We start from the raw sequence: 57671 nt of genomic DNA, 5'->3' as shown, positions 1-57671 counted from the left end.
TCAACACCCAGCTGGTCGGCCCGAGTTGGGGCGAGGAGATCGCCAACAAGGCCTGGCTGGGCCTGGGCATCTTCATGGTCCTGGTGGTCCTCTACCTGGCCATCGCCTTCGAGTGGCGGATGGCGCTGGCCGCCCTGATCGCGCTGATCCACGACCTCACGATCACCGTCGGCGTCTACGCCCTGGTCGGCTTCGAGGTCACCCCGGGCACGGTCATCGGTCTGCTGACCATCCTCGGCTACTCGCTGTACGACACGGTCGTCGTCTTCGACAGCCTCAAGGAAGCCTCCAAGGACCTCACCAAGCAGACCCGCTTCACCTACAGCGAGATCGCCAACCGCTCGATCAACGGCACGCTGGTGCGGTCCATCAACACCACCGTCGTGGCGCTGCTCCCGGTCGCCGGTCTGCTGTTCGTCGGCGGCGGTCTGCTGGGCGCGGGCATGCTCAACGACATCTCGCTGGCCCTGTTCGTCGGTCTCGCGGCCGGTGCGTACTCCTCGATCTTCATCGCGACCCCGCTGGTCACCGACCTCAAGAACCGCGAGCCGGAGATCAAGGCGCTGGCCAAGCGGGTCAAGGCCAAGCGCGCCGCGGCCGCCGCCAAGGCCGCGAGCCAGGAGGAGGGCCCGCAGGCGTCCGACGACGCGGCGGACGGTACGGACGGCCCCGCGGTCGTCGGCCCCCGCCACCAGCCCGCCGCCCGCAACCGCGGACGCGGCCGCCCGTCGGGCAAGCGCCGATGAGCGCGCCCGCAGCCCTGCGGGAGCTGCTGCTCAGCAAGATCGCGGACGTGCCGGACCATCCCAAGCCGGGCGTGATGTTCAAGGACATCACCCCGCTGCTGGCCGATCCGGCGGCGTTCGGCGCGCTCACCGACGCCCTCGCCGGGCTGTGCGCGCAGCACGGCGCGGACAAGGTCGTGGGCCTGGAGGCGCGCGGGTTCATACTCGCCGCCCCCGTCGCGGTCCGGGCCGGCCTCGGCTTCGTACCCGTCCGCAAGGCCGGCAAGCTGCCCGGCGCGACGCTCGGGCAGTCCTACGAGCTGGAGTACGGCTCCGCCGAGATCGAGATGCACGCCGATGCGCTGACGCCGGGGGAGCGGGTGCTGGTGATCGACGACGTGCTGGCCACCGGCGGCACCGCCGACGCCTCGCTGCAGCTGATCCGCCGGGCCGGCGCCGAGGTCGCCGGCGTCGCGGTGCTGATGGAGCTCGGCTTCCTCGCCGGCCGCCGGCGCCTGGAGCCGGGCCTGCAGGGCGCCCCGCTGGAGGCGCTGATCACGGTCTGACCAGGCCACCTCACACGCTGGACAAGCAGGGGCATCCGGAACAATCCGGGTGCCCCTGCTGCTGTGTCATGTACGTACTCATGGCCGCGCGGCGGTTGCGGCCCCGGGCTCGATACCATGGCACCCCGGCCTGTTCGAGGGCCTGGGGTCCGGAACCGCTTGAGGAGTGCTCTTGCCAGACGAGGCCCAGCCGCTCTCCCCCGGACTGCGTCCGGCGGGATCCCATGCCGCGCGCCCGGACGAGCCGAAGCCCGCGACCGGGGCTTCCCCGGACGCGCCCCGGCCCGAGCGGCACGGCGCGACCCCCGAGGGCACCGGCGGGTCCGGGACGACGGCCCCCGCCGACCGGCCCCACCCCGCGCCCAAGCCGGGGCCCGCCGCCGCCTCGCCCCGCCCCGCCGCCGCACCGGCCCGCGCCCCCAAGCCCCCGGCCAAGGCCGACCAGCCCGCCGCCGCCAAGCCGCTGCCGGCCACCCCGGCGGGCCGCTCCGGCTCCCCGAACCGCGTACGGGCCCGCCTGGCCCGCCTCGGCGTGCAGCGCTCCAGCCCGTACAACCCGGTGCTCGAACCGCTGCTGCGGGCCGTCCGCGGCAACGACCCCAAGATCGAGACCGCGACGCTGCGCCAGGTCGAGCGGGCCTACCAGGTCGCCGAGCGCTGGCACCGCGGCCAGAAGCGCAAGAGCGGCGATCCGTACATCACCCACCCGCTCGCCGTCACCACGATCCTCGCCGAGCTCGGCATGGACCCGGCGACGCTGATGGCCGGTCTGCTGCACGACACCGTCGAGGACACCGAGTACGGCCTGGAGCAGCTGCGGAGCGACTTCGGCGACCAGGTCGCGCTGCTGGTCGACGGCGTCACCAAGCTCGACCGGGTCAAGTTCGGCGAGGCCGCCCAGGCCGAGACGGTCCGCAAGATGGTCGTCGCCATGGCCAAGGACCCGCGCGTCCTGGTCATCAAGCTCGCCGACCGGCTGCACAACATGCGCACCATGCGCTACCTCAAGCGGGAGAAGCAGGAGAAGAAGGCCCGCGAGACGCTGGAGATCTACGCTCCGCTCGCCCACCGCCTGGGCATGAACACCATCAAGTGGGAGCTGGAGGACCTCGCCTTCGCGATCCTCTATCCCAAGATGTACGACGAGATCGTGCGGCTGGTCGCCGAGCGGGCGCCCAAGCGGGACGAGTACCTCGCGATAGTGACCGACGAGGTCCAGGCCGATCTGCGCGCCGCCCGCATCAAGGCCACCGTCACCGGCCGCCCCAAGCACTACTACAGCGTCTACCAGAAGATGATCGTGCGCGGCCGCGACTTCGCCGAGATCTACGACCTGGTGGGCATCCGCGTCCTCGTCGACACCGTCCGCGACTGCTACGCCGCCCTCGGCACCATCCACGCGCGGTGGAACCCGGTCCCCGGCCGGTTCAAGGACTACATCGCGATGCCGAAGTTCAACATGTACCAGTCGCTGCACACGACCGTGATCGGCCCCAGCGGCAAGCCCGTCGAGCTGCAGATCCGCACGTTCGACATGCACCGCCGCGCCGAGTACGGCATCGCCGCCCACTGGAAGTACAAGCAGGAGGCGGTGGCCGGCGCGTCCAAGGTCCGCACGGACGTGCCGAAGAACGCCGGCAAGGGCCAGGAAACCGTCAACGACATGGCCTGGCTGCGGCAGCTGCTCGACTGGCAGAAGGAGACCGAGGACCCCGGCGAGTTCCTGGAGTCGCTGCGCTTCGACCTGTCCCGCAACGAGGTCTTCGTCTTCACCCCCAAGGGCGACGTGATAGCGCTGCCGGCCGGTGCCACGCCCGTCGACTTCGCGTACGCGGTGCACACCGAGGTCGGCCACCGCACGATAGGCGCCCGGGTCAACGGCCGGCTGGTCCCGCTCGAATCGACCCTGGACAACGGTGACCTGGTGGAGGTCTTCACCTCCAAGGCGGCCGGTGCCGGCCCGTCCCGCGACTGGCTGGGCTTCGTCAAGTCCCCGCGCGCCCGCAACAAGATCCGCGGCTGGTTCTCCAAGGAGCGCCGCGACGAGGCCATCGAGCAGGGCAAGGACGCCATCGCGCGCGCGATGCGCAAGCAGAACCTGCCGATCCAGCGGATCCTGACCGGCGATTCCCTGGTGACCCTCGCGCACGAGATGCGCTACCCCGACATCTCCTCGCTCTACGCCGCGATCGGCGAGGGCCACGTCGCCGCGCAGGGCGTCGTCCAGAAGCTGGTGCAGGCGCTCGGCGGGCAGGACGAGGCCACCGAGGACATCGCCGAGTCCACCCCGATCCGGCCGCGGTCCAAGCGCCGCTCCAGCGCCGACCCGGGCGTGGTCGTGAAGGGCGTCGACGACGTGTGGGTCAAGCTGGCCCGCTGCTGCACACCGGTGCCGGGCGACCCCATCATCGGCTTCGTCACCCGCGGCAGCGGCGTCTCGGTGCACCGCGCCGACTGCCTCAACGTCGACTCGCTCTCCCGGCAGCCGGAACGGATCCTGGACGTCGAGTGGGCGCCCACCCAGTCCTCGGTCTTCCTGGTCGCCATCCAGGTCGAGGCGTTGGACCGCTCCCGGCTGCTGTCGGACGTCACCCGGGTCCTGTCCGACCAGCACGTCAACATCCTCTCGGCGGCCGTCCAGACCTCCCGCGACCGGGTCGCCACCTCCCGTTTCACCTTCGAGATGGGCGACCCCAAGCACCTCGGGCACGTCCTGAAGGCCGTACGGGGCGTGGAGGGCGTGTACGACGTCTACCGCGTGACCTCGGCGCGGCGGCCGTAACGCCGCGAACACCGGAAAGGGCAACAGAAGGGCCCCGGTACCTCGGTACCGGGGCCCTTCTCCTACGCACAACTACTGCTGGCCGCCGAACTCCTCCAGGCCCTTGAGCGCCTGGTCCAGCAGCGCCTTGCGGCCCTCCAGCTCGCGGCCGAGCTTGTCGGCCTTGGCGTCGTTGCCGGCCGCCCGGGCCGCGTCGATCTGCTTCTGCAGCTTGTCGACGGCGTCCTGGAGCTGGCCGGTCAGCCCCGCGGCGCGGGCCCGCGCCTCAGGGTTCGTCCGCCGCCACTCGGCCTCCTCGGCCTCCTGGATGGCGCGCTCGACGGCGTGCATCCGGCCCTCGATCTTGGGGCGGGCGTCCCGCGGGACGTGGCCGATGGCCTCCCACCGCTCGTTGATCGACCGGAACGCGGACCGCGCGGCCTTCAGGTCCGAGACCGGGAGCAGCTTCTCGGCCTCGACGGCCAGCTCCTCCTTGCGGGTCAGGTTCTCCCGCTGCTCGGCGTCGCGCTCCGCGAAGACCTCACCGCGGGCCTGGAAGAAGACGTCCTGGGCGCCGCGGAAGCGGTTCCACAGGTCGTCCTCGTGCTCGCGCTGGGCGCGGCCGGCGGCCTTCCACTCCTGCATCAGCTCGCGGTAGCGGGCGGCCGTCGTCCCCCAGTCCGTCGAGTTGGACAGCGACTCCGCCTCGGCGACCAGCTTCTCCTTGGCCTTGCGGGACTCCTCGCGCTGCGCGTCCAGCGACGCGAAGTGCGCCTTGCGCCGCTTGGAGAAGGCCGAGCGGGCGTGCGAGAAGCGGTGCCACAGCTCGTCGTCCGCCTTGCGGTCCAGCCGCGGCAGGCCCTTCCAGATGTCGACCAGCGCCCGCAGCCGCTCGCCGGCCGCCCGCCACTGCTCACTGGCCGCCAGCTCCTCGGCCTCGGCGACCAGCTTCTCCTTGGCCTGCCGGGCCTCATCGCTCTGCCGCGCCTTCTGCGCCTTGCGCTCCTCGCGACGGGACTCGACGACCTCCACCAGCTTGTCCAGCCGCTTCCGGAGCGCGTCCAGATCGCCCACCGCGTGGTGCTCGTCGACCTGCTGGCGCAGATGGTCGATCGCGGTCATCGCGTCCTTGGCCGACAGGTCGGTGGTCCGGACCCGGCGTTCGAGGAGGTCGATCTCGACGACCAGGCCGTCATACTTGCGCTCGAAGTAGGCAAGGGCCTCCTCGGGGCTGCCCGCCTGCCACGATCCGACGACCTGCTCGCCGTCGGCGGTACGCACGTACACGGTCCCCGTCTCATCGACGCGGCCCCACGGGTCGCTGCTCACAGCGCCTCCTCCACATGATGCCGGCGAAGGGCGTACGGCCCCCCGGCATCGTCCACAGTTTCTGTCCGGCAGGGCCGCGCCCTGACCGTCCGACGGGTGGTTTTGCGGGTGAGGGTGGAAGCCGTCGGACCAGGCACCCTACCCACACGCCAATCTAGGCGACGGGCGGTCGGCTGTCCGCATCCAGCACGACCGAAATTCCGCCCGGCGGCCGGTCAGGACTTCGTGACGGTCGCCCGGTCGATCACGACGGTGGCGTGCGGGGCGGTGTTGCCGGTCTGCGGATCGGGTTCCGTCGCCCCGGCGGCGGCGATCTTGCGCAGGACGTCCATACCACCGGTGATGGTGCCGAACGGGGTGTAGTTGGCGGGCAGCTTGCTGTCCTGGTAGACGAGGAAGAACTGGCTGCCGCCGGAGTTGCGGGTCTTGGGGTTCCTGCCGTCGTAGCTGTTGGCCATCGCGACCGTGCCCGCCGGATAGACGCCGCCCTTGAGCCGCGGGTCCTTGAGGTTCTCGTCCGGGATCGTGTAGCCGGGGGAGCCGCTGCCGGTGGCCGTCGGGTCGCCGCACTGCAGGACGTGGATGCCCTGGTCCACCAGGCGGTGGCAGCGGCTGTGGTCGAAGAAGCCCTGACGGGCCAGGAACGCGAAGGAGTTGACGGTGTGCGGCGCCTTGCCGGCGTCCAGCTTCAGGCCGATCGTGCCGCAGGTCGTCGCCAGCTTCACGGCGTAGGAGGCCGAGGTGTCGACCGACATCGTCGGCTCCTTCTTCCAGGTCTGCCGGGACGGCGAGCCCTTCGCGGGGGTGCGGCAGGGGTCGTCCGGCCGGTGGCTGCCCGCGGCCGCGTCGGACGTGCGGTCGTCGCCGCCGATCAGCGCGGTGGAGGCGTAGACGGCCCCGCCGGCGGCCAGTGCGACGGCCACCGCGCCGGCGATGACGGCGTTGCGGCGCCTGGCCCTGTGCTGGGCGGCGGTCCGCCGCTGCTGCTGGCGCGCGTACTTCTCCCGGGCGAGCTGCCGCCGCCGCTGATCCTTGCTGACCACCGACTCGTCTCCTTGTCCGATCACCGATCGCTGAGGTGCGCCGTCGCCGTACCGTATACGGGTTCGCCCTGTCGGGAGTCCCGCCGGTAGGCTCTGGAGCTGCCGAGATGTCCGGGAGCGGCCCCGCGGCCGCCCGCCACACCGATCCTTAAGGACGAACGTGCTGATTGCCGGGTTCCCCGCCGGGGCCTGGGGCACCAACTGCTACTTGGTCGCCCCCGCCGCAGGCGAGGAGTGCGTCATCATCGACCCGGGCCACCAGGCCGCCCAGGGAGTCGAGGACGCGGTCAGGAAGCATCGGCTCAAGCCCGTCGCGGTCGTCCTCACCCACGGCCACATCGACCATGTCGCGTCGGTCGTCCCGGTGTGCGGCGCGCACGACGTCCCGGCCTGGATCCACCCCGAGGACCGCTACATGATGACCGAGCCGGAGAAGGCCCTGGGCCTCTCCGTCGGCCAGCAGCTCATGGGCGACCTCACGGTGGGGGAGCCCGACGACGTCAAGGAGCTGAGCGACGGTGCCGTCCTGGGACTCGCCGGCATGGAGTTCTCGGTCGCGCACGCACCGGGCCATACCAAGGGGTCGGTGACGTTCGGGATGCCCGAGCAGGCGGACGTTCCGCCGGTCTTCTTCTCGGGCGACCTGCTGTTCGCCGGCTCCATCGGACGCACCGACCTGCCGGGCGGCGACCACGCCGAGATCCTGAAGTCGCTGGCACGCGTGTGCCTGCCGCTGGACGACTCGACCGTCGTACTGTCCGGTCACGGCCCCCAGACCACCATCGGCCGCGAGCGCGCCACCAACCCCTTCCTTCGCGAGGTGGCCGCCGGCCTCGGAGACGGCGTCCGCGCCGCTCCACGACGAGGAATGTGACGAGAGCTTTCCGTGAGCACCTTCAAGGCCCCCAAGGGCACCTACGACCTGATCCCGCCGCAGTCCGCCACCTATCTCGCGGTGCGCGAGGCGATCGCCGCGCCGCTGAAGAACTCCGGCTACGGCTACATCGAGACGCCCGGTTTCGAGAACGTCGAGCTGTTCGCGCGCGGCGTCGGTGAGTCCACCGACATCGTGACCAAGGAGATGTACGCCTTCGAGACCAAGGGCGGCGACCGGATCGCGCTGCGCCCCGAGGGCACCGCCTCCGTGCTGCGCGCCGCACTGGAGGCCAACCTCCACAAGGCCGGCAACCTCCCGGTCAAGCTCTGGTACTCCGGCTCGTACTACCGCTACGAGCGTCCGCAGAAGGGCCGTTACCGCCACTTCTCCCAGGTCGGTGCCGAGGCGATCGGTGCCGAGGACCCGGCGCTGGACGCCGAGCTGATCATCCTGGCCGACCAGGCGTACCGCTCGCTGGGCCTGCGCAACTTCCGCATCCTGCTCAACTCGCTGGGCGACCAGGAGTGCCGCCCCGTCTACCGCGCCGCGCTGCAGGACTTCCTGCGCGGCCTGGAGCTGGACGAGGACACCCGGCGCCGGGTCGACATCAACCCGCTGCGGGTCCTGGACGACAAGCGGGACGCGGTCCAGAAGCAGCTGACCGGTGCGCCGATGCTGCGCGACTACCTCTGCGAGGCGTGCAAGGCCTACCACGAGCAGGTGCGCGAGCTGCTGACCGCGGCGGGCGTGGCCTTCGAGGACGACGAGAAGCTGGTGCGCGGCCTGGACTACTACACCCGCACCACCTTCGAGTTCGTCCACGACGGCCTCGGTTCGCAGTCCGCGGTCGGCGGCGGCGGCCGCTACGACGGCCTGTCGGAGATGATCGGCGGCCCGGCGCTGCCGTCCGTCGGCTGGGCGCTGGGCGTGGACCGCACGGTGCTGGCCCTGGAGGCGGAGGGCGTCACGCTCGACATCCCGGCGGCCACCGCGGTCTACGCCGTCCCGCTCGGCGACGAGGCCCGCCGGGTGCTGTTCGGCGCGGTCACCGAGCTGCGCCGGGCCGGCGTCGCCACCGACTTCGCCTACGGCGGCAAGGGCCTGAAGAACGCCATGAAGTCCGCCAACCGCTCCGGTGCGCGGCTGGCGCTGGTCGCCGGCGACCGCGATCTGGCCGAGGGCGTCGTGCAGCTGAAGGACCTGGAGAGCGGCGAGCAGACGCCGGTCGCGGTGGCCACCGTGACCGAGGAGGTCCGGCGCCGGCTGGGCTGAGGTACGGCCGGACGACGACATGGCCAGGGGCCCGGGCGGCGCGACCGTCCGGGCCCCTCGCGTCAACACCCCGCACCGGGGGTTCATCCGCTTTATGCGCAGCGAACGGCCCGTTGTGGTGGGGTTGGGGCACAATGAGGGACGCGGCCGCGGGCCCGCCTGCCGCAGCCCCAGCCCCACTCCCAAGGCATCGACGGAACGGCGATATGACGACGACAGCGGTTGACGACGTGTCCATCGACGACGACCACGCCAGTGGCGCGCGCACCCTGGGCGCGGGCCGCGGCCTCGGGCTGCTGCTGGTGATCACCGGCGCGCTGGGCCTGCTGGCCGCCTGGGTCATCACCCTGGACAAGTTCGAGCTGCTGAAGGACCCGAACTTCAAGCCGGCCTGCAGCCTCAACCCGATCATCTCCTGCGGCAGCGTCATGCAGAGCAAGCAGGCGGCGGTCTTCGGGTTCCCCAACCCGATGGCCGGGCTCGTCGGCTTCGGCGTGGTCGTGGCGATCGGCATGGCCGTCCTGGCCGGTGCCCGCTTCCGCCGCTGGTACTGGATCGGCCTGAACATCGGCACCGGGCTCGCCGCGGTCTTCTGCATGTGGCTGATGAGCCAGTCGCTGTACAGCATCAACGCGCTGTGCCTGTGGTGCACGCTGACCTGGTGCGTGACGATCCTGATGTTCTGGTACACCACCGCGCACAACATCAAGCACGGCGTCATCCCGGCCCCCGCCGGCGTGCGGAACGCGGTCGTGGAGTTCCACTGGGTCGTGCCGGTCCTCTGGTACGGCGTGATCGCGCTGCTGATCCTGACCCGCTGGTGGTCGTTCTGGAGCAGCCTGCTGTAGCGAACCGCCCTCCCGCTCGGCCGGGAGGCCGGCTGCGCCCCGGTCCGTCCCCGACGGTCGCCGGGGCGTTGTCAGTGGGGTGGCATAGGCTCGTGAGCGTGGAGCCCGACCTGTTCACCGCCGCCGCCGAAGACCGCCAGGAGAAGGACCCCGCGGGGTCTCCGCTCGCCGTGCGGATGCGTCCGCGCACCCTCGACGAAGTCGTGGGCCAGCAGCATCTGCTCAAGCCCGGCTCGCCGCTGCGCCGGCTGGTGGGGGAGGGCAGCGGAGGGCCGGCCGGGCCGTCCTCGGTGTTCCTGTGGGGCCCGCCCGGCACCGGCAAGACGACCCTGGCGTACGTCGTCAGCCAGGCGACGAACAAGCGCTTCGTGGAGCTCTCCGCGATCACCGCCGGGGTCAAGGAGGTCCGCGCGGTGATCGACGGCGCCCGCCGCGCCTCCGGGGGGTACGGCAAGGAGACGGTGCTCTTCCTCGACGAGATCCACCGCTTCAGCAAGGCCCAGCAGGACTCCCTGCTGCCCGCGGTGGAGAACCGCTGGGTCACCCTGATCGCCGCGACGACCGAGAACCCGTACTTCTCGGTGATCTCCCCGCTGCTCTCCCGTTCGCTGCTGCTGACCCTCGAACCGCTCACGGACGACGATCTGCGCGCACTGCTGCGGCGGGCGCTGACCGACGCCCGCGGGCTGGCCGGGGCCGTCACGCTCCCCGAGGACACCGAGGCGCATCTGCTGCGCATCGCGGGCGGCGACGCCCGGCGTGCGCTGACCGCCCTGGAGGCGGGCGCCGGAGCCGCGCTGGCCAAGGGCGAGAAGGAGATCGCCCTGACGACGCTGGAGGAGTCCGTCGACCGCGCGGCGGTGAAGTACGACCGCTCCGGCGACCAGCACTACGACGTCGCCAGCGCCCTGATCAAGTCGATCCGCGGTTCGGACGTCGATGCCGCGCTGCACTACCTCGCGCGGATGATCGAGGCGGGGGAGGACCCGCGGTTCATCGCCCGGCGGCTGATGATCTCGGCGAGCGAGGACATCGGCCTGGCCGATCCGACGGCGCTGCAGACCGCGGTCGCCGCCGCCCAGGCCGTGGCGCTGATCGGTTTCCCGGAGGCCCGGATCACGCTGAGCCAGGCCACCATCGCCCTCGCCCTGGCGCCGAAGTCGAACGCCGCCTATCTGGCCGTCGACGCCGCGCTGGCGGACGTCCGGGCCGGCAAGGCCGGCGCGGTGCCGCTCCATCTGCGCGACAGCCACTACAAGGGCGCCCAGAAGCTCGGCCACGGCCATGGCTACCAGTACCCGCACGACCTGCCCGGCGGCATCGCGGCCCAGCAGTACGCCCCCGACGAGGTGCACGGCAAGCGCTACTACGAGCCCACCCGCCATGGCGCCGAGGCCCGTTACGCCGATGTGGCGGACCGGGTCCGGGCCCGGCTGCGCGGCGCCGCCGGGGAGCCGGCCGCCGAGTAGACGGCGGGCGGCACCGGCCCAACTGGCAGGCGGGTGCGGCCTATTGGTCCGCGGCGTCGAAGAGCGTGTGCATCGCCCGCCGCAGCTCGGCCACGTCCCGTACCGGCTCGGGGAAGTCGAAGCGGGCGTCGAAGGAGCGCTGCGCGGGGTCGGTGAAGCGGACCCGCAGCCCGAAGCGGTCCAGGGCCACCGGTACGGCCTTCTCGCGCGCCCCGCAGACCCGGCCGCGCTCGCCCAGCAGCGTGCACAGCCCGCGGATCTGCTCGCCGTGCGCCGCGGCCAGGTGCTGCAGCAGTTCCGCCTCGTGGGCGACCAGCGGATCGGGCGCGGCGGCCGCGAAGTCGTCCGGCTCGACGGGCCCGGCGCCCCAGAGATCGTCCACCGCCCCCTCGCCGACCTCCAGGCGCAGCATCATCCAGGCGGTCCGCCCGTAGAGCCCCGGGGCCGGCTCCGGGTGCAGCGCCTCGCCGAGTCCGAGGAGTTCGCCGACCGGGTGCCGCTCGGCGAGCAGCAGCGCGGCCTCGGCGCGCTGACCGTTGCGTACGGGGGTCAGCCAGCCGGCCAGCCAGGCCCGGGCGCGGATGCGGTGGGGCACCGAGACCGGTGCCACATCCGTGATCTCCATCACGGCGGTCAGGTCGTCGTCCTGGGCGTGTGCGGCCGCCCGGGCCGCCACACAGTCGCCGGGAACCAGCAACAGCACGTCTCCGTCGGGCGTCACGGTCCGGCAGACCGGAGCGGTGAGCCCGGTCTCGTCCGGATCCTCGACTCCGGGGACGCTCAGCGACGCCATACCATGGGATTCGACGAGAGTGCGTACGCGTTCGGCGGCGGTCGGCTGCCGGGCGTCTTCCTTGGGACGCGGCTGACCCGTCCCGGTGCTCTGACCAGCACCGGGCAGGGGGATCCCAGGTCGAAACATGCGTTCTCCTCGCGCTAAGGTAAGCCTCACCTAACTTACATGGAGGAACGTTCCACGTGAACCAGTCGCGTCCCAAGGTCAAGAAGTCGCGCGCGCTCGGCATCGCGCTGACTCCGAAGGCCGTCAAGTACTTCGAGGCCCGCCCCTACCCGCCCGGCGAGCACGGCCGCGGCCGCAAGCAGAACAGTGACTACAAGGTCCGTCTGCTGGAGAAGCAGCGTCTGCGCGCGCAGTACGACATCAGCGAGCGCCAGATGGCGCGCGCCTACGACCGCGCCCGCAAGGCCGAGGGCAAGACGGGCGAGGCCCTGGTGGTCGAGCTGGAGCGCCGTCTGGACGCGCTCGTCCTGCGTTCGGGCATCGCCCGCACCATCTACCAGGCCCGCCAGATGGTCGTGCACGGCCACATCGCGGTCAACGACCGCAAGGTCGACAAGCCGTCCTTCCGCGTCCGCCCCGGCGACGTCGTGATGGTCCGCGAGCGCAGCCGCGAGAAGCACCCCTTCCAGGTCGCGCGCGAGGGCGGCTACGCCCCCGACGGCGAGACCCCGCGCTACCTGGAGGTCAACCTGCAGGCGCTGGCGTTCCGCCTCGACCGGGACCCCAACCGCAAGGAGATCCCGGTGATCTGCGACGAGCAGCTCGTCGTCGAGTACTACGCCCGCTGACGCCACCCCGCGCGGCGCGGCACCACCTCAGCCCGCCGTCTCCCCGCCGCTCGCGGAGGGGGAGGCGGCGGGCTGGTGCGTGGCCGGCGGCGCGATCCGCACCGCCCGGCGCGGCACCGGCAGCGGGCCGGCCGGCCGCAGGATCCGGGCCACCGCCGCGTCCAGGTCGAGCCGGCCGCCCTCCCGCAGACAGCGCTCGTAGTCCCCGTCCCCCAGCTCCCGCCGGGCCCGGTCCTCGCACAGCGCGTGCGGCCGGCTGAAATAGCGCGAGCCGAACAGCGGCAGCCCCACAGACGGCCAGATCCGCCCCGCCGCGCCCTGCAGCACCGCCGCCTCCGCCGCATCGCCCTCGCCCACCGTCACCAGCGCCAGCAACTCGATCGCCAGCACCGCGCCCAGCAGGTCGTGGAAGGTGTGGTCGATGGCCAGGCACTCCTCCAGCAGCGCCCGGGCCCGCCCGCCCTCGCCGCGCGACCAGGCCGCGAAGGCCAGCACGAACAGCGCGTACGCCAGCGTCCAGCGCTCCCCGTGGTCCTCGCACACCTGCCGGACGTCCTCGCACAGCCGCACCGCGTCCGCCAGCTCGCCCTGGAAGGCCACCGCCATCGCCAGCTCGACCTGCCCCATCAGCACATTGCTGTTGAGCTCGCCGATCTCCCGGTAGCGCGCCAGCGCCCCGCGCAGCAGCTCCTCGGCCCGCGGCATGTCGTCGCAGACCAGCGCCAGACAGCCGGTGCGGTGCAGCGCATAGGCGGCCGCGGTGGCGTTCCCGGTCCGCTCGGCCTCCTCGCTGCACTCCTGCAGCGCCCCCAGCGCGCCGACCGTGTCCCCCTGGAGCACCGCCACGTAACCGGCCACCCACAGCGCCTTCAGCCGGGCGTCGTCATGGCCGCCGTCCAGCTCCAGCGCCCGGTCCAGCCAGTGCCGGCCCTCCGACAGCCGCCCGCAGCCGACCCAGTAGAACCACAGCGTGCCCGCCAGGTACTGGCCCAGATGCGTCTCGGTGGTGCTCTGCAGGCTCTCCTCCAGCGCCACCCGCAGATTGGGCAGCTCGGCCTCGATCCGGGCCGCGATCTCCGCCTGACGCGAGCTGAACCAGTCCAGCTCGCACCACGTCGCCAGCCCCAGGTACCAGTCCCGGTGCCGCCGCCGCAGCCGCTCGGCGTCCCGCGTCGCCGCCAGCCAGCCCGCGCCGTAGGCCCGTACGGTGTCCAGCATCCGGTAGCGCACCCCGGCCGCGGTCTCCTCGCGGACCAGCACCGACTGGGCGACCAACTCCTCGACCGTGTCCAGGAGTTCGTCGGCCGGCAACTCCGGTCCCGAGCAGACGTACTCCGCCGCCTCCAGGTCGAACTGCCCCGCGAACACCGACAGCCGCGCCCACAGCAGCCGCTCCCCGGGCGTGCACAGCTCATGGCTCCAGCCGATCGCGCAGCGCAGCGTCCGGTGGCGGGGCAGCGCGCCCCTCGTCCGGCCGGTCAGCAGCCGGAACCGGTCGTCGAGCCGGAGCAGCACCTGGTCCACCGACAGCGCCCGCAGCCGCCCGGCGGCCAGCTCCAGCGCGAGCGGGATGCCGTCCAGGCGGTCACAGAGCTCACCGACCGCGGCCTCGTTGGCCGGCCCGACGGTGAAATCCGGAACGACGGCCGCGGCCCGGTCGGCGAACAGCGCCACCGCATCGCCCCCGGGCATCGGCGCCAGCGGCATCAGCTGCTCGCCCGGGATCCCCAGCGGCCGCCGGCCGGCCGCCAGCACCCGCAGCCCCGGCGCGCGGCGCAGCAGTTCGGCGGTCAGGCCGGCGCAGGCGTCGACCAGGTGCTCATAGCCGTCCAGGACGAGCAGCAGCTCACGGCCGGCGAGGTGGTCGCAGAGCGTGGCGCGCACCGGTCGGCCGCTGTGGTCGGCCGCCGCCAGGGCCTCGGCGACCGCGTGGTCCAGGAGGTGCGGCTCGCTCAGCGAGGCCAGTTCGACCAGCCACACCCCGTCGCAGAAGCGATCCTGCAAGATCGCCGCGCCATGGCGGACCAGCCGTGACTTGCCGACCCCGCCGAGCCCGGTGACGGTCACCAGCCGGGCCGATGCCACCTGCCGGGCCAGCTCGGCCAGCTCGTCGTCGCGGCCGATGAACCGGTTCAGCTCCGCGGGGAGATTGCCCGGCGCACCCGGTGGCCCGCCCGGCCCGCCCGGCGGTCTCCCGGGCCCATCCGGACGGCCGGGGGAGGGACCCGAAGCGGGCCCGGAGCCCGTGAAGCGTCGCATGGCACACGGAGCGTACTCGGCGGGATGCGGACCGTACAATCACCTCTCCCGATTCCCCGGACGTCCCCGTCCCGGCGCGGAGAACTGGGTACGGACGGACAGTCACGGCGCGATAAGGTCAAGGTTGCCGTTCGAGCAGGACGGGACCAGACCAGTCGGAGAGTGGTGCCAACGTGTCCGGTGGAGAGGTGGCCGGGATTCTCGTGGCCGTCTTCTGGGCGATCCTCGTGTCGTTCCTCGCCCTCGTGCTGGTGAGGCTCGCACAGACGCTGAAGGCGACGACGAAGATGGTGGCCGAGGTGTCCGAGCAGGCCGTTCCGCTGCTCGCCGACGCCTCCGCGACCGTCCGCTCCGCGCACACCCAGCTGGCGCGCGTCGACGCGATCGCCGCCGACGTCCAGGAGGTCACCGCCAACGCCTCCGCGCTCTCCTCGACCGTCTCCTCCGCCTTCGGCGGGCCGCTGGTCAAGGTGGCCGCGTTCGGCTACGGCGTACGCCGCGCGATCGGCAAGAAGGGCGCGCCGGCCCCCGCTGAACGCGCACCGCGCACCGTCGTCGGCCGTACCCTGCCCGGCGCCCGCCGCGGCGGGCGCCGCAACCGCCGCTCCAAGGACTGATCACCGCGATGTTCCGCCGCGCATTCTGGTTCACCACCGGCGCCGCCGCCGGGGTGTGGGCCACCAACAAGGTCCACCAAAAGCTGCGCAAGCTGCAGCCCGACAGCCTCGCCGCCCAGGCCGCGGACAAGGCCGTCGAGACCGGACACCGGCTGCGCCAATTTGCATTGGACGTACGCAGCGGAATGGCGGACCGTGAAGAGCAGTTGCACGAGGCACTCGGCCTGAGCACGCCGGCCGAGGCACGTGAGCTGCCCGCACCGCGCCGCGCGGTGCTCGAAGGACACCACCGAACCACGAGAACAACCGGACCGACCGGTCTGACCGGACCGACTGGAAAAGAGGACCACTGATGGAGTCGGCTGAAATCCGCAGGCGCTGGCTGCGCTTCTTCGAGGAGCGCGGGCACACCGTCGTGCCGTCGGCGTCGCTCATCGCGGACGACCCGACGCTGCTGCTGGTCAACGCGGGCATGGTCCCCTTCAAGCCGTACTTCCTCGGCGAGGTCACGCCGCCCTACAAGACGGCGACCAGCGTCCAGAAGTGCGTCCGCACGCCGGACATCGAGGAGGTCGGCAAGACCACCCGGCACGGCACGTTCTTCCAGATGTGCGGCAACTTCTCCTTCGGCGACTACTTCAAGGAAGGCGCCATCAAGCACGCCTGGGAGCTGCTGACCGGCTCACAGGCCGAGGGCGGCTACGGCCTCGACCCGGAGAAGCTCTGGATCACCGTCTACCTCGACGACGACGAGGCCGAGCGCATCTGGCACGAGGTCGTCGGCGTGCCCAAGGAGCGCATCCAGCGCCTGGGCAAGAAGGAGAACTACTGGTCCATGGGCGTCCCGGGCCCGTGCGGCCCGTGCTCCGAGATCAACTACGACCGCGGCCCCGAATTCGGCGTCGAGGGCGGCCCGGCCGTCAACGACGAGCGGTACGTGGAGATCTGGAACCTGGTCTTCATGCAGTACGAGCGCGGCGCGGGCACCGGCAAGGAGGACTTCGAGATCCTCGGCGAGCTGCCCAGCAAGAACATCGACACCGGCCTCGGCCTGGAACGCCTGGCGATGATCCTCCAGGGCGTCCGCAACATGTACGAGACCGACACCCTGCGCGTCGTCATCGACAAGGCCACCGAGCTCACCGGCGTCCGCTACGGCTCCGCCGACGGCACCGACGTCTCGCTGCGCGTGGTCGCCGACCACCTCCGCACGTCCACGATGCTCATCGGCGACGGCGTAACCCCCGGCAACGAGGGCCGCGGCTACGTCCTGCGCCGCATCATGCGCCGCGCCATCCGCAACATGCGCCTGCTCGGCGCCACCGGCCCGGTCGTCGGCGAGCTGCTGGACGTGGTCATCCGGACCATGGGCCAGCAGTACCCCGAGCTGCTGGCGGACCGCAGCCGCATCGAGACCGTCGCCCTCGCCGAGGAGGCCGCCTTCCTCAAGACCCTGAAGGCCGGCACCAACATCCTCGACACCGCCGTGACGGAGACCAAGGCCGCCGGTGGCGCGATCCTCCCCGGCGACAAGGCCTTCCTGCTCCACGACACCTGGGGCTTCCCGATCGACCTCACCCTCGAAATGGCCGCCGAGCAGGGGCTCTCGGTCGACGAGGACGGCTTCCGCCGCCTGATGAAGGAGCAGCGGGAGCGCGCCAAGGCCGACGCCCAGGCCAAGAAGCACGGCCACGCCGACCTCGGCGCCTACCGCGAGATCGCCGACAGCGCCGGCGCCACCGACTTCATCGGCTACGCCTCCACCGAGGGCGAGTCCACCATCGTCGGCCTGCTCGTCAACGGCGCCTCCTCCCCGGCCGCTTCCGAGGGCGACGAGGTCGAGGTCGTCCTGGACCGCACCCCGTTCTACGCCGAGGGCGGCGGCCAGATCGGTGACACCGGCCGCATCAGGCTGGACAACGGCGCGGTCATCGAGGTCCGCGACTGCCAGAAGCCGGTTCCGGGCGTGTACGTCCACAAGGGCGTCGTGCAGGTCGGCGAGGTCACGGTCGGCGCCCCGGCGCACACCACCATCGACGTGGCCCGCCGCCGCGCCATCGCCCGCGCCCACTCCGCCACCCACCTCACGCACCAGGCGCTGCGCGACGCCCTCGGCCCGACGGCCGCCCAGGCCGGTTCGGAGAACCAGCCGGGCCGCTTCCGCTTCGACTTCGGTTCGCCGTCCGCCGTGCCCACGGCCGTGATGACGGACGTCGAGCAGAAGATCAACGAGGTCCTGGCCCGCGAGCTCGACGTGCAGGCCGAGATCATGTCGATCGACGACGCCAAGAAGCAGGGCGCCATCGCCGAGTTCGGCGAGAAGTACGGCGAGCGGGTGCGCGTCGTCACCATCGGCGACTTCTCCAAGGAGCTGTGCGGCGGTACGCACGTGCACAACACCGCCCAGCTGGGTCTGGTGAAGCTGCTCGGCGAATCGTCCATCGGCTCCGGCGTGCGTCGCATCGAGGCCCTGGTCGGCGTCGACGCGTACAACTTCCTCGCCAAGGAGCACACGGTCGTCGCCCAGCTCCAGGAGCTGGTCAAGGGCCGTTCCGAGGAGCTGCCGGAGAAGATCTCGGCGATGCTCGGCAAGCTCAAGGACGCCGAGAAGGAGATCGAGAAGTTCCGCGCCGAGAAGGTGCTCCAGGCCGCCGCCGGGCTCGCCGAGGGCGCCAAGGACGTCCGCGGCGTCGCCGTCGTCACCGGCCAGGTCCCGGACGGCACGGCCGCCGACGACCTGCGCAAGCTGGTCCTCGACGTACGCGGCCGCATCCAGGGCGGCCGGGCCGCCGTCGTGGCGCTCTTCTCGGTCGCAGGCGGCCGCCCGGTGACGGTCATCGCCACCAACGACGCCGCCCGCGAGCGCGGCATCAAGGCCGGTGACCTGGTCCGTACGGCCGCCAAGACACTCGGTGGCGGTGGCGGCGGCAAGCCGGACGTTGCCCAGGGCGGCGGCCAGAACGCGGCCGCGGTGCCCGAGGCCATCGAGGCCGTCGAGCGCCTGGTCTCCGAGGCGGCCTGACGCGCGTGAGTGACATGCGACGCGGCCGGCGCCTCGCGGTCGATGTCGGGGACGCCCGGATCGGGGTCGCCTCGTGCGACCCCGACGGGGTCCTCGCCACCCCCGTCGAGACCGTGCCGGGACGTGACGTTCCGGCAGCGCACCGCCGGCTGAAGGCGATCGTCGAGGAGTACGAGCCCCTTGAGGTCGTGGTCGGTCTGCCCCGCTCCCTCAGTGGGGGAGAGGGGCCGGCCGCGGCCAAGGTCCGGGCGTTCGCCCAGGAATTGGCAAAGAACATCGCGCCCGTCGGGGTCCGGCTGGTCGACGAGCGGATGTCGACTGTCACCGCGACCCAGGGCCTGCGCGCCTCCGGCGTGCGCAGCAAGAAGGGACGCTCGGTCGTCGACCAGGCGGCCGCGGTGGTGATCCTGCAGAGCGCACTGGAAACCGAACGCCTCTCCGGGGAACCTCCGGGCGAGGCCGTCGAAGTGGTCATCTGATCGCGATACGGTAACGTGCCGCGCGATGCGGCGGTGGTTCGAACAGCCGCACGTGCAAGTAGAGGCGGATCGACACAGCAAGCGCGCTGCCCGTACGGAGCGCACCGCCTCTCGGCTCTAGGGGATCGATGACCGAGTATGGCCGGGGCTACGGCTCCGAACCGTGGCATCCCGAGGACCCGCTCTACGGAGACCAGGGGCCCTACGGAGGCCAGGAGCACCAGCCGCAGTGGGGCGGGCAGCAGCCCGCCCCGCAGCACCACCCGGATCCCCAACAGCATCCCCAGCAGCATCCGCAGCAGCACTACGGCCAAGGCTGGGACGGCTCCTCGACCGGGCAGTTGCCGGCGTACGACCCGTACGACCCCTACGCCGCCCAGCAGCCCCCGGCCGATCCGTACGCCGGAGCGGGCCAGGACTACTACGGCCATCAGGACCCGTACCAGCAGCAGCCCCAGCACGGCCACCAGCAGCCACCGCACCACCAGCAGGCACCGCAGCACCAGCAGCAGGTGCCGCACCAGCAGCCGTACCCGCCGGAGCAGTACGAGCAGCACCCCGCCGGGGCGCCGTACGAGGACCCCGCCTACGAGAACGCCGCCTACGAGAACGCCGCGTACGAGAACACCGCCTACGAGGACGCGCCGGGCGACGACTGGCGGGCCGACCCCGAGCGGCCGCGGGAACCGGAGCCTGAGCACTCGTTCTTCGCCGGTGACGACGCCGACGAGTACCCCGACGACGAACCGGGCGACCGCCGCGGCGGCCGCGAACGGCGCGGCAAACGGAACGGCAAGAAGAACAAACGCCGCAGCGGCACCGCCTGTCTGGTCATGACCCTGGTCTTCGCGGGCGCGGTCGGCACCGTCGGCTATTTCGGCTACGACTTCTTCATGGCCCACTTCGGATCGGCGCCCGATTACGAGGGTGAGGGCTCGGGTGCCGTCCAGGTCGACATTCCGGACGGTTCGACCGGCTTGGAAATGGGCCAGATCCTGGCGAAGAAGGGCGTGATCAAGAGCGCCGGGGCCTTCACCGAGGCGGCCGGCGACAACCAGAAGGCCAAGTCGCTCCAGCCCGGTACGTATTCGCTCCGCAAGCAGATGTCGGCGGCCTCGGCCATCCAGTTGATGCTGGACCCCAAGAGCCGCAACGGCCTGACGATCCAGGAGGGAATCCGGGCGGCCACGGTCTACAAGCTGATCGACAAGAAGCTCAAGCTCAAGCCGGGGACCACCAAGGACATAGCGCACAGCCAGGCCAAGAACCTCGGACTGCCGTCCTGGGCCGACGACAACAGCAAGATAAAGGACCCGCTGGAGGGCTTTCTCTATCCGTCCACCTACAGCGTGGGCGAGAAGGCGAAGCCGGCCGTGGTCCTCAAACAGATGGTGTCGCGGGCCAAGCAGGTGTACGCCAAGTACGACCTGGAAGGCAAGGCGCGCGAATTCCACCTCTCCTCGCCGCTGCAACTGCTCACCGTGGCCAGCCTCACCCAGGCCGAGGGCAAGTACAAGCACGACTTCGTCAAGGTCGCGCGGGTCGTCTACAACCGCCTCAAGCCGAACAACACGGAGACCTACGGCCTGCTCGACTTCGACTCGACGGTGAACTACGCCCGGTCCCAGAGCACTTTGGACACCGGCTCCGTCGACGACCTGAGGCACTTCAACGATCCCTACAACACCTACAAGTTCAAGGGACTCCCGCCCGGGCCGATCGGCAATCCCGGCGAGGTGGCGATCAATTCCGCCATCAACCCGGCCAAGGGCAACTGGTACTACTTCGTCTCGATCAGCCCGGAGAAGACGTTGTTCGCCGAGACGAACGAGGAGCACGAGCGGAACCGCCGCATTTACGAGCAGGAACACAAGAAGGCGAATCAATGAGCCCCACCCGTCGTGCGGCGGTCCTAGGGTCGCCCATCGCGCACTCCCTTTCGCCGGTGCTGCACCGCGCCGCCTATGACGCACTCGGGCTCACCGGCTGGGAATACGGCCGGCACGAGGTCGACGAGGCCGCGCTGCCCGGATTCCTGGAAAAGCTCGGGCCGGAGTGGGCCGGGCTCTCGCTGACCATGCCGCTCAAGCGCGCGGTGATCCCGCTGCTCGACGAGATCACCCCCACCGCGGCCTCGGTCGAGGCGGTCAACACCGTCGTCCTCACGCCCGACGGCCGTCGGCTGGGCGACAACACCGACATCCCGGGCATGGTCGCGGCATTGCGCGAGCGCGGTGTCACGGAGGTCGAGCGCGCGGCGGTCCTCGGCGCCGGAGCCACCGCCTCCTCCGCGCTCGCCGCGCTCTCCCGGATCTGCTCGGGCCGGGTCACCGCGTACGTGCGCAGCGAGGCGCGGGCCGCGGAGATGCGGCAGTGGGGCGAGCGGCTGGAGGTGGACGTCCGCACGGCGGACTGGGCGGACGCGGCCGAGGCGCTCAGCGCGCCGCTGGTGATCGCCACCACCCCCGCCGGCACCACCGACGCCCTGGCCGCCGCCGTCCCGGACCGCCCCGGCACGCTCTTCGACGTCCTCTACGAGCCCTGGCCGACCGCGCTCGCCGGCGACTGGGCCGACCGCGGCGGCGCGGTGGTCGGCGGCCTGGACCTGCTGGTGCACCAGGCCGTGCTGCAGGTCGAGCAGATGACGGGCCGCTCGCCCGCCCCGCTGGCCGCGATGCGCGCGGCCGGCGAGGCCGCCCTCGCGGCCCGCTGAGCCACCGGACGGTTCCCGCGCGGGACGCCGGGGTCCGCTTCCTGGACTCGGCGCCGCCGCTCCCGCGTGACGTGGGAGGATCAGGGGGAGACCGTACGCGGATGAGCAGTACTGAGGAGCACCGTTGAGCAGGTTGCGCTGGCTGACGGCGGGGGAGTCGCACGGCCCCGCACTGGTGGCGACGCTGGAGGGCCTTCCGGCCGGGGTCCCGGTCACCACCGACTTGGTGGCGGACGCCCTGGCGCGCCGCCGGCTGGGTTACGGCCGCGGTGCCCGGATGAAGTTCGAGCGGGACGAGGTCACGTTCCTGGGCGGGGTGCGGCACGGCCTGTCGCTGGGCTCGCCGGTGGCGATCATGGTGGGCAACACCGAGTGGCCCAAGTGGGAGCAGGTGATGGCGGCCGACCCGGTGGATCCGGAGGAGCTGGCGGCGCTGGCCCGTAACGCGCCGCTGACCCGCCCGCGCCCCGGTCACGCCGACCTCGCCGGAATGCAGAAGTACGGTTTCGACGAGGCCCGCCCGATCCTGGAGCGCGCTTCGGCGCGGGAGACCGCGGCCCGGGTCGCGCTGGGCGCGGTGGCCCGCTCCTTCCTCAAGGAGACCGCCGGCATCGAGATCGTCTCGCACGTCGTCGAGCTGTGCTCCGTGAAGGCTCCGCAGGGCGTGTACCCCACGCCGGCCGACGTCGAGAAGCTGGACGCCGACCCGCTGCGCTGCCTGGACGCGGATGCGTCGAAGGCGATGGTCGCGGAGGTCGACCAGGCCCACAAGGACGGCGACACGCTCGGTGGTGTGGTCGAGGTGCTGGCGTACGGCGTGCCGGTCGGCCTCGGCTCGCACGTGCACTGGGACCGCAAGCTGGACGCCCGGCTCGCCGGTGCCCTGATGGGCATCCAGGCGATCAAGGGCGTCGAGATCGGCGACGGCTTCGAGCTGGCCCGGGTGCCCGGCTCCAAGGCGCACGACGAGATCGTGGGCACGCCCGAGGGCATCCGGCGCGTCTCCGGCCGCGCCGGCGGTACCGAGGGCGGCCTGAGCACCGGCGAGCTGCTGCGGGTGCGGGCCGCGATGAAGCCGATCGCGACCGTGCCGCGCGCGCTGAAGACCGTGGACGTCACCACCGGCGAGCCGGCTCAGGCCCACCACCAGCGTTCCGACGTGTCCGCCGTGCCGGCCGCCGGGATCGTCGCCGAGGCCATGGTGGCGCTCGTCCTCGCCGACGCCGTGGTGGAGAAGTTCGGCGGCGACAGCGTGGCCGAGACCCGCCGCAACGTACAGGGCTTCCTCGACAACCTGGCGATCAAATGACGTCCCCGGTGGTCGTGTTGATCGGCCCGCCCGGTGCCGGTAAGTCCACGGTGGGCGCGCTGCTGGCCGAGCGGCTGGGGGTCGGCTACCGGGACACCGACGCGGATGTCGTCGCCACCGCCGGCCGGCCGATCGCCGAGATCTTCATCGACCAGGGCGAGGCGCACTTCCGCGCACTGGAGCGGGAGGCGGTCCGGACCGCGCTCGACGAGCACCCGGGCGTGCTCGCGCTGGGCGGCGGCGCGATCCTCGACGAGGGCACCCGCACGCTGCTGACCGGGCTGCCGGTGATCTTCCTCGACGTCGAACTCGCCGACGCCGTCAAGCGGGTGGGCCTCGACGCGCCCCGCCCGCTGCTCGCCGTCAACCCGCGCAAGCAGTGGCGCGAACTGATGGAACGGCGCCGTCCGCTCTACACCGAGGTCGCGCGCGCCGTGATCCCCACGGCGGAGCGCACCCCCGGCCAGGTCGCCGAGGCGATCCTGGACGCATTGGACCTACGGCCGGCCGCGGGCGGCACCCCGCAGGCGGCCCACAGGGAGGAGAACGCATGACGGAGCAGGCCACCCGGATCCAGGTCGGCGGCACCGCGGGCACCGACCCGTACGAGGTGCTCGTCGGGCGGCAGCTGCTCGGTGAACTCCCGGGCCTGATCGGCGCCGGGGTGAAGCGGGTCGCCGTGCTGCACCCGGAGGCGCTGGCCGCCACCGGTGAGGCACTGCGCGAGGACCTCGCCTCCCAGGGCTACGAGGCGATCGCCGTCCAGCTGCCGAACGCCGAGGAGTCCAAGACGGCCGAGGTCGCGGCGTACTGCTGGAAGGCGCTGGGACAGTCCGGCTTCACCCGCAGCGATGTGATCGTCGGCGTCGGCGGCGGGGCCACCACCGACCTGGCCGGTTTCGTCGCCGCCACCTGGCTGCGCGGCGTGCGCTGGATCGCGATCCCCACCACCGTCCTGGGCATGGTCGACGCCGCCGTCGGCGGCAAGACCGGCATCAACACCGCCGAGGGCAAGAACCTCGTCGGCGCCTTCCACCCACCGGCCGGGGTGCTGTGCGACCTGGCCGCGCTGGACACCCTGCCGGTGCACGACTACGTCTCCGGCCTGGCCGAGGTCATCAAGGCCGGTTTCATCGCCGACCCGGTGATCCTCGACCTGATCGAGGCGGACCCCGAGGCCGCCAAGCGCCCCGACGGCGCGCACACCGCCGAGCTGATCGAGCGGGCGATCCGGGTCAAGGCCGAGGTGGTCTCCGCGGACCTCAAGGAGTCCGGTCTGCGGGAGATCCTCAACTACGGCCACACCCTCGCGCACGCCATCGAGAAGAACGAGCGCTACAACTGGCGGCACGGCGCCGCGGTCTCCGTCGGCATGGTCTTCGCCGCCGAACTCGGCCGGATCGCCGGCCGCTTGGACGACGCCACCGCCGACCGGCACCGCGCGGTGCTGGCCTCCGTCGGGCTGCCGCTGACCTACCGCGGCGACCAGTGGCCCAAGCTGCTGGAGACGATGAAGGTCGACAAGAAGTCCCGCGGCGACCGGCTGCGCTTCATCGTCCTGGACGGCCTGGCCAAGCCGACCGTCCTGGAGGGCCCGGACCCGGCCATGCTGCTCGCCGCGCACGCGGAGATCTCATCGTGAGCGACGCACGTGCGGCCGCCGGGCCGCAGACGACGACGATGGCCGCACCTCTGCGCCGCGCGGGCGGAGAAGCGAACCAAAGGGGCACAGCATGAGTGGCGCACTGCGGCGGGTGCTGGTCCTGAACGGTCCCAACCTCGGCCGGCTGGGCTCCCGTGAGCCCGATGTCTACGGTGCCACCTCCTACGCCGGACTGGTCGAGGAGTGCGCCCGGCTCGGCAAGGAACTGGGCCTCGCGGCCGAGGTCCGGGAGACCAACGACGAGGGCGAGATGATCCGCTGGCTGCACGAGGCCGCCGACGGAGCCGTCCCGGTCGTCATCAACCCCGGTGCGTTCACGCACTATTCGTACGGAATGCGGGACGCGGCCGCCCAGCGCACCGCCCCGCTCATCGAGGTGCACATCTCCAATCCGTACGCCCGCGAGCAGTTCCGCCACACCTCGGTCATCGCGGCCGTGGCCAGCGGCACGGTGGCCGGATTCGGCATCGGCTCGTACCGGCTCGCGCTGCGTGCGCTGGCCGAGGAACTGAACGACTGACGCGTCCCGACGGGCGCTTCGGGCCCGCCCCCGGCCGTTCACGCGGTGCGTGCCGGGGGTAGGAGGCCCCCGGCGCGCCGCCGGGAGGGTACCGTTCGCAAGCAGTACCTCCCCACGCCGGCGGCCGTGGGCCCAACGGCCCCTGGGGGCCGCCGGGTTACCGCACGGCGCACCGGGCAGTCCGGCCCGGCGCCGTGCCCCGCACCACGTCGACCGCACGAGACGGAGAGCCACCGGATGCAGTACGCAGTGGGGGCTCCGCTGCCGCCGCCCCACGGGCAGGCATCAGGACCCGGGGCCGCCATGCACTGGACGCCCAACCCGGCAGGGCCCACCCCGCCCACCTCGCCGCCGGCCGCCCCGCCCGCACCTCCCGCCCCCGCAGCCCCGCCGCCGCCCGGGCAGCAGCCCGCCCCACAGCCGGGCTGGCACGGTCCCGCGCCGCAGCAGGCCCCGCAGCCCACCGGGCACAGCACCGACATCACCGGCCATGTCCAGCTGCCGCCGGGCGCGCCGGTGCCGCTGCCGAGCCCGCCCTCCGACCCGGCCGCGCCGGACGCCGCGCACGCCGCCGTCGCGGTGCTGCTGATCGGCCCGGCCGGCGCGGGCAAGACCAGCGTCGCCCGCCACTGGGCCGACACCCGCCGGGTGCCGACCGCGCACATCAGCCTGGACGACGTCCGCGAATGGGTCCGGGCCGGCTTCGCCGACCCGCAGTCCGGCTGGAACGACCACTCCGAGGCGCAGTACCGCCTGGCCCGGCGGACCTGCGGGTTCGCCGCCCGTAACTTCCTCGCCAACGGCATCTCCTGCATCCTCGACGACGCGGTCTTCCCGGACCGTCCGGTCGTCGGCCTGGGCGGCTGGAAGCGCCACGTCGGCCCCGGACTGCTGCCGGTCGTGCTGCTGCCCGGCCTGGAGATCGTGCTGGAGCGCAACGCCCGGCGCACCGGCAACCGCCGGCTGTCGGACGAAGAGGTGGCCCGGATCCACGGCCGGATGGCCGGCTGGTACGGCTCGGGCCTGCCGATCATCGACAACTCCCAGCACGACGTCGCCACGACGGTGCGGGTGCTGGACGACGTGGTCGCCCGCTCGCTGGCCAGCCCGCCCAGCTGGTAGCCGCCCTCGGGCGCGTCCTTACTGGTCGTCCCCCGGGCGGCCCCCTCGACCGGCCGCTGCGGGGGAGCCGCCGTACCCTTGCGATATGTCCGAGTTGTACGCGGCCCGACGCACGCGGCTGCGCGACCGCTGTGCCGCAACCGGAAGCGCCGCCGCCCTGATCTCGCGCCCCGCGAACGTCCGCTACCTCACCGCCTGCGCCCCGCCGGGCGCCGCTCTGCTGCTGGGCCCGTCCGACGACCTGCTGCTGTGCGGCAGACCGCTGAGCGGCGATCCGTCCGAGGGGCGGCCGGTGGACGACGTACGGGTGTCGGTGCTGCCCGGCCGCGGCGGTGACCCGGTGGTGGCCGGCGCCGACCTGGCCGCGAAGGCCGGCGCGGACACCCTGGCCGTCGAGGAGCACCACCTGACCGTCACCCGGCACCGGGCGCTCTCCCAGGTCGCACCGCAGCTCCGGCTGGCCGACCTGGCCTGTGCGGTCGAGGCGCAGCGGCTGGTCAAGGACGACGACGAGATCGCCTGTCTGCGGATCGCCGCGGAGATCGCCGACCAGGCGCTCGGCGAACTGCTGGAATCGATCCTGGTGGGCCGCACCGAGCGGCATCTCGCGCTGGAGCTGGAGCGCCGGCTGGTGGACCACGGCGCGGACGGCCCGGCCTTCCCGACCTCCGTGGCGACCGGCCCGAACTCCGGCCGCCCGGGCCATCTGCCCACCGACCGGCGGGTGGAGGAGGGCGACTTCCTCAGCGTCTGCCTGGGGGCGAACTACCGCGGATACCGCTGCGAGATCGGCCGCACCTTCGTCATCGGCACCACCCCGTCGGACTGGCAGATCGAGCTGTACGATCTCGTTTTCGCAGCCCAGCGGGCCGGCCGGGAGGCGCTCGCGCCGGGGGTGGAGTGCCGCGAGGTGGACCGGATCACCCGCCATGTGCTCGATGCGGCGGGGTACGGCGAGCGGCTCGGACCGTGGACCGGGCACGGGGTGGGGCTCGAAATCGATGAGGACCCTCAGTTGTCCCCGGCCGCCATGGGTAAACTGGACGCTTGCGTGCCGGTCACCGTCGAGCCGGGGGTTCACATCCCGGGCCGTGGGGGTGTCCGGATCGACGACACACTCGTCGTCCGCCCCGAGGCGGACGGCGGGCCCGAGCTACTCACGATCACGACCAAGGAGCTGCTCGCACTCTGAGCCGCAGCGGCTCGGTGGGCGTCGCTCCGGGTCCCACCACCTGCAGTCCAGGAGATTCCGCAACCGTGGCATCCACGAACGACCTCAAGAACGGCATGGTGCTCAAGCTCGAAGGCGGCCAGCTCTGGTCCGTCGTCGAGTTCCAGCACGTCAAGCCCGGCAAGGGCCCGGCCTTCGTCCGCACCAAGCTCAAGAACGTGCTCTCCGGCAAGGTGGTGGACAAGACCTTCAACGCCGGTGTGAAGGTCGAGACGGCCACCGTCGACAAGCGCGGGATGCAGTTCTCGTACATGGACGGCGACTACTTCGTCTTCATGGACATGGACACCTACGACCAGCTGCACGTCGACCGCAAGGCCGTCGGCGACGCCGCCAACTTCCTCATCGAGGGCTTCGAGGCGGTTGTCGCGCAGCACGAGGGCGAGGTGCTCTACGTCGAGCTGCCGGCCGCCGTCGAGCTCGTCGTCCAGGAGACCGAGCCGGGCGTCCAGGGCGACCGCTCCACCGGCGGCACCAAGCCCGCCACGCTGGAGACCGGCCACCAGATCCAGGTCCCGCTCTTCATCACCACCGGTGAGAAGATCAAGGTCGACACCCGCACGAGCGACTACCTCGGCCGGGTGAACAGCTAACCGTGGCTGCCCGCAGCAAGGCCCGTAAGCGCGCGTTCCAGATCCTCTTCGAGGCCGATCAGCGCGGCGCCGACGTGCAGTCCGTGCTCGCGGACTGGATGCGACACGCCCGGACCGACCCCCGGCAGCCGCCGGTGAACGAGTACACCCTCCAGCTCGTCGAGGGGTACGCGGACCACGTCGTCCGCATCGACGAGCTGATCTCCACCTACGCGGTCGACTGGGACCTGGACCGGATGCCGGCGGCCGACCGCTCGATCCTCCGGCTCGGGGCCTACGAGCTGCTCTGGGTGGACGACACACCGGACGCGGTGGCGATCGACGAAGCCGTGCAGCTCGCCAAGGAGTTCTCCACGGACGACTCGCCGGCCTTCGTCAACGGCCTCCTCGGCCGGCTGAAGGAGCTGAAGCCGGGTCTGCGGCGCGAGGCGTAGCAGCCGGCGCCGCGGACGAGCGGCAGAGCACGGGACGGGCCCGGAGCGTTGGGTGAACGCTCCGGGCCCGTTCGCATGCCCGCACCGGCGCCCGGGGGCGGCGGCAAACGGAACCGCCGCCCCGGGCTTGCCGGAGCGGCGGTACGTTTCTGCAGAGGCTGGGAGAGGCTCAGATCTCCTCGTGGGACACGGCGCGACGGGCGTCGGCGTCGAGCACGCCCCAGCTGATCAGCTGCTCGGTCAGCACCGAGGGCGACTGGTCGTAGATGACGGCGAGGGTCCGCAGGTCGTCCTGGCGGATCGAGAGGACCTTGCCGTTGTAATCACCGCGCTGGCTCTGGATCGTGGCGGCGTAGCGCTGCAGCGGGCCGGCCTTCTCCTGCGGGACGTGGGCCAGCCGCTCCAGGTCGAGCACCAGCTTCGGCGGCGGCTCGGCCGCGCCGCCCGGTGTCGTCCCCGGCAGCAGTTCCTGCACCGGAACGCCGTAGAAGTCCGCCAGCTCGGCAAGGCGCTGCACGGTCACGGCACGGTCGCCGCGCTCGTACGAACCGACCACCACGGCCTTCCAGCGACCCTGGGACTTCTCCTCGACGCCGTGAAGGGAGAGGCCCTGCTGGGTGCGGATGGCGCGGAGCTTGGCCCCGAGCTGTTTGGCGTATTCGCTGGACATATAGCTCCCCAGACAGCTGTATCGACATGCGGCTCCGCCGCGTGGCTGGTAACTCACTGTGAGGTTACGCAGCGTAATCTCGGTTCGTCAAGCGGAATGGGCCAGACCCTCACCCGTCAGGGGTGCAGACGGGCCAGCGGAGCGGTCCTGGTAACCTGACTGCGTAATTCCGACGTCCTTTAAGGTCCGTCCCGTGAGGCGGAGAAGGAGGTCCGTTTCGTATGGACGCAAACAGCTCCGAAGCGGGAGCTCAGCTCCCCGCGCGGCCGGTGCTCGAAGGCCCGGACATCGCGCGCATGCTCACCCGCATCGCCCACGAGATCGTCGAGCGCGCCAAGGGCGCGGACGACGTGGTGCTGCTGGGAATCCCCACCCGTGGCGTCTTCCTCGCCCGGCGGCTGGCCGCCAAGCTCCAGGACATCACCGGCCGCACGGTCCCGGTGGGCTCGCTCGACATCACGATGTACCGCGACGACCTGCGCCTGGGCCCGGCCCGGACGCTCGCCCGCACCGAGATCCCCGCCGAGGGCATCGAGGGCCGGGTCGTCCTGCTCGTCGACGACGTCCTGTTCTCCGGACGCACGATCCGCGCCGCCCTGGACGCCCTGGGCGACATCGGCCGGCCGCGCGCCGTCCAGCTGGCGGTCCTCGTCGACCGCGGCCACCGCGAACTGCCGATCCGTGCCGACTACGTCGGCAAGAACCTCCCCACGTCGCTGCGGGAGGCGGTCAAGGTCCAGCTGACCGAGGAGGACGGCCGGGACGCCGTGCTGCTCGGCCTCAAGCAGACCACCCCGGCCGGCGAGCGCTAGCGCACCGCTGACGGACCCGGTGACCCCGGGCCCGCAGGCATGCCTGCCTGACGGACATTCCCGTACCCCTCCCTCACACACGGAGAAAACCGGATGAAGCGCCACCTCATCTCGGCCGCCGACCTCACCCGCGACGACGCCGTGCTGATCCTCGACACCGCCGAGGAGATGGCCCGGGTCGCCGACCGGCCGATCAAGAAGCTCCCCACCCTGCGCGGACGCACGGTCTGCAACCTCTTCTTCGAGGACTCCACCCGCACCCGGATCTCCTTCGAGGCCGCCGAGAAGCGGCTCTCCGCGGACGTCATCAACTTCGCGGCCAAGGGATCGAGCGTGTCCAAGGGGGAGTCCCTCAAGGACACCGCGCAGACCCTGGAGGCGATGGGCGTCGACGCCGTCGTCATCCGGCACGGTGCCTCCGGCGCCCCCTACCGGCTCGCCAACTCCGGCTGGATCGACGCCCCGGTCATCAACGCCGGTGACGGCACCCACCAGCACCCCACCCAGGCCCTGCTCGACGCCTTCACCATGCGCCGCCGGCTGATCGGCCCGGACGCCGGGATCGGCCAGGACCTGGCCGGTCGGCGCATCACCCTCGTCGGCGACGTGCTGCACAGCCGGGTCGCCCGGTCCAACGTCGACCTGCTGCACACCCTCGGCGCCGAGGTCACCCTCGTCGCCCCGCCCACCCTGGTGCCGGTCGGCGTCGAGACCTGGCCCTGCGAGGTGTCGTACGACCTCGACGCCGTGCTGCCGAAGTCCGACGCCGTGATGATGCTGCGGGTCCAGCGCGAGCGGATGAACGCCGCGTTCTTCCCCACCGAGCGCGAGTACTCGCGCCGCTACGGCCTGGACGGCGACCGCATGGCGCGGATGCCCGGCCACGCCCTGGTGATGCACCCCGGGCCCATGGTCCGCGGCATGGAGATCACCGCCGAGGTCGCCGACTCCGGCCGCTGCACCGCCGTCGAGCAGGTCGCCAACGGCGTCAGCATCCGGATGGCCGTCCTCTACCTGCTCCTGGGCGGCAACGAGCCCGCCGTCACCCACCCCCGTACCGAGGAGAAGTAAGACCCATGAGCAAGATCCTGATCCGTGGTGCGCAGGTGCTCGGCGGCGAGCCGCAGGACGTCCTGATCGACGGCGAGTTCATCGCGGCCGTGGGCAGCGGCCTCGACGCGGACGGCGCCGAGGTCATCGAGGCCGGCGGCAAGGTCCTCCTCCCCGGGCTCGTCGACCTGCACACCCACCTGCGCGAGCCCGGCCGCGAGGACTCCGAGACCGTCCTCACCGGCACCCGCGCGGCCGCCTCCGGCGGCTACACCGCCGTCTTCGCCATGGCCAACACCTTCCCGGTCGCCGACACCGCCGGCGTCGTCGAGCAGGTCTGGCGACTGGGCCGGGAACACGGCTACTGCGACGTACAGCCCATCGGCGCCGTCACCGTCGGCCTGGAGGGCAAGAAGCTCGCCGAGCTCGGCGCCATGCACGAGTCCGCCGCCGGGGTCACCGTCTTCTCCGACGACGGCAAGTGCGTCGACGACGCGGTGATCATGCGCCGGGCGCTGGAGTACGTGAAGGCGTTCGGCGGCGTCGTCGCTCAGCACGCCCAGGAGCCGCGGCTGACCGAGGGCGCCCAGATGAACGAGGGCATCGTCTCGGCCGAACTGGGCCTGGGCGGCTGGCCCGCGGTCGCCGAAGAGTCGATCATCGCCCGGGACGTGCTGCTCGCCGAGCACGTCGGCTCCCGGGTCCACATCTGCCACCTCTCGACCGCCGGATCGGTGGAGATCGTCCGCTGGGCCAAGTCCCGCGGCATCGACGTCACCGCCGAGGTCACCCCGCACCACCTGCTCCTCACCGACGAGCTGGTGCGCACCTACAACCCGGTCTACAAGGTCAACCCGCCGCTGCGCACCGAGCGCGACGTGCTGGCCCTGCGCGAGGCGCTGGCCGACGGCACGATCGACATCGTCGCCACCGACCACGCCCCGCACCCGCACGAGGACAAGGACTGCGAGTGGGGCGCCGCGGCCATGGGCATGGTCGGCCTGGAGACCGCGCTCTCCGTCGTCCAGCACACGATGGTCGACACCGGGCTGCTGGACTGGGCCGGTGTCGCCGAGCGGATGTCCTTCCGGCCCGCGCGGATCGGCCGCCTGGAGGGCCACGGCCGGCCCATCTCGGCTGGTGAGCCCGCCAACCTCACCCTGGTCGATTCCGCTTACCGTGGAGAGGTGGACCCCGCGGGCTTCGCCTCCCGCAGCCGCAACACCCCCTACGAGGGCCGTGAGCTGCCGGGACGCGTCACCCACACCTTCCTGCGGGGCCGCGCAACGGTCGTCGACGGGAAGCTGGCGTGACTCCTCCACTGATCCAACTGGCCGAGGCGCAGCGGTCCGCGCCGGTCACCGACTGGGCGGCACGGCTCGGCTGGGTCGCCGGCCTGCTGGTCCTGGTCGCGTTCGTCTACTGGCTGATGCGCCAGGGCTGGAAGTGGCGCGGCACGCTCCAGGGCGGCCTGCCCGAGCTGCCGGCCACCCCCGAGGACCCGGGAGAGCCGAAGCTGACGCTCAGCGGGCGCTACCACGGCTCCACCACCGCCGGGCAGTGGCTCGACCGGATCGTGGCGCACGGCCTGGGCACCCGCAGCCGCGTCGAGCTGACCCTCACCGACCAGGGCCTGGACGTCGTACGGCCGGGCGCGACGGACTTCTTCGTGCCGGCCGCCGCGCTGCGCGGCGCCCGTCTCGACAAGGGCATCGCCGGCAAGGTCCTCACCGAGGGCGGCCTGCTCGTCGTCACCTGGCAGCACGGGGACCAGGAGCTCGACTCCGGTTTCCGCTCCGACCGGGCCGAGGAGCACCCCGCCTGGGTCGAGGCCCTCACCGCACTGAGCACCACCCCCAGCAGCACCACCCGAAACACCACCGAGCAGAGCGAAACGGAAGGCGCACGATGACGACCTCCACCAGGGGAAGCTCCTCTCAGAGGAACAAGGCGCTTCCCGCCGTACTTGTCCTGGAGGACGGCCGCACGTTCAGCGGTCGTGCCTACGGGGCCGTGGGGGAGACCTTCGGCGAAGCGGTGTTCTCCACCGGCATGACCGGCTACCAGGAGACGCTGACCGACCCCTCGTACCACCGCCAGGTCGTCGTCATGACCGCCCCGCACATCGGCAACACCGGGGTCAACGACGAGGACCCCGAGTCGCAGCGGATCTGGGTCGCCGGCTACGTCGTCCGCGACCCCGCCCGGATCCCGTCCAACTGGCGCTCGGTGCGCACCCTGGACGAGGAACTCATCGCCCAGGGCGTCGTCGGCATCAGCGGCGTCGACACCCGCGCGCTCACCCGCCACCTGCGCGAGCGCGGCGCCATGCGGGTCGGGATCTTCTCCGGCGACGCGCTGCCCGACGCGGGCACCATGCTCGCCAAGGTGCGTCAGGCCCCCGAGATGAAGGGCGCCGACCTCTCCACGCAGGTCGCCACCAAGGAGGCCTACGTCGTCCCGGCGATCGGCGAGAAGAAGTTCACCGTCGCCGCCGTCGACCTCGGCATCAAGGGCATGACCCCGCACCGCATGGCCGAGCGCGGCATCGAGGTGCACGTCCTGCCCGCCACCGCCACCGTCGAGGACGTCTACGCCGTCAACCCCGACGGCGTGTTCTTCTCCAACGGCCCCGGCGACCCGGCCACCGCCGACCACCCGGTCTCCGTCATGCGCGGCGTCCTGGAGCGGAAGACCCCGCTGTTCGGCATCTGCTTCGGCAACCAGATCCTCGGCCGCGCGCTGGGCTTCGGCACCTACAAGCTCAAGTACGGCCACCGCGGGATCAACCAGCCGGTCCAGGACCGCACGACCGGCAAGGTCGAGGTCACCGCGCACAACCACGGATTCGCCGTCGACGCCCCGCTCGACGAGGTTTCCGACACCCCCTTCGGCCGCGCCGAGGTCTCCCACGTCTGCCTCAATGACAACGTGGTGGAGGGTCTGCACCTCCTCGACCAGCCGGCCTTCAGCGTCCAGTACCACCCCGAAGCCGCCGCGGGTCCGCACGACGCCGCGTACCTCTTCGACCGCTTCGTTTCCCTGATGGAGGGCCAGCGTGCCTAAGCGCACCGATATCCAGTCCGTCCTGGTCATCGGCTCCGGCCCGATCGTCATCGGACAGGCCGCCGAGTTCGACTACTCCGGCACCCAGGCCTGCCGGGTCCTCAAGTCCGAGGGCCTGCGCGTCATCCTGGTGAACTCCAACCCGGCGACGATCATGACCGACCCGGAGATCGCCGACGCGACCTACGTCGAGCCGATCACCCCGGAATTCGTCGAGAAGATCATCGCCAAGGAGCGCCCCGACGCCCTCCTGCCGACCCTCGGCGGCCAGACCGCGCTCAACACCGCGATCTCCCTCCACGAGGCCGGCACCCTGGAGAAGTACGGCGTCGAGCTCATCGGCGCCAACGTCGAGGCGATCAACAAGGGCGAGGACCGCGACCTCTTCAAGGAGGTCGTGGCGGAGGTCAACCGCAAGATCGGCCACGGCGAGTCCGCCCGCTCGGTCATCTGCCACTCCATGGACGACGTCCTCGCGGGCGTCGAGGAGCTGGGCGGCTACCCCGTCGTCGTCCGCCCGTCCTTCACCATGGGCGGCGCCGGCTCCGGCTTCGCGCACGACGAGGACGAGCTGCGCCGGATCGCCGGCCAGGGCCTCACGCTCTCCCCGACCACCGAGGTGCTCCTGGAGGAGTCCATCCTCGGCTGGAAGGAGTACGAGCTGGAGCTGATGCGCGACAAGAACGACAACGTCGTGGTCGTCTGCTCCATCGAGAACTTCGACCCGATGGGCGTCCACACCGGCGACTCGATCACCGTCGCGCCGGCCATGACGCTCACCGACCGCGAGTACCAGATCCTGCGGGACGTCGGCATCGCGGTCATCCGCGAGGTCGGCGTCGACACCGGCGGCTGCAACATCCAGTTCGCGGTGAACCCCGAGGACGGTCGCGTGATCGTCATCGAGATGAACCCGCGCGTATCGCGTTCCTCGGCGCTCGCCTCCAAGGCCACCGGCTTCCCGATCGCGAAGATCGCCGCCCGTCTCGCCGTCGGCTACACCCTCGACGAGATCCCCAACGACATCACCGAGAAGACGCCGGCCTCCTTCGAGCCGAGCCTCGACTACGTGGTCGTCAAGGTGCCGCGCTTCGCCTTCGAGAAGTTCCCGGCCGCCGACGCCACGCTGACCACCACCATGAAGTCGGTCGGCGAGGCCATGGCCATCGGCCGCAACTTCCCCGAGGCGCTGCAGAAGGCGCTGCGCTCCCTGGAGAAGAAGGGCAGCCAGTTCGACTTCGCCGGCGAGCCGGGCGAGAAGGCCGCCCTCCTGGAGAAGTCCCAGGTCCCCACCGACGGCCGGATCAACACCGTCATGCAGGCGATCCGCGCCGGCGCGACCCCCCAGGAGGTCTTCGACGCCACGAAGATCGACCCCTGGTTCGTCGACCAGCTCTTCCTGGTCAAGGAGATCGCCGACGAGATCGCCGACGCCGACAAGCTCGGCCCGGAAATCCTCGCGGAAGCAAAGCGCTACGGCTTCTCCGACGCCCAGATCGCCGCGGTCCGGGGCCTGCGCGAGGACGTCGTGCGCGAGGTCCGGCACGCCCTCGGCGTCCGCCCGGTCTACAAGACCGTGGACACCTGCGCCGCCGAGTTCGCCGCGAAGACCCCGTACTTCTACTCGTCCTACGACGAGGAGAGCGAGGTCGCCCCGCGCGAGAAGCCGGCCGTGATCATCCTCGGCTCCGGCCCCAACCGCATCGGCCAGGGCATCGAGTTCGACTACTCCTGCGTCCACGCCTCGTTCGCGCTGTCCGACGCCGGCTACGAGACCGTGATGGTCAACTGCAACCCGGAGACCGTCTCGACGGACTACGACACCTCCGACCGCCTGTACTTCGAGCCGCTCACGCTGGAAGACGTGCTGGAGATCGTGCACGCCGAGACCCAGGCCGGGCCGGTCGCCGGCGTCATCGTCCAGCTCGGCGGCCAGACCCCGCTGGGCCTGGCGCAGGCGCTCAAGGACAACGGCGTGCCGATCGTCGGCACCTCGCCCGAGGCCATCGACCTCGCCGAGGAGCGCGGCGCCTTCGGCCGGGTCCTCACCGAGGCCGGGCTGCCCGCCCCCAAGTACGGCACCGCCTTCTCCTTCGACGAGGCCAAGCGGATCGCCGCCGAGATCGGCTACCCGGTCATGGTCCGGCCGTCCTACGTCCTCGGCGGCCGCGGCATGGAGATCGTCTACGACGAGCCGTCGCTCGGCGAGTACCTGGAGCGGCACGCGGGGCTGATCTCCGAGCACCCGGTCCTCATCGACCGCTTCCTCGACGACGCCATAGAGATCGACGTCGACGCGCTCTACGACGGCCACGAGCTCTACCTCGGCGGCGTCATGGAGCACATCGAGGAGGCCGGCATCCACTCCGGCGACTCCGCCTGCGCGCTGCCCCCGATCACCCTCGGCGGCTTCGACATCAAGCGGCTGCGCGCCTCCACCGAGGCCATCGCCAAGGGAGTGGGCGTCCGCGGACTGATCAACATCCAGTTCGCGATGGCCGGCGACATCCTCTACGTCCTGGAGGCCAACCCCCGCGCGTCCCGCACCGTCCCCTTCACCTCGAAGGCGACCGCGGTGCCGCTGGCCAAGGCCGCGGCGAGGATCTCGCTCGGCGCCACCGTCGCCGAACTGCGCGCCGAGGGCCTGCTGCCGAAGACCGGCGACGGCGGCACCCTGCCGCTGGACGCGCCGATCTCCGTCAAGGAGGCCGTGATGCCGTGGAGCCGGTTCCGCGACGTCCACGGCCGTGGCGTGGACACCGTCCTCGGCCCGGAGATGCGCTCCACCGGTGAGGTCATGGGCATCGACTCGGTCTTCGGCACCGCCTACGCCAAGTCGCAGGCCGGGGCGTACGGCGCGCTGCCCACCAAGGGCCGGGCGTTCGTCTCCGTCGCCAACCGCGACAAGCGCTCGATGATCTTCCCGGCGCGGGAGCTGGTCGCGCACGGCTTCGAGCTGCTCGCGACCTCCGGCACGGCCGAGGTGCTGCGCCGCAACGGCATCAACGCCACCGTCGTGCGCAAGCAGTCCGAGGGCGAGGGCCCGAACGGCGAGCAGACCATCGTCCAGCTGATCCACGCCGGCGAGGTCGACCTGATCGTCAACACCCCGTACGGCACCGGCGGCCGCCTCGACGGCTACGACATCCGTACGGCGGCGGTGGCCCGCTCGGTGCCCTGCCTGACCACGGTCCAGGCCCTCGCGGCCGCCGTCCAGGGCATCGAGGCGATGAACCGCGGCGACGTGGGCGTCAGGTCACTCCAGGAACACGCGGAACACCTGACCGCGGCCCGCGACTAGCAGCCCGAGAGGGGGACACAGCGAAACCGCCGCTGTGTCCCCCTCTTCGTGAGGACACACACCATGTACCAGCTCTTCTTCCGGCTCTTCTTCACGCGCATGGATCCCGAGCGGGCCCACCACCTGGCCTTCGGGTGGATCCGGCGGGCCGCGCAGGTGCCCGTGCTGCGCACCTTCCTCGCCGCCGCCCTCGCCCCGCGCTACAAGGAACTGCGCGTCGAGGCGTTCGGCCGCCGGATGCACGGCCCGTTCGGCCTGGCCGCCGGCTTCGACAAGAACGCGGTCGCCATCGACGGCATGACCATGCTCGGCTTCGACCACGTCGAGATCGGCACGGTCACCGCCCAGCCGCAGCCCGGCAACCCCAAGAAGCGCCTGTTCCGGCTCGTACCGGACCGCGCGCTGATCAACCGCATGGGCTTCAACAACGACGGTTCCGCGTCCGTCGCGGCCCGCCTGGCGGCCCGCAACCCGGTCTTCCCGACCACCCTCGGCGTCAACATCGGCAAGACCAAGATCGTCCCGGAGTCCGAGGCGATCGGTGATTACGTCACCTCCACCGAGCGGCTGGCCCGGCACGCCGACTACCTGGTCGTCAACGTCTCGTCGCCGAACACCCCGGGCCTGCGCAACCTGCAGGCGGTCGACCACCTGCGGCCGCTGCTGACCGCGGTCCGCGAGGCCGCCGACCGCACGGTCACCGACCGCCGGGTCCCCCTCCTGGTCAAGATCGCCCCGGACCTGGCCGACGAGGACGTCGACGCGGTCGCCGACCTCGCCGTCGAACTCGGTCTGGACGGCATCATCGCCACCAACACCACCATCGCCCGCGAGGGCCTGGGCCTGACGTCCGACCCAGCCGTGGTCCAGGAGACCGGCGGGCTCTCCGGCGCGCCCGTCAAGCAGCGGTCCCTGGAGGTGCTGCGCCGCCTCTACGCCCGGGTCGGCGACAAGGTCACCCTGGTCGGCGTCGGGGGCATCGAGACCGCCGAGGACGCCTGGCAGCGCATCCTCGCCGGCGCCACCCTCGTCCAGGGCTACAGCGCGTTCATCTACCAGGGCCCGTTCTGGTGCCGCTCGATCCACAAGGGCCTGGCCGCGCGCCTGCGCACCAGCCCGTACGCCACCCTCGCCGACGCCGTCGGCGCCGAACACAAGAAGGTGACCGCATGACCGCCGGCCCGGACTCCTTCGGCGCGCGACTGCGCCGTGCCATGGACGAGCGCGGGCCGCTCTGCGTCGGCATCGACCCGCACGCCTCGCTGCTGGCCGACTGGGGCCTGAACGACGACGTCGCGGGCCTGGCCCGGTTCACCCGCACCGTCGTCGAGGCGCTCGGCGAGCACGTCGCCGTCTTCAAGCCGCAGTCCGCGTTCTTCGAGCGGTTCGGCTCGCGCGGCCTGGCCGTGCTGGAGACCGCCGTCGTCGAGGCCCGCGAGCGCGGCGCGCTGGTGCTGATGGACGCCAAGCGCGGCGACATCGGCTCCACCATGGCGGCCTACGCCGAGACCTATCTGCGCCCGGGCTCGCCGCTGTTCTCGGACGCCCTGACGGTCTCCCCGTACCTCGGCTACGGCTCGCTGAAGCCGGCCGCCGACCTGGCCCGGGAGAGCGGTGCGGGCCTGTTCGTGCTGGCGCTGACCTCCAACCCGGAGGGCGCCGAGGTCCAGCGCGCGGTCCGCGAGGACGGCCGGACCCTCGCGGCGACGATGCTCGGCCATCTCGCCGACGAGAACGCCGGTGCCGAGCCGCTGGGCTCCTTCGGCGCTGTCGTCGGCGCGACCCTCGGTGATCTCTCCTCGTTCGATCTGGCGATCAACGGCCCGCTGCTGGCTCCCGGCATCGGTGCGCAGGGCGCCACCCCGGCCGACCTGCCGACCGTCTTCGGCGCCGCGGCCGGCAACGTCCTCCCCAGCGTCAGCCGGGGGGTGCTGAAGCACGGTCCGGACGCCGCCGGACTGCGTGCCGCGGCGGACCGATTCACCGAGGAAGTGCGCACCGCGCTCGATCAGGCACCGTAAGACGGGGAGTTTGGTCCCGAATTGTCCTGGTCAGCAGAGTCTGACCAGGACTTTTCGTCTGTTCTCGCTGACTCCGGCGCGCTCGGCCGCTAGTCTCCGTCGAGAGCAGTGCACGTAAGCGCGTTGCTCGTTGCTCCGCAGGTGCGGGGCGACTAGGTTCCACACCGGTCCGTATCCGACAGTTCGACATCCGAGGTGACGTAGGCGTGGCTCTTCCGCCCCTTACCCCTGAACAGCGCGCAGCCGCGCTCGAGAAGGCCGCCGCGGCTCGCCGGGAGCGCGCCGAGGTCAAGAATCGGCTCAAGCACTCCGGTGCTTCCCTCCACGAGGTCATCCAGCAGGGCCAGAAGAACGACGTCATCGGCAAGATGAAGGTCTCCGCCCTCCTGGAGTCCCTGCCCGGCGTGGGCAAGGTCCGTGCCAAGCAGCTCATGGAGCGGCTCGGGATCTCCGAGAGCCGCCGCGTCCGGGGCCTTGGCTCCAACCAGATCGCGGCACTGGAGCGCGAATTCGGCGGCAGTGCTTCCGGCTGAATTTTCCGGCATCGCCGGGAAGCTGGAATAATCGCTGCATGAGTTCTGCAGTCTCCCGGGGGACGACCCCCGCCGGCCCCCCGGCCAGACAACCGCGACTGACCGTGCTCTCCGGCCCCTCAGGGGTCGGCAAGAGCACGGTCGTCGCGCATATGCGCAAGGTCCACCCCGAGGTGTGGCTCTCGGTATCGGCCACCACCCGCTCCCCGCGACCCGGGGAGCGGCACGGCGTCCAGTACTTCTTCGTCGACGACGAGGAGTTCGACAAGCTGATCGCCAACGGCGAGCTGCTCGAATGGGCCGAGTTCGCCGGCAACCGCTACGGCACCCCGCGCCAGGCGGTCCTGGACCGGCTGGCGGCCGGCGAGCCGGTCCTGCTGGAGATCGATCTGCAGGGCGCCCGCCAGGTCCGGGAGTCCATGCCCGAGGCCCAGCTGGTCTTCCTCGCCCCGCCGAGCTGGGAGGAGCTGGTCCGCCGGCTCACCGGCCGGGGCACGGAGGCGCCCGAGGTCATCGAGCGCCGCCTGGAGGTGGCCCGGGTCGAGCTGGCCGCGGAGAAGGAGTTCGACGTGACGTGCGTCAACACCTCCGTCGAGGACGTGAGCCGTGAGCTGCTAGCCTTGATGCTGCATCGATCCGGGGACAAGAGCACCAGCGGCTGACCCCGCGGAGCCGCTCCGGCTCCGGACGCACGGACTTTGCGCCGGCCCGTACGACGGCCGGGTGCATGCCACCCAGGCTTCATCCCCTTTCGGAAGGTAGAGAGTGTCCTCTTCCATCACCGCTCCCGAGGGCATCATCAACCCGCCCATTGATGAGCTTCTCGAGGCCACCGACTCGAAGTACAGCCTCGTGATCTACGCCGCCAAGCGCGCGCGGCAGATCAACGCGTACTACTCCCAGCTCGGCGAGGGCCTGCTGGAGTACGTCGGCCCGCTCGTGGACACCCACGTCCACGAGAAGCCCCTGTCGATCGCGCTGCGCGAGATCAACGCGGGTCTGCTGACCTCCGAGTCCATCGAGGGCCCGGCCCAGTAGGCAGCAGCAGGTTCATCCAGGGCCCGGCGGCACTTCCGCCGGGCCTTTGGTGTGTCATAGGGACTACAGAGGCGCTACGGACGTGGTGCGGACCACAAGCTCGGGGAGCGGCGAAGCGATGGACAAGCGGGAGCGGGAGCGGCCCAGGGTCGTCCTGGGGGTCAGCGGCGGGATCGCCGCGTACAAGGCGTGCGAGCTGCTGCGCCGGCTGACCGAGTCCGGGCACGACGTCCGGGTGGTGCCGACCGCCTCGGCGCTGCACTTCGTCGGCGAGGCCACCTGGTCCGCGCTGTCCGGCCACCCGGCCGACACCGAGGTCTGGGAGTCCGTCCACGAGGTCCCGCACGTCCGGATCGGCCAGGCCGCGGACCTCGTCGTGGTCGCCCCGGCCACCGCCGACATGCTGGCCAAGGCCGCCCACGGCCTCGCCGACGACCTGCTGACCAACACGCTGCTGACCGCCCGCTGTCCGGTGATCTTCGCCCCCGCGATGCACACCGAGATGTGGGAGAACCCGGCCACCCAGGAGAACGTCGCCACGCTGCGCCGCCGCGGCGCGATCGTCGTCGAGCCCGCGGTCGGCCGGCTGACCGGCGTCGACACCGGCAAGGGCCGGTTCCCCGACCCGGTGGAGATCTTCGCCCTCTGCCGCCGGGTGCTGGCCCGCGGGGCCGAGGGGGCCGCCGTGGCGGACCTCGCGGGACGCCACGTCGTGGTCAGTGCCGGCGGCACCCGCGAGCCGCTGGACCCGGTCCGCTACCTGGGCAACCGCTCCTCGGGCAAGCAGGGCTACGCGCTCGCGGCCACGGCTGCCGCGCGCGGCGCCCGGGTCACCCTGGTCGCCGGGAACACCGAGCTGCCCGACCCGGTGGGCGTGGACGTGGTCCCGGTCGGCACCGCCCGCCAGCTCCGGGAGGCCGTGCTGAAGGCCGCCGCGGACGCCGACGCCGTGGTCATGGCGGCCGCGGTCGCCGACTTCCGCCCCGCCGCCTACACCACCGCCAAGATCAAGAAGGTGGAGGGCCAGGAGCCGGAGCCGATCGTGCTGGTCCGTAATCCGGACATCCTCGCCGAGCTGTCCGCCGACCGCGCCCGGCCCGGCCAGGTGGTGGTGGGGTTCGCCGCGGAGACCGACGACGTGCTCGCCAACGGGCGCGCCAAGCTCGCCCGCAAGGGCTGTGACCTGCTGGTCGTCAACGAGGTCGGCGAGCACAAGGCGTTCGGCTCGGCCGAGAACGAGGCGGTGATCCTGGCGGCCGACGGCACCGAGACCCCGGTCCCGTACGGTCCGAAGGAAGCCCTCGCGGACACGGTGTGGGATCTGGTCGCCCCCCGGCTGGCCGAGAATCACCGCTGATTCCGCGCACCCTCTCCTCTTTCACCCCACCGGCCCCACAAAATCGGGCGTGTTCCCTTGACCGTGTCGCCCCCGCCCGGTGATCGTCCTACCGTGAGGTGTGGTGTCCCAGGTCACGAGGGGTCCAGAAATCGAGACCGCGTGCCCGAACGCCACATACGACCGATAAACTGGCGAGTGGATCGGGCCGAGCGCAGCTCTCGGCCCTTCCGCCCATGATCAGCCAGCAGCCGCTGCAACCCCAGGGAGCGATGTGTCCCGCCGCCTGTTCACCTCGGAGTCCGTCACCGAGGGCCACCCCGACAAGATCGCTGACCAGATCAGCGACACGATCCTCGACGCGCTCCTCAAGGAGGACCCCACCTCCCGGGTCGCCGTCGAGACGCTGATCACCACCGGCTTGGTCCACGTGGCCGGCGAGGTGACGACCAAGGCGTACGCCGACATCCCCAACCTCGTCCGCAACAAGATCCTCGAGATCGGTTACGACTCGTCCAAGAAGGGCTTCGACGGCGCGTCCTGCGGCGTCTCGGTCTCCATCGGCGCGCAGTCCCCGGACATCGCGCAGGGCGTCGACACCGCCTACGAGAACCGCGTCGAGGGCGACGACGACGAGCTGGACCGGCAGGGCGCGGGCGACCAGGGCCTGATGTTCGGCTACGCCTGCGACGAGACGCCGGAGCTGATGCCGCTCCCGATCTACCTCGCGCACCGCCTCTCGCGCCGGCTGTCCGAGGTCCGGAAGAACGGCACCATCCCCTACCTCCGCCCCGACGGCAAGACCCAGGTCACCATCGAGTACGACGGCCACAAGGCCGTCCGCCTCGACACCGTCGTGGTCTCCTCGCAGCACGCCAGCGACATCGACCTCGACTCGCTGCTCGCTCCCGACATCCGCGAGTTCGTCGTCGAGCACGTCCTCAACCAGCTCGTCGAGGACGGCATCAAGCTGGACACCGACGGCTACCGCCTGCTGGTCAACCCCACCGGCCGCTTCGAGATCGGCGGCCCGATGGGTGACGCCGGCCTGACCGGCCGCAAGATCATCATCGACACCTACGGCGGTATGGCCCGCCACGGCGGCGGTGCCTTCTCCGGCAAGGACCCGTCCAAGGTCGACCGCTCGGCCGCCTACGCCATGCGCTGGGTCGCCAAGAACGTGGTCGCCGCCGGCCTCGCCGCCCGCTGTGAGGTCCAGGTCGCCTACGCCATCGGCAAGGCCGAGCCGGTCGGTCTCTTCGTCGAGACCTTCGGCACCGCCACCGTCGACACGGACAAGATCGAGCAGGCCATCGCCGCGGTCTTCGACCTCCGCCCGGCCGCGATCATCCGCGACCTCGACCTGCTCCGCCCGATCTACTCCCAGACCGCCGCCTACGGCCACTTCGGCCGCGAGCTGGAGGACTTCACCTGGGAGCGGACCGACCGCGTCGAGGCGCTGAAGAAGGCCGCGGGCCTGTAAGCAGCGCACCGTCCCGGCCCCGGCCCCGTACCGCCCCGCGGTACGGGGCCGGCGGCGTTCTGGGGCCTCCGCCCGCGCCCGCGCTCCGGCCCGCGGCCGTTGTCGGTGCCGTCTGCTAAGACTGGTGCTGTGAGCAGTGAGAACGGGCGGGATCCGGGGGAGCGGGGCGAACAGCTGGCCCTCATCAGGGACACCGTCCGGGAGACCAGGGCGGAGCGCGCCAAGCCGCGGACGTGGCGGGGCGCGCAGCTCGCCGATGCCCTCCCCGTGGCCCGGGTCCTGGTCGACAAGGGCCCGGTCCATCTCGACAAGCTGTGGGACTACGCCGTCCCCGCCGCCATGGACGCCGAGGCCCGGCCCGGCGTCCGGGTGCGGGTGCGGTTCGGCGCGGGGGCCGGCCGGGTGCGCGAGGGCCGGCGCGAGGGCGGCGGGCTGCTCGACGGCTTTCTGGTCGAGCGGGTCGCGGAGTCCGACTACCGCGGCCCGCTGGCCGCGCTCGCCCAGGTCGTCTCGCCCGAGCCGGTGCTCGGCCCGGAGCTGCTGGCGCTGTGCCGGGCGGTCGCGGACCGGTATGCCGGTTCGCTCGCCGACGTCCTCCAGTTGGCCGTTCCACCGCGGCACGCCAAGGCGGAGGCGGAGCGCTTCCCCGAACCGCCGCCCCCGCCCGGGCCGCCCGCCCCGGGCAGCTGGGCGCGCTATCCGGACGGCCCGGCGTTCCTGGACGCCCTCGCGCGCGGCGGTGCGCCGCGCGCCGTGTGGACCGCGCTCCCGGGACCGAGGTGGCCCGGGGAGCTGGCCGCTGCGGTCGCGGCGACCCTGGCGTCCGGCCGCGGCGCGCTGGTCGTGATGCCCGACGGACGGGCGGCGGCGCGGGTGGACGCGGCGCTGACCGAGCTGGTGGGGCCGGGGCTGCACACGCTCCTGGTGGCCGATTCGGGCCCCGAGGAGCGGTACCGCCGCTGGCTGGCCATACGCCGCGGCGCGGTCCGGGCCGTCATCGGCACCCGCGCCGCGATGTACGCCCCGGTGGCCGACCTCGGCCTCGTCGCCATCTGGGACGACGGCAACTCCAGCCACAGCGACACCAACGCCCCGCATCCGCACGCCCGGGACGTCCTCCTGCTCCGCGCGGTGCACGAGAAGGCCGCCTGCCTGGTCGGCGACCTGGCCCGCACGGTCGAGGCCACCCAGCTCGTCGAGAACGGCTGGGCCCGGCCGCTGGAGGCGACCCGCGAACAGCTGCGCGCGGCCGCCCCGTTGGTCCGTACCGTCGACGACATGCAGGCCGCGCGCGACGAGGCGGCGCGGGTGGCCCGGCTGCCGACGCTCGCCTGGCAGACGGCCCGCGCCGGGCTGGCCCGCGGCCCGGTGCTGGTGCAGGTGCCCCGCCGGGGCTACGTCCCCCGGCTGGCCTGTGAACGGTGCCGGGAGCCGGCCCGCTGCCGGACTTGCGCCGGCCCGCTGGAGGCGCGCAGCAACGACACCGCGCTGTGCTGCAGTTGGTGCGGCACGGAGGCACCGGACTGGCACTGCACCGAGTGCGGCGGCGCCCGGCTGCGGGCGCGGGTCTTCGGCGCGCACCGTACGGCCGAGGAGCTGGGCCGGGCCTTCCCGGAGGTGCCGGTGCGCACCTCCGGCCGGGACCACGTCCTGGACTCGGTCCCGGACCGCCCCGCCCTCGTCGTCTCCACCCCCGGGGCCGAGCCGGTCGCCGAAGGCGGCGGCTATGCGGCCGCGTTGCTGCTCGACGGCTGGGCGCTGCTCGGGCGGGCGGACCTGCGGGCGGGGGAGGAGGCGCTGCGGCGCTGGCTGGGCGCCGCGGCGCTGGTGCGCGGCCAGTCGGAGGGCGGCACGGTCGCGGTCATCGCGGAGCCGACGCTGCGGCCGGTGCAGGCGCTGGTGCGCTGGGACCCGGCCGGGCACGCGCTGCGCGAGCTGGCCGAGCGGGCCGAGCTGGGGTTCCCGCCGGTGTCCCGGATGGCCTCGGTGACCGGCCGGCCCGAGGACGTCGCCGAGCTGCTGCGGGCGGCCGAACTCCCGCCGGACGCCGAGGTGTTGGGGCCCGTTCCGCTTCCGGTGCCGGACCCCGGGCGGCCGCGCCGGCCGGGTGATCCGCAGCCCGGTGAGCAGTGGGAGCGGGCGCTGGTCCGGGTCCGGCCGGGGCGGGGCGCGGCGCTCGCCGCGGCGCTGAAGGCGGCGCAGGCGGCCAGGCTGGTGAAGCGGGAGGGGGCGGCGGTGCGGGTCCGGATCGATCCGCCGGACCTGGGGTGATCGCGGGGCGTGGCACGGGAGTTGGGGGTTCGTGGCTGCGCCGAGTGGGTGCTGGGGCCCGCGGCGGGGCGCGGAGGTGGGCATGACGCCGCCCCGGGACCGAGGTCGGCGGGCGGTCCCGGGGCGCTGGCGAGGGTGCCGGGTGACCGGCGTGGGGGAGGGGTCAGCCGTTGCGCGGGCCGGGGAAGGCGCCCGGCCGGGTCGGCTCTTCGCGGGCGACCGCGGAGGACGGGCCGGGCATGGAGCGGGCGGCGGGCACGGACGGTGCGCCGGACAGCCCGGTGCTCACGCTCACCGCGCGGGTCGCGGCGGACTCCGGCGTACGCACCGCGGGCTCGGCGGCGCCGTCCGCGGCGGGCTGGGCGGCGGCCCGGCGGGCACCGTAACGGCGGTGCACCGCCTGCTTGGTGACGCCGAGCGCCGAGCCCACCGCGTCCCACGAGAACCCCAGCGAACGGTCGAAGTCGACCGCGGCCGTGACGAGCGTCTCGACGCTGTCCCGCAGCTCCTGGGCAAGGCGCACGGTCGGCGCGGGCGCGCGTCCGTAGACGACGAAGCCCGCGGACGGACCCGTGCGCCGCGGCCGGTAGACGTTGCCCAGCTGAGCGGTCAGCGTGCGCAGTGCGTCCACCTGTCGGCGGACCCGCTCGATGTCCCGCACCAGGAGATGCAGGCTGGCGCGGGCCTGGGCGTCGTGGGTTGCGTGGTCGGCCATGAGCAAGCCTCTCGAACCGGCGTGGAATGAGGAAGAGGAAGACGATCGGGCCGCCTCGGCGGCCCGGTTCGGGTCAATGCTGTTTGACCAACGCGACAGGAGTGGCTCTGGTCACGGTATGGGGGCGTACGAGCTTCCGTGCGAGGCGCGGGAAATGTCGTACGCCCCCGGAAGCGGCGCTCCCGGCGCAGGGCAAGCCCCCTAGACTGGTGCGTCGTTCCGCTGCGTGTGAGAGGTAGTCCGCCACCCATGAGGCTTGTCTTCGCCGGCACCCCCGAGGTCGCCGTCCCCTCCCTCGATGCCCTGATCGCCTCCGACCGGCACGAGGTCGTGGCCGTCGTGACCAGGCCCGACGCGCCCGCGGGACGCGGCCGGAAGCTGGTCGCCAGCCCGGTCGCGGAGCGTGCGGAGGAGGCCGGCATCGAGGTGCTCAAGCCCGCCCGGCCGCGGGACGCGGACTTCCTGGCCCGGCTGCGGGAGATCGCCCCGGACTGCTGCCCGGTGGTCGCCTACGGCGCCCTGCTGCCCAAGGTGGCGCTCGACATTCCCGCCAAGGGGTGGGTGAATCTGCACTTCTCGCTGCTGCCGGCCTGGCGCGGCGCGGCACCGGTGCAGCACGCGGTGCTGGCCGGCGACGAGGTCACCGGCGCCTCGACCTTCCAGATCGAGGAGGGGCTCGACTCCGGCCCGGTCTACGGGGTGTTGACCGAGGACGTCCGGCCGACCGACACCAGCGGCGATCTGCTCACCCGGCTCGCGTTCGCCGGCTCCGGCCTGCTCGTCGCGACCATGGACGGCATCGAGGACGGCACCCTGACGCCGGTGCCGCAGCCCGCCGAGGGCATCTCCCTCGCGCCGAAGATCGAGGTCGAGGACGCCAAGGTGGACTGGGCGGCGCCGGCCCTGCGGGTCGACCGGGTGATCCGCGGCTGCGCGCCCGCACCCGGCGCCTGGACGGTCTTCCGCGGCGAGCGCCTGAAGCTGATGTCCGCCACCTCCGCCGCGGGCCACACCGAACTCTCCCTGGCACCCGGCGAACTCGCCGTCACCAAGAAGGCGGTGTACGTCGGCACCGGCAGCCACCCGGTCGAACTGATCTGGGTCCAGCCGCAGGGCAAGAAGCCGATGCAGGCCGCGGACTGGGCGCGCGGCGTACGCATCGAGGCGGGCGAGCGGCTCGGCGGCTGACGCCGGCGGGGCCCCGCGCGGCCCCGCGCGGCCCCGCGGATCCCAGTGGGTGGAATTCCCGGGCCGGTCGTCCGAGGCGGTTTGTATCCTCGGCGGCGCCACCTGAACGACGCGCCGCCCCCGCGGCGCGGCCCCTGGGAAAGGAAGCACCATGACCACCGAGCTGAGCCCCGGCGCGCCGGCCGGTCTCGTCGAGCGGGCCCGCCAGGACTACCAGGAACTCGCCGGACGGGGGCTCTCGCTCGACCTCACCCGCGGCAAGCCGGCACCGGAACAGCTCGACCTCTCCACCGACCTGCTGAGCCTGCCCGGCGGACGGTACACCTCCGCCGACGGCACGGACGTCCGCAACTACGGCGGACTGCAGGGCCTGCCCGAGCTCCGGGAGATCTTCGCCGGGCTGCTCCAGGTCCCGGCCGGGCAGCTGCTCGCGGCCGGCAACTCCAGCCTGGAGCTGATGCACGACTGCCTGGTGCACGCCCTGCTGGGCGTGCTGCCGGGCGCCACGTCGCGCTGGGCGGACCAGGAGCGGATCGCGTTCCTGTGCCCGGTGCCCGGCTACGACCGGCACTTCGCGCTCTGTGAGCGCTTCGGGATCGAGATGATCCCGGTGCCGATGACCGACGAGGGCCCGGACATGGAGACCGTGGAGCGGCTGGTCGCCGAGGACCCCGCGGTCAAGGGCATATGGTGCGTACCGAAGTACAGCAACCCGACCGGCGTCAGCTACAGCGACGCGACCGTGGCGCGGCTCGCCGCCATGTCCACCGCCGCGCCCGACTTCCGGATCTTCTGGGACAACGCGTACGCCGCGCACCACCTCACCGACGAGCCGGTGGAGATCGCCGACCTGCTCGCCGCCTGCGCCGACGCCGGCAACCCGGACCGGGCGTTCGTCTTCGGCTCCACCTCGAAGATCACCGCGGCCGGCGCCGGTGTCGCCTTCTTCGGCTCCTCGCCCGCGAACGTGACGTGGCTGCTCGGCCACAACGCCAAGCGGTCGATCGGCCCCGACAAGGTCAACCAGCTGCGGCACGTGATGTTCCTGCGCGACGCCGACGGGGTGCGCGCCCACATGGAGCGCCAGCGCGCCCTGCTCCGGCCCAAGTTCGAGGCGGTGGACCGGATCCTTGCGAAGGAGCTCGGCGGGACCGGGCTCGCGACCTGGACCACGCCCAAGGGCGGGTACTTCGTGACCCTGGAGGTGCCGGACGGCTGCGCCAAGGAGGTCGTCCGCCGGGCCGCCGAGGCGGGCATCGTGCTCACCCCGGCCGGCGCCACCCACCCGTACGGCGACGACCCGCGCGACGCGGTCATCCGGATCGCGCCCAGCTACCCCGGCCTCGCGGAGCTGGAGCAGGCGATCGAGGGCCTCGCCGTCTGCGTCCGGCTCGTCGGCCACGAGCGGCAGGCCGCATAGGGCGGCAGGCCGCATGGGGCGGGGCCGCACAGGGCGGCAGGCCGCGCAGGAAGCCGTACCGCGCGGGGACGGCGTACCGCCGCGGTCCCGGGCCCCCGCAGGCGGGCGTACTGCGGTGGTCCGGGCCCGCGTAGGCTGGGACGGATCCCTCATCCGGGACCCCCAGACCGCATGTCGTACCTCCGGAGCACCTTTTCTGTGAGCCAGCCCCAGCCCCGCCACCGTCCCGGCAAGCCGCATCGCCGTCCGAAGAAGGACCCGGTCAGGATCCTCGCCTTCGAGGCGCTGCGGGCCGTCGACGAGCGGGACGCCTACGCGAACCTCGTCCTGCCGCCGCTGTTGCGCAAGGCGCGTGAGGGCGGGGAGTTCGACGCCCGGGACGCGGCGCTGGCCACCGAGTTGGTCTACGGCTCGCTGCGGCGGCAGGGGACCTACGACGCGATCATCGCCCGCTGCGTGGACCGGCCGCTGCGCGAGGTCGACCCCCCGGTCCTGGACGTGCTCACGCTCGGCGCCCACCAGCTGCTCGGCACCCGCATCCCCACCCACGCCGCGGTCAGCGCCAGCGTCGAGCTGGCGCGGGTGGTGCTGGGTGACGGGCGCGCCAAGTTCGTCAACGCGGTGCTGCGCAAGGTCGCGGCGGACGACCTGGACGGCTGGCTGGCGCGGATCGCCCCGGACTACGACGAGGACCCCGAGGACCACCTCGGTCTGGTGCACGCGCACCCCCGCTGGATCGTCTCGGCGCTGTGGGACGCCCTCGGCGGCGGCCGGGCCGGTATCGAGGACCTGCTGGAGGCGGACAACGAGCGCCCCGAGGTGACGCTGGTGGCGCGGCCCGGCCGGGCCACCGCCGAGGAGCTGCTGGCCGCGGCCGGCGAGCGCGGCGCACTGCCGGGCCGCTGGTCGCCGTACGCGGTCCGGCTCGCCGAGGGCGGTGAGCCCGGTGCGCTGGACGCGGTGGCCGAGGGCCGCGCCGGCGTGCAGGACGAGGGCAGCCAGCTGGTCGCCCTGGCACTGGCGAACGCGCCCGTCGAGGGCCCCGACCGGGCCTGGCTGGACGGCTGCGCCGGCCCCGGCGGCAAGGCCGCGCTGCTGGCCGCGCTGGCCGCCGAGCGCGGTGCCGCTCTGCTGGCCTCGGAGAAGCAGCCGCACCGCGCCCGCCTGGTCGCCCGGGCCCTGGAAGGCAACCCCGGCCCGTACGCGGTGATCACCGCCGACGGCACCCGCCCGGCCTGGCGCCCCGGCAGCTTCGACCGGGTCCTGATGGACGTCCCGTGCACCGGCCTGGGCGCGCTCCGCCGCCGCCCGGAGGCCCGCTGGCGCCGCCGCCCCGAGGACCTCGACGGCTTCGCCCCGCTCCAGCGCGAGCTGCTGCGCCAGGCGCTCGCCGCGGTGCGGGTGGGCGGCGTGGTCGGCTATGCGACCTGCTCGCCGCACCCGGCCGAGACCCGGGCCGTGGTGGAGGACGTCATCAAGGGCCGCGGCGGCCCGGCGGTGGCGGTCGAATGGGTCGACGCCCGCCCGCTGATGCCCGGCGTCCCCGCCCTCGGCGACGGCCCGGACGTCCAGCTCTGGCCCCATCTGCACGGCACCGACGCGATGTACCTGGCACTGCTGCGCCGCACCGGCTGACGGCGGGCGTGCGGGACGGGCCGGGGCCGAGCTGCCCCCGATCCGTCCCGCCTCCGTCCGCTGTGGAGCGGGGCGCCATACTGGGGGCATGGCCTTGATCAACCCCAGCATCCTGTCCGCAGACTTCGCCCGGCTCGCCGAGGAGGCGAAGGCCGTCGAGGGCGCCGACTGGCTGCACGTCGACGTGATGGACAACCACTTCGTGCCGAACCTCACGCTCGGTGTGCCGGTCGTCGAGTCGTTGAGCAGGGCGACGGACACCCCGCTCGATCTGCACCTGATGATCGAGGACCCGGACCGCTGGGCGCCGCAGTACATCGAGGCCGGGGCCGGTTCGGTGACCTTCCACGTCGAGGCGGCCGCCGCGCCGGTGCGGCTGGCGCGGGAGATCCGGGCCAAGGGGGCGCGGGCGTCGATGGCGCTGAAGCCGGCCACCCCCATCGAGCCGTACGAGGACCTGCTCCCCGAGCTCGACATGCTGCTGATCATGACCGTGGAGCCCGGCTTCGGCGGCCAGGCGTTCCTGGACATCATGCTGCCCAAGATCCGCCGCACCCGTGAGCTGATCTCCCGGCACGGCCTGGAGCTGTGGCTCCAGGTGGACGGCGGCGTCTCCGACGCCACCATCGAGCGGTGCGCGGAGGCCGGTGCCGACGTCTTCGTGGCCGGTTCCGCGGTCTACGGCGCGGACGACCCCGCCAAGGCGGTGCGGGATCTGCGCGAGAAGGCCGAGGCGGCGACCGCGGGGGCCGGCTGGGCCTGCGCACACTGAATTCCGGCCAACGGGGACGGGCGGCAAGGCCGTTGCCGGCCACGGGAAGGGTCCCGCGGCGGGGCCGAGCCGCCAATTGTCCGTGGCGCCACCGAGCGTTCACGACGGTCGCGGCGGTCAAGGTCCCCGTTGCCGCCGGGTTTCTGAAAGGATGAGCAAAGACTCGATCAGATGCGCAAAAGGGGAGAATTTCGTGGTAGCCAGCCGCCCACAGTCCGGAATGGGCCCTGCCGAGCTGGTGCAGGCCGCGGCCATGGCCCGCCGTTTCTATCTCGAGGGCAAGTCGAAGATCCAGATCGCGGAGGAGTTCGGCGTCAGCCGGTTCAAGGTCGCCCGGGTGCTGGAGACCGCCCTGGAGCGTGATCTCGTACGGATCGAGATCCGGGTGCCCTCCGAGCTGGACGCCGAGCGCTCCGACGCGCTGCGGGCCCGCTACGGCCTGCGGCACGCCGTGGTCGTCGAGTCCCCCGCGGACGCTCCCCCCGCCTTCGGCGGCCAGACCCCGCCCGACGACGCCGCCGACCCCGAGAACCTCGGTGAGGTCGCCGCCGACCTGCTCGGCGAGCTGGTCAACGAAGGCGATGTGCTCGGGCTCGCCTGGGGCCGTTCGACCATCCACATGGCGGCCGCGCTGCACCGGCTGCCGCCGTGCACCGTCGTCCAGCTGACCGGCGTCTACGACGCGGGCACCGCCGACCGCGGCTCGGTCGAGGCGGTGCGCCGCGCGGCCGACGTCGCCGGGGGCGAGGCGCACCCGATCTACGCGCCGATGCTGCTGCCCGACTCGGCGACCGCCGAGGCGCTGCGCCGGCAGACCGGCATCGCCCGCGCCTTCGACTACTTCGACAAGGTCACCGTCGCCTGCGTCTCCATCGGCTCCTGGGAGCCGGGCGTCTCCACGGTCTACGACATGCTGTCCGAGGAGGAGCGCGAGCACTACGCCTCGCTGGGCGCGGCCGCCGAGATGTCCGCGCACCTCTTCGACGCCGAGGGCCGGCGGATCGGCCGGGACCTGGGCGAGCGGTGCATCACCGTCGAGGCGGACCGGCTGCGCCGCATCCCGGAGGTCGTGGCCATCGCGGGCGGCCGGCGCAAGGCCGCGGCGATCGGCGCGGTGCTGCGCTCCGGGCTCGTGACGAGCCTGGTCACCGACACCGCGGCGGCCGACCACCTGCTGCTGGAGACCGGCCCCGGGCCGCGCCCCGCGCTGGACCGGGCGGATCCGGACGGGAAGTGAGCCCGGCCGCCGGCCGGCCGTACCACCCGGCGGTCATCGGCGGGCGGCCCGGGCGGGCCTGTGACAGCATCGGCCCATGGTGATCCGCCCCGTCCCGCGCCGTGCCGCCGCCGTCCTCGGCGCGCTGCCCGCCGGGCTGCCGCCGGTGCGCACCGGACGGACCACCGGCCCGGCCGGCAAGGGGAGTTCGGCCGCCGCGCCGCACTCCCCCCCCCGCCGGACGGCCGTTCCCGTACCCCCGGGCCTCTCCCCGGACCTTCGAGGCGGTGCTGCGATGACGGAGCCGGAGGCCGTGCCGCGGCCGCTCGCGGCGGTGCTCGACGGGCGGACGCCGCCCGGTGTGCTGCCCTGGCCCGCAGACCGGCCGGTGGCCGAGGCGCTGGCCGCCGCGCGGGACGCCGGCTGGACCGGTGCCGCGCTGGACCTGGCGGGCGTCGTGGACAAGGCCGCCTTCATGGACCGGTGCGCGATCGCGCTGCGGCTGCCCGACTGGTTCGGCCGCAACTGGGACGCGCTCGCCGACTGCCTGACCGATCTGTCCTGGTGCCCGGCCGGCCGCGGCCGGCTGCTGGCCCTCACGGGCTGGCACGGCTACGCGGCCGCCGCGCCCGAGGACTGGGCCGTGGTGGAGTCCGTCCTCGCGGACGCGGTGGGCCACTGGCGCGACACCGGCACCGGACTGGCGGTGATCATGGCCAGGGGCCGGGGTCGCCGCGAAGCGCCCTGAGGCCGGGCCGGGCGGTCCCTCCGCGGCCCCCTTGGCGGATCGCACACATGGTCCAGCGGGGGCTAGGACAATCGTATGAGCCCTGGTCAGGGCCCGTATCCTGGGCTATATGCGATTCCTGAATCCGAAGAACGGCGCGCTCGAAGAGAGTTCTTCGGTGCCCTACGACCTGACCTACGACGATGTGTTCATGGTGCCCGGCCGCTCCGCCGTGGGCTCCCGCCAGGGCGTCGACCTGGCCACGCCCGACGGGACGGGAACCACGATCCCCCTCGTGGTCGCCAACATGACGGCGATCGCCGGCCGCCGGATGGCCGAGACCGTCGCCCGCCGTGGTGGCCTGGTCGTCATCCCGCAGGACATTCCGATCGACGTCGTCACCGATGTCGTGACCTGGGTCAAGCGCCGTCATCTGGTACTGGACACGCCGATCGTGCTGTCCCCGGTGGCGACCGTCGCGGACGCCCTGGCGCTGCTGCCCAAGCGGGCGCACGGCGCGGGCGTCGTCGTCGAGGGCGGCCGCCCGGTCGGCATCGTCACCGAGCACGACCTGGCCGGGGTGGACCGCTTCACCCAGGTCGCCGAGGTCATGACCAAGGACCTGCTGGTCTTCGACGCGGACATCGACCCGCGGGAGGCCTTCAACCGCCTCGACGCCGCCAACCGCAAGCTCGCGCCGGCGGTGGACGCCGACGGCATGCTGGTCGGCGTGCTGACCCGCAAGGGCGCGCTGCGCGCCACGCTGTACACCCCCGCCACCGACGCCGACGGCAAGCTGCGGATCGCGGCCGCGGTGGGCATCAACGGCGACGTGGCCGGCAAGGCCAAGGCGCTGCTGGAGGCCGGTGTGGACACGCTCGTCGTGGACACCGCGCACGGCCACCAGGAGAGCATGATCAGCGCGATCAAGGCCGTCCGGGCGCTGGACCCGCAGGTCCCGATCGTGGCGGGCAACATCGTCGCCGCCGAGGGCGTGCGCGATCTGATCGAGGCCGGCGCGGACATCATCAAGGTCGGGGTCGGCCCCGGCGCGATGTGCACCACCCGGATGATGACCGGTGTCGGCCGGCCGCAGTTCTCCGCGGTGCTGGAGTGCGCCGCCGAGGCGAAGAAGTACGGCAAGCACGTCTGGGCCGACGGCGGTGTGCGGCACCCGCGCGACGTCGCCATGGCGCTGGCCGCCGGCGCGTCCAACGTCATGATCGGCTCCTGGTTCGCCGGCACGCTGGAGTCGCCCGGCGACCTCCAGCACACCGCCGACGGCCGTCCGTACAAGGAGAGCTTCGGCATGGCCTCGGCCCGCGCGGTGCAGCGCCGGACGAGCGAGGAGTCGTCCTACGACCGGGCCCGCAAGGCGCTCTTCGAGGAGGGCATCTCGCACTCCCGGATGTTCATCGACCAGGCCCGGCCGGGCGTCGAGGACCTGATCGACTCGATCATCGCGGGCGTCCGCAGCTCCTGCACGTACGCGGGCGCGGCCACGCTGGAGGAGTTCGCGGAGAAGGCCGTGGTCGGCGTGCAGAGCGCCGCCGGCTACGCCGAGGGCAAGCCGCTGCACGACAGCTGGAACTGACCCAGGACGGGCCCGCCCACGGCCCTGGGGAGCGCCTGACCGGCCCCGCACCGACCCGGTGCGGGGCCGGTTTGCGTTTCCGGGGTCTTACGGGGTTTCCTGGCGCAACGGCGCAACGATCCACCGTACGGGTCGCCGGTGCGCAACGATCAGCCGTGGTTGCGCAAGGAACCTGCATTACGGCAGCTCAGCGGCGCCCCGTAAGGTCTGCGTCAGTACGTGGAGTGGCGGAGACCGCCTGCTCGGCGGTCTCCCGCACGGGGTGTTTTCGCATGCCCGTTTCCTGACCGCCGTCGGTCGCCGTCACCTGACAGGCAGCGATGAAGGAGCCTCCCCAGTGTTGGAGCACGGCGCAGCCCCGCCCGCAGGGGCCAGCGACACCCGGCCGCCCTCTCCCGGCGGCCCCGGCGGCCTCGGCACCCGGCTGATGCGGCGCAAGCCGGTCGAGCGGCTGGTCGCCGAGGGCGGCAAGGGGCAGGGCGGTGAGCTCCGCCGTTCGATGGGCGTCTGGCAGCTGACCATGATCAGCATCGGCGCCACCCTCGGCACCGGCATCTTCGTGGTGCTCGGCAACGCGGTCCCGGCCGCCGGCCCCGCGGTCGTGATCTCGTTCGTGATCGCCGGCATCACCGCGCTGTTCTCGGCGCTGTCCTACGCGGAGCTGGCCGGCACCATCCCGGTCTCCGGCTCCTCGTACTCCTACGCCTACGCCACCCTCGGCGAGCTGGTCGCCTGGGTCTGCGGCTGGTGTCTGATCCTGGAGTACGGCGTCTCGGTCGCGGCCGTCGCGGTGGGCTGGGGCGAGTACCTCAACGAGCTGCTCGCCGGCACGTTCGGCTTCACCCTCCCCGACGCGCTGTCCCAGCCGCCCGGCGACGGTGGCTACTTCAACCTGCCGGCGCTGCTGGTGGTGCTGCTGGCCATGGCGTTCCTGCTGGGCGGTGCCAAGGAGAGCGCCCGGGCCAACACCATCATGGTGCTGGTCAAGATCGCCGCGCTGCTGCTGTTCTGCGGCGTCGCCTTCCAGGGCATCAAGTCCGGCAACTACGCCAACTTCATGCCGATGGGCATGGCCGGTGTGAGCGCCGCGGGTGCCACCCTGTTCTTCTCGTACATCGGCTTCGACGCCGCCTCGACGGCCGGCGAGGAGGCCAAGAACCCGCAGCGCGACCTGCCCCGCGCGATCATGCTGTCGCTGGTGATCGTCACCGCGCTGTACTGCCTGGTCGCGGCGATCGCCGTGGGCGCCATGCCGTGGCAGAAGTTCAAGGGCTCCGAGGCCGCGCTGGCCGGGATCATGAAGGCGGTCACCGGGCAGAGCTGGTGGGCCGTGCTGCTCGCGTTCGGCGCGGTCATCGCCATCGCCAGCGTCGTGCTGACCGTGCTCTACGGCCAGACCCGCATCCTCTTCGCGATGTCCCGCGACGGCCTGGTGCCGAAGGCGTTCGCCAAGGTGCACGCCAAGACCGGGGTGCCGCGGATCAACACCGTGATCGTCTCGCTGTTCTGCGGCGTGCTCGCCGCGGCGGTCCCGCTGGGCCAGCTGGCCGACGCCACCAGCATCGGCACGCTGTTCGCGTTCGCGCTGGTCAACGTGGCGGTGATCGTGCTGCGCCGGACCCGCCCCGAGATGAAGCGCACCTTCCGCACGCCGCTCTCCCCGCTGTTCCCGGCGATCGGCTTCCTGCTGTGCCTCTGGATGATGTACAGCTTGGAGGCGGTGACCTGGGTGGTCTTCGGTGTCTGGATGGTCGTGGGCCTTGTGGTCTACTTCGGTTACGGCTTGCGCCGCTCCCGATTGGCCACGTCAGAGAAGTGATCCACCCGCAGTGCGACTGAACGATCTCGACGAACGCATCGTCCACGCCCTCGCCGAGGACGCCCGCCGCAGCTATGCCGACATCGGCCAGGAGGTCGGGCTGTCCGCCCCGGCCGTCAAGCGCCGGGTGGACCGGCTGCGGGCCGACGGCGCGATCACCGGCTTCACCGTACGGGTGGACCCGGCCGCGCTCGGCTGGGAGACCGAGGGGTTCATCGAGATCTACTGCCGCCGGAACACCTCGCCCGAGGCGATCCACCGCGGCCTGTCGCGCTACCCGGAAGTGGCGTCCGCCTCCACCGTCACCGGTGAGGCGGACGCCCTGGTCCAGGTCTTCGCGTCCGACATGCGGCACTTCGAGCGGGTGCTGGAGCGGATCGCGGGCGAGCCGTTCGTGGAACGGACCAAGTCCGTGCTGGTGCTCTCCCCGCTGCTCCGCCGGTACGGCTCGGGCGCGCCCCGCTAGGTGTGCTGTCCCGGGACGTTGGTGACAGGCGACATGCCTTGAGCGGTCCTTGAAAGAGGCGAGGGCCTTCTGGTTTCGATGTGGATTGCGAAGTCT

At 72.3% G+C, this 57671-nt stretch carries 51 protein-coding genes (1 of these 51 running past the window's edge); 45 read left to right on the top strand and 6 right to left on the bottom strand.

All coding sequences use genetic code 11. The annotated features are described in order from the left end of the window. The 3 genes from secF to AB0E02_RS29550 form a co-directional block, all read left to right on the top strand. A protein-coding gene (secF, locus tag AB0E02_RS29560; RefSeq protein ID WP_362144646.1) for a protein translocase subunit SecF crosses the window boundary here: on the top strand, positions 1-746 show its 3' portion. Its footprint begins 370 nt before the window's first position; only the last 746 of its 1116 coding nucleotides appear in the window; the start codon falls outside the window, past its left edge; it ends in the stop codon at positions 744-746. Then, the gene (locus AB0E02_RS29555) at positions 743-1291 is read left to right on the top strand and encodes an adenine phosphoribosyltransferase (RefSeq protein ID WP_362144643.1); all 549 of its coding nucleotides are present in this window, start codon (positions 743-745) and stop codon (positions 1289-1291) included. Before secF ends, AB0E02_RS29555 begins: the two co-directional genes overlap by 4 nt. A gap of 172 nt (positions 1292-1463) precedes the next feature. Then, positions 1464-4073, top strand: coding sequence for a bifunctional (p)ppGpp synthetase/guanosine-3',5'-bis(diphosphate) 3'-pyrophosphohydrolase (locus AB0E02_RS29550; RefSeq protein ID WP_362144641.1), 2610 nt, complete (start codon positions 1464-1466; stop codon positions 4071-4073). A gap of 72 nt (positions 4074-4145) precedes the next feature. Here AB0E02_RS29550 and AB0E02_RS29545 read toward each other — a convergent pair whose 3' ends face one another. Together AB0E02_RS29545 and AB0E02_RS29540 are read right to left on the bottom strand one after the other, a co-directional pair. Continuing rightward, positions 4146-5381 (bottom strand): DUF349 domain-containing protein, encoded by a 1236-nt coding sequence (locus AB0E02_RS29545; protein WP_362144638.1) that lies wholly within the window; start codon positions 5379-5381, stop codon positions 4146-4148. A 215-nt stretch (positions 5382-5596) separates the two neighbouring features. Further along, complete coding sequence (locus AB0E02_RS29540) at positions 5597-6424, bottom strand: peptidylprolyl isomerase (protein WP_362144635.1); 828 nt, start codon at positions 6422-6424, stop codon at positions 5597-5599. Positions 6425-6584: 160 nt separating this feature from the next. Here AB0E02_RS29540 and AB0E02_RS29535 point away from each other — a divergent pair, with 160 nt between their 5' ends. The 4 genes from AB0E02_RS29535 (at position 6585) to AB0E02_RS29520 (ending at position 10890) form a co-directional block, all read left to right on the top strand. Continuing rightward, positions 6585-7298: an MBL fold metallo-hydrolase gene (locus AB0E02_RS29535; RefSeq protein WP_362144632.1), complete on the top strand. Its 714-nt coding sequence runs from the start codon at positions 6585-6587 to the stop codon at positions 7296-7298. 12 nt (positions 7299-7310) lie between these two features. Beyond that, complete coding sequence (gene hisS / locus AB0E02_RS29530; RefSeq protein WP_362144629.1) at positions 7311-8573, top strand: histidine--tRNA ligase; 1263 nt, start codon at positions 7311-7313, stop codon at positions 8571-8573. A gap of 206 nt (positions 8574-8779) precedes the next feature. After that, positions 8780-9421: a vitamin K epoxide reductase family protein gene (locus AB0E02_RS29525; protein WP_362144627.1), complete on the top strand. Its 642-nt coding sequence runs from the start codon at positions 8780-8782 to the stop codon at positions 9419-9421. 98 nt (positions 9422-9519) lie between these two features. After that, complete coding sequence (locus tag AB0E02_RS29520) at positions 9520-10890, top strand: replication-associated recombination protein A (RefSeq protein ID WP_362144624.1); 1371 nt, start codon at positions 9520-9522, stop codon at positions 10888-10890. Between the two features lie 40 nt (positions 10891-10930). On the opposite strand, the gene AB0E02_RS29515 is transcribed toward AB0E02_RS29520, so the two are convergent. Then, positions 10931-11683, bottom strand: coding sequence for a DUF2470 domain-containing protein (locus AB0E02_RS29515; RefSeq protein WP_362144621.1), 753 nt, complete (start codon positions 11681-11683; stop codon positions 10931-10933). Positions 11684-11868: 185 nt separating this feature from the next. Between AB0E02_RS29515 and rpsD the strand changes: the two genes are divergently transcribed. Continuing rightward, the gene (gene rpsD / locus AB0E02_RS29510) at positions 11869-12480 is read left to right on the top strand and encodes a 30S ribosomal protein S4 (RefSeq protein WP_030415331.1); all 612 of its coding nucleotides are present in this window, start codon (positions 11869-11871) and stop codon (positions 12478-12480) included. 27 nt (positions 12481-12507) lie between these two features. On the opposite strand, the gene AB0E02_RS29505 is transcribed toward rpsD, so the two are convergent. Next, on the bottom strand, positions 12508-14739 hold the full coding sequence (locus AB0E02_RS29505; RefSeq protein WP_362144618.1) for an AAA family ATPase: 2232 nt from the start codon (positions 14737-14739) through the stop codon (positions 12508-12510). A gap of 173 nt (positions 14740-14912) precedes the next feature. On the opposite strand from AB0E02_RS29505, the gene AB0E02_RS29500 reads away from it, so the two are divergent. The 14 genes from AB0E02_RS29500 to nusB all read left to right on the top strand — a co-directional run bounded on the left by AB0E02_RS29500 (position 14913) and on the right by nusB (position 28442). Further along, entirely contained in the window at positions 14913-15356 is a 444-nt protein-coding gene (locus AB0E02_RS29500) for a DUF948 domain-containing protein (RefSeq protein WP_362144616.1), read from the top strand. Positions 15357-15364: 8 nt separating this feature from the next. Then, positions 15365-15709 (top strand): DUF6167 family protein, encoded by a 345-nt coding sequence (locus tag AB0E02_RS29495; protein ID WP_362144613.1) that lies wholly within the window; start codon positions 15365-15367, stop codon positions 15707-15709. After that, positions 15709-18378, top strand: a complete 2670-nt coding sequence (gene alaS, locus AB0E02_RS29490) for an alanine--tRNA ligase (RefSeq protein WP_362144610.1) — start codon at positions 15709-15711, stop codon at positions 18376-18378. The genes AB0E02_RS29495 and alaS overlap by 1 nt, the downstream gene beginning before the upstream one ends. 14 nt (positions 18379-18392) lie before the next feature. Continuing rightward, positions 18393-18857, top strand: a complete 465-nt coding sequence (ruvX, locus tag AB0E02_RS29485) for a Holliday junction resolvase RuvX (protein WP_030415336.1) — start codon at positions 18393-18395, stop codon at positions 18855-18857. 128 nt (positions 18858-18985) lie between these two features. Beyond that, positions 18986-20746, top strand: coding sequence for an endolytic transglycosylase MltG (gene mltG / locus AB0E02_RS29480; RefSeq protein WP_362144607.1), 1761 nt, complete (start codon positions 18986-18988; stop codon positions 20744-20746). Next, complete coding sequence (locus tag AB0E02_RS29475; RefSeq protein ID WP_362144605.1) at positions 20743-21570, top strand: shikimate dehydrogenase; 828 nt, start codon at positions 20743-20745, stop codon at positions 21568-21570. Before mltG ends, AB0E02_RS29475 begins: the two co-directional genes overlap by 4 nt. A 124-nt stretch (positions 21571-21694) precedes the next feature. Next, the gene (aroC, locus tag AB0E02_RS29470) at positions 21695-22879 is read left to right on the top strand and encodes a chorismate synthase (protein WP_107052810.1); all 1185 of its coding nucleotides are present in this window, start codon (positions 21695-21697) and stop codon (positions 22877-22879) included. Further along, positions 22876-23433, top strand: coding sequence for a shikimate kinase (locus tag AB0E02_RS29465; protein WP_362144601.1), 558 nt, complete (start codon positions 22876-22878; stop codon positions 23431-23433). Before aroC ends, AB0E02_RS29465 begins: the two co-directional genes overlap by 4 nt. Further along, entirely contained in the window at positions 23430-24521 is a 1092-nt protein-coding gene (gene aroB, locus AB0E02_RS29460) for a 3-dehydroquinate synthase (RefSeq protein ID WP_030415341.1), read from the top strand. Before AB0E02_RS29465 ends, aroB begins: the two co-directional genes overlap by 4 nt. A 91-nt stretch (positions 24522-24612) precedes the next feature. Next, entirely contained in the window at positions 24613-25062 is a 450-nt protein-coding gene (aroQ, locus tag AB0E02_RS29455) for a type II 3-dehydroquinate dehydratase (RefSeq protein ID WP_030415342.1), read from the top strand. A gap of 237 nt (positions 25063-25299) precedes the next feature. Continuing rightward, positions 25300-26184, top strand: a complete 885-nt coding sequence (locus tag AB0E02_RS29450) for a Pro-rich N-terminal domain-containing protein (RefSeq protein WP_362144597.1) — start codon at positions 25300-25302, stop codon at positions 26182-26184. Between the two features lie 85 nt (positions 26185-26269). Then, the gene (locus AB0E02_RS29445) at positions 26270-27376 is read left to right on the top strand and encodes an aminopeptidase P family protein (protein WP_030412003.1); all 1107 of its coding nucleotides are present in this window, start codon (positions 26270-26272) and stop codon (positions 27374-27376) included. 65 nt (positions 27377-27441) lie between these two features. After that, positions 27442-28008 (top strand): elongation factor P, encoded by a 567-nt coding sequence (efp, locus tag AB0E02_RS29440; RefSeq protein WP_030412004.1) that lies wholly within the window; start codon positions 27442-27444, stop codon positions 28006-28008. Between the two features lie 2 nt (positions 28009-28010). Continuing rightward, on the top strand, positions 28011-28442 hold the full coding sequence (nusB, locus tag AB0E02_RS29435; protein WP_362144593.1) for a transcription antitermination factor NusB: 432 nt from the start codon (positions 28011-28013) through the stop codon (positions 28440-28442). 169 nt (positions 28443-28611) lie between these two features. On the opposite strand, the gene bldD is transcribed toward nusB, so the two are convergent. Beyond that, positions 28612-29112, bottom strand: a complete 501-nt coding sequence (bldD, locus tag AB0E02_RS29430) for a transcriptional regulator BldD (protein ID WP_030412006.1) — start codon at positions 29110-29112, stop codon at positions 28612-28614. Between the two features lie 221 nt (positions 29113-29333). Here bldD and pyrR point away from each other — a divergent pair, with 221 nt between their 5' ends. The 14 genes from pyrR (at position 29334) to AB0E02_RS29360 (ending at position 46023) form a co-directional block, all read left to right on the top strand. Next, entirely contained in the window at positions 29334-29924 is a 591-nt protein-coding gene (gene pyrR / locus AB0E02_RS29425) for a bifunctional pyr operon transcriptional regulator/uracil phosphoribosyltransferase PyrR (protein WP_362144590.1), read from the top strand. Positions 29925-30017: 93 nt separating this feature from the next. Then, positions 30018-30995, top strand: coding sequence for an aspartate carbamoyltransferase catalytic subunit (locus AB0E02_RS29420; protein ID WP_362144587.1), 978 nt, complete (start codon positions 30018-30020; stop codon positions 30993-30995). Positions 30996-31000: 5 nt separating this feature from the next. After that, complete coding sequence (locus AB0E02_RS29415; protein WP_362144585.1) at positions 31001-32287, top strand: dihydroorotase; 1287 nt, start codon at positions 31001-31003, stop codon at positions 32285-32287. After that, positions 32284-32886 carry a hypothetical protein gene (locus AB0E02_RS29410; RefSeq protein ID WP_362144582.1) on the top strand — a complete coding sequence of 201 codons (603 nt, stop codon included), beginning with the start codon at positions 32284-32286 and terminating at the stop codon, positions 32884-32886. Before AB0E02_RS29415 ends, AB0E02_RS29410 begins: the two co-directional genes overlap by 4 nt. Beyond that, positions 32883-34040, top strand: coding sequence for a glutamine-hydrolyzing carbamoyl-phosphate synthase small subunit (gene carA / locus AB0E02_RS29405; protein ID WP_362144579.1), 1158 nt, complete (start codon positions 32883-32885; stop codon positions 34038-34040). Before AB0E02_RS29410 ends, carA begins: the two co-directional genes overlap by 4 nt. Beyond that, positions 34033-37341 carry a carbamoyl-phosphate synthase large subunit gene (carB, locus tag AB0E02_RS29400; protein WP_362144576.1) on the top strand — a complete coding sequence of 1103 codons (3309 nt, stop codon included), beginning with the start codon at positions 34033-34035 and terminating at the stop codon, positions 37339-37341. Before carA ends, carB begins: the two co-directional genes overlap by 8 nt. Before the next feature lie 63 nt (positions 37342-37404). Then, entirely contained in the window at positions 37405-38514 is a 1110-nt protein-coding gene (locus AB0E02_RS29395) for a quinone-dependent dihydroorotate dehydrogenase (RefSeq protein ID WP_362144573.1), read from the top strand. Next, positions 38511-39362 (top strand): orotidine-5'-phosphate decarboxylase, encoded by an 852-nt coding sequence (pyrF, locus tag AB0E02_RS29390; RefSeq protein ID WP_362144570.1) that lies wholly within the window; start codon positions 38511-38513, stop codon positions 39360-39362. Before AB0E02_RS29395 ends, pyrF begins: the two co-directional genes overlap by 4 nt. A 206-nt stretch (positions 39363-39568) precedes the next feature. Then, on the top strand, positions 39569-39895 hold the full coding sequence (gene mihF / locus AB0E02_RS29385; RefSeq protein WP_030412015.1) for an integration host factor, actinobacterial type: 327 nt from the start codon (positions 39569-39571) through the stop codon (positions 39893-39895). 38 nt (positions 39896-39933) lie between these two features. Beyond that, positions 39934-40557: a guanylate kinase gene (gmk, locus tag AB0E02_RS29380; protein WP_030412016.1), complete on the top strand. Its 624-nt coding sequence runs from the start codon at positions 39934-39936 to the stop codon at positions 40555-40557. A 103-nt stretch (positions 40558-40660) separates the two neighbouring features. Next, positions 40661-40933, top strand: a complete 273-nt coding sequence (gene rpoZ, locus AB0E02_RS29375) for a DNA-directed RNA polymerase subunit omega (protein ID WP_030412017.1) — start codon at positions 40661-40663, stop codon at positions 40931-40933. A 118-nt stretch (positions 40934-41051) separates the two neighbouring features. Next, positions 41052-42290, top strand: a complete 1239-nt coding sequence (gene coaBC / locus AB0E02_RS29370; RefSeq protein WP_362144566.1) for a bifunctional phosphopantothenoylcysteine decarboxylase/phosphopantothenate--cysteine ligase CoaBC — start codon at positions 41052-41054, stop codon at positions 42288-42290. 253 nt (positions 42291-42543) lie between these two features. Beyond that, positions 42544-43752, top strand: coding sequence for a methionine adenosyltransferase (gene metK, locus AB0E02_RS29365; RefSeq protein ID WP_362144563.1), 1209 nt, complete (start codon positions 42544-42546; stop codon positions 43750-43752). A gap of 129 nt (positions 43753-43881) precedes the next feature. Beyond that, positions 43882-46023 carry a primosomal protein N' gene (locus AB0E02_RS29360; RefSeq protein WP_362144560.1) on the top strand — a complete coding sequence of 714 codons (2142 nt, stop codon included), beginning with the start codon at positions 43882-43884 and terminating at the stop codon, positions 46021-46023. A gap of 163 nt (positions 46024-46186) precedes the next feature. On the opposite strand, the gene AB0E02_RS29355 is transcribed toward AB0E02_RS29360, so the two are convergent. After that, a complete protein-coding gene (locus AB0E02_RS29355; RefSeq protein WP_362144557.1) occupies positions 46187-46738 on the bottom strand; it encodes a hypothetical protein in 552 nt (183 codons plus the stop codon). A gap of 249 nt (positions 46739-46987) precedes the next feature. Here AB0E02_RS29355 and fmt point away from each other — a divergent pair, with 249 nt between their 5' ends. The 9 genes from fmt to AB0E02_RS29310 all read left to right on the top strand — a co-directional run bounded on the left by fmt (position 46988) and on the right by AB0E02_RS29310 (position 57575). Continuing rightward, on the top strand, positions 46988-47926 hold the full coding sequence (gene fmt, locus AB0E02_RS29350; protein ID WP_362144555.1) for a methionyl-tRNA formyltransferase: 939 nt from the start codon (positions 46988-46990) through the stop codon (positions 47924-47926). Between the two features lie 151 nt (positions 47927-48077). Beyond that, complete coding sequence (locus AB0E02_RS29345; RefSeq protein WP_362144552.1) at positions 48078-49346, top strand: aminotransferase class I/II-fold pyridoxal phosphate-dependent enzyme; 1269 nt, start codon at positions 48078-48080, stop codon at positions 49344-49346. 198 nt (positions 49347-49544) lie between these two features. After that, the gene (locus tag AB0E02_RS29340) at positions 49545-50981 is read left to right on the top strand and encodes a transcription antitermination factor NusB (protein ID WP_362144549.1); all 1437 of its coding nucleotides are present in this window, start codon (positions 49545-49547) and stop codon (positions 50979-50981) included. 88 nt (positions 50982-51069) lie between these two features. After that, on the top strand, positions 51070-51753 hold the full coding sequence (gene rpe, locus AB0E02_RS29335; protein WP_030412025.1) for a ribulose-phosphate 3-epimerase: 684 nt from the start codon (positions 51070-51072) through the stop codon (positions 51751-51753). 220 nt (positions 51754-51973) lie between these two features. Then, entirely contained in the window at positions 51974-52990 is a 1017-nt protein-coding gene (locus tag AB0E02_RS29330) for a sugar-binding domain-containing protein (protein ID WP_030412026.1), read from the top strand. Between the two features lie 274 nt (positions 52991-53264). Beyond that, the gene (locus AB0E02_RS29325; RefSeq protein WP_362144684.1) at positions 53265-53717 is read left to right on the top strand and encodes a barstar family protein; all 453 of its coding nucleotides are present in this window, start codon (positions 53265-53267) and stop codon (positions 53715-53717) included. 109 nt (positions 53718-53826) lie between these two features. Next, complete coding sequence (locus tag AB0E02_RS29320; RefSeq protein ID WP_310725668.1) at positions 53827-55290, top strand: GuaB1 family IMP dehydrogenase-related protein; 1464 nt, start codon at positions 53827-53829, stop codon at positions 55288-55290. A gap of 337 nt (positions 55291-55627) precedes the next feature. Further along, positions 55628-57109 (top strand): amino acid permease, encoded by a 1482-nt coding sequence (locus tag AB0E02_RS29315; RefSeq protein WP_362144544.1) that lies wholly within the window; start codon positions 55628-55630, stop codon positions 57107-57109. A gap of 10 nt (positions 57110-57119) precedes the next feature. Then, positions 57120-57575, top strand: a complete 456-nt coding sequence (locus AB0E02_RS29310; protein ID WP_030412031.1) for an Lrp/AsnC family transcriptional regulator — start codon at positions 57120-57122, stop codon at positions 57573-57575. Positions 57576-57671: the final 96 nt, after the last annotated feature.

Source organism: Streptomyces sp. NPDC048196 (assembly GCF_040652715.1).
GTDB lineage: Bacteria > Actinomycetota > Actinomycetes > Streptomycetales > Streptomycetaceae > Streptomyces > Streptomyces siderophoricus.
This window is presented reverse-complemented; position numbering and strand designations above follow the sequence as displayed.

Coding starts and splice junctions, on each gene's coding strand:
- AB0E02_RS29515 (WP_362144621.1), bottom strand. CDS start 11,683: ATGGCGTCGCTGAGCGTCCCCGGAGTCGAGGATCCGGACGAGACCGGG.
- AB0E02_RS29320 (WP_310725668.1), top strand. CDS start 53,827: ATGCGATTCCTGAATCCGAAGAACGGCGCGCTCGAAGAGAGTTCTTCG.
- AB0E02_RS29495 (WP_362144613.1), top strand. CDS start 15,365: ATGTTCCGCCGCGCATTCTGGTTCACCACCGGCGCCGCCGCCGGGGTG.
- pyrR (WP_362144590.1), top strand. CDS start 29,334: ATGGACGCAAACAGCTCCGAAGCGGGAGCTCAGCTCCCCGCGCGGCCG.
- AB0E02_RS29330 (WP_030412026.1), top strand. CDS start 51,974: ATGGGCCCTGCCGAGCTGGTGCAGGCCGCGGCCATGGCCCGCCGTTTC.
- AB0E02_RS29525 (WP_362144627.1), top strand. CDS start 8,780: ATGACGACGACAGCGGTTGACGACGTGTCCATCGACGACGACCACGCC.
- coaBC (WP_362144566.1), top strand. CDS start 41,052: ATGGACAAGCGGGAGCGGGAGCGGCCCAGGGTCGTCCTGGGGGTCAGC.
- AB0E02_RS29465 (WP_362144601.1), top strand. CDS start 22,876: ATGACGTCCCCGGTGGTCGTGTTGATCGGCCCGCCCGGTGCCGGTAAG.
- aroB (WP_030415341.1), top strand. CDS start 23,430: ATGACGGAGCAGGCCACCCGGATCCAGGTCGGCGGCACCGCGGGCACC.
- AB0E02_RS29345 (WP_362144552.1), top strand. CDS start 48,078: ATGACCACCGAGCTGAGCCCCGGCGCGCCGGCCGGTCTCGTCGAGCGG.
- AB0E02_RS29505 (WP_362144618.1), bottom strand. CDS start 14,739: ATGCGACGCTTCACGGGCTCCGGGCCCGCTTCGGGTCCCTCCCCCGGC.
- ruvX (WP_030415336.1), top strand. CDS start 18,393: ATGCGACGCGGCCGGCGCCTCGCGGTCGATGTCGGGGACGCCCGGATC.
- AB0E02_RS29415 (WP_362144585.1), top strand. CDS start 31,001: ATGAGCAAGATCCTGATCCGTGGTGCGCAGGTGCTCGGCGGCGAGCCG.
- pyrF (WP_362144570.1), top strand. CDS start 38,511: ATGACCGCCGGCCCGGACTCCTTCGGCGCGCGACTGCGCCGTGCCATG.
- aroQ (WP_030415342.1), top strand. CDS start 24,613: ATGAGTGGCGCACTGCGGCGGGTGCTGGTCCTGAACGGTCCCAACCTC.
- carA (WP_362144579.1), top strand. CDS start 32,883: ATGACGACCTCCACCAGGGGAAGCTCCTCTCAGAGGAACAAGGCGCTT.
- AB0E02_RS29475 (WP_362144605.1), top strand. CDS start 20,743: ATGAGCCCCACCCGTCGTGCGGCGGTCCTAGGGTCGCCCATCGCGCAC.
- AB0E02_RS29395 (WP_362144573.1), top strand. CDS start 37,405: ATGTACCAGCTCTTCTTCCGGCTCTTCTTCACGCGCATGGATCCCGAG.
- AB0E02_RS29555 (WP_362144643.1), top strand. CDS start 743: ATGAGCGCGCCCGCAGCCCTGCGGGAGCTGCTGCTCAGCAAGATCGCG.
- alaS (WP_362144610.1), top strand. CDS start 15,709: ATGGAGTCGGCTGAAATCCGCAGGCGCTGGCTGCGCTTCTTCGAGGAG.
- rpe (WP_030412025.1), top strand. CDS start 51,070: ATGGCCTTGATCAACCCCAGCATCCTGTCCGCAGACTTCGCCCGGCTC.
- bldD (WP_030412006.1), bottom strand. CDS start 29,112: ATGTCCAGCGAATACGCCAAACAGCTCGGGGCCAAGCTCCGCGCCATC.
- AB0E02_RS29450 (WP_362144597.1), top strand. CDS start 25,300: ATGCAGTACGCAGTGGGGGCTCCGCTGCCGCCGCCCCACGGGCAGGCA.
- AB0E02_RS29325 (WP_362144684.1), top strand. CDS start 53,265: ATGACGGAGCCGGAGGCCGTGCCGCGGCCGCTCGCGGCGGTGCTCGAC.
- AB0E02_RS29355 (WP_362144557.1), bottom strand. CDS start 46,738: ATGGCCGACCACGCAACCCACGACGCCCAGGCCCGCGCCAGCCTGCAT.
- AB0E02_RS29420 (WP_362144587.1), top strand. CDS start 30,018: ATGAAGCGCCACCTCATCTCGGCCGCCGACCTCACCCGCGACGACGCC.
- AB0E02_RS29445 (WP_030412003.1), top strand. CDS start 26,270: ATGTCCGAGTTGTACGCGGCCCGACGCACGCGGCTGCGCGACCGCTGT.
- gmk (WP_030412016.1), top strand. CDS start 39,934: ATGAGTTCTGCAGTCTCCCGGGGGACGACCCCCGCCGGCCCCCCGGCC.
- fmt (WP_362144555.1), top strand. CDS start 46,988: ATGAGGCTTGTCTTCGCCGGCACCCCCGAGGTCGCCGTCCCCTCCCTC.
- mltG (WP_362144607.1), top strand. CDS start 18,986: ATGACCGAGTATGGCCGGGGCTACGGCTCCGAACCGTGGCATCCCGAG.